Annotated in this window: 45 protein-coding genes, 1 tRNA gene and 1 riboswitch (2 of these 47 cut by a window edge); of the genes, 25 read left to right on the top strand and 21 right to left on the bottom strand. The window is 72.4% G+C overall.

Annotated elements, in window-relative coordinates:
• Positions 1 to 1343: the 3' portion of an SUKH-4 family immunity protein gene (locus tag ACIP5M_RS32845; protein ID WP_401203748.1), read on the top strand. The gene continues 1267 nt to the left of window position 1, outside the view; only the last 1343 of its 2610 coding nucleotides appear in the window; its start codon lies off the left edge, out of view; it ends in the stop codon at positions 1341 to 1343.
• A gap of 158 nt (positions 1344 to 1501) precedes the next feature.
• Here ACIP5M_RS32845 and ACIP5M_RS32840 read toward each other — a convergent pair whose 3' ends face one another.
• Positions 1502 to 3229 (bottom strand): hypothetical protein, encoded by a 1728-nt coding sequence (locus ACIP5M_RS32840; protein WP_401203745.1) that lies wholly within the window; start codon positions 3227 to 3229, stop codon positions 1502 to 1504.
• Between the two features lie 99 nt (positions 3230 to 3328).
• Positions 3329 to 4786: an MFS transporter gene (locus ACIP5M_RS32835; protein ID WP_401203844.1), complete on the bottom strand. Its 1458-nt coding sequence runs from the start codon at positions 4784 to 4786 to the stop codon at positions 3329 to 3331.
• 567 nt (positions 4787 to 5353) lie between these two features.
• Here ACIP5M_RS32835 and ACIP5M_RS32830 point away from each other — a divergent pair.
• Both ACIP5M_RS32830 and ACIP5M_RS32825 read left to right on the top strand, forming a co-directional pair.
• Positions 5354 to 6130, top strand: coding sequence for an ABC transporter ATP-binding protein (locus tag ACIP5M_RS32830; protein WP_401203842.1), 777 nt, complete (start codon positions 5354 to 5356; stop codon positions 6128 to 6130).
• On the top strand, positions 6127 to 8718 hold the full coding sequence (locus tag ACIP5M_RS32825) for an ABC transporter permease (RefSeq protein ID WP_401203742.1): 2592 nt from the start codon (positions 6127 to 6129) through the stop codon (positions 8716 to 8718). Before ACIP5M_RS32830 ends, ACIP5M_RS32825 begins: the two co-directional genes overlap by 4 nt.
• 90 nt (positions 8719 to 8808) lie before the next feature.
• Here ACIP5M_RS32825 and ACIP5M_RS32820 read toward each other — a convergent pair whose 3' ends face one another.
• Together ACIP5M_RS32820 and ACIP5M_RS32815 are read right to left on the bottom strand one after the other, a co-directional pair.
• On the bottom strand, positions 8809 to 10074 hold the full coding sequence (locus ACIP5M_RS32820) for a DUF2079 domain-containing protein (protein WP_401203839.1): 1266 nt from the start codon (positions 10072 to 10074) through the stop codon (positions 8809 to 8811).
• Positions 10075 to 10370: 296 nt separating this feature from the next.
• Complete coding sequence (locus tag ACIP5M_RS32815) at positions 10371 to 10535, bottom strand: type II toxin-antitoxin system Phd/YefM family antitoxin (RefSeq protein ID WP_401203739.1); 165 nt, start codon at positions 10533 to 10535, stop codon at positions 10371 to 10373.
• A gap of 216 nt (positions 10536 to 10751) precedes the next feature.
• Here ACIP5M_RS32815 and mfd point away from each other — a divergent pair, with 216 nt between their 5' ends.
• Complete coding sequence (mfd, locus tag ACIP5M_RS32810) at positions 10752 to 14285, top strand: transcription-repair coupling factor (protein ID WP_401203737.1); 3534 nt, start codon at positions 10752 to 10754, stop codon at positions 14283 to 14285.
• A gap of 80 nt (positions 14286 to 14365) precedes the next feature.
• On the opposite strand, the gene ACIP5M_RS32805 is transcribed toward mfd, so the two are convergent.
• Both ACIP5M_RS32805 and ACIP5M_RS32800 read right to left on the bottom strand, forming a co-directional pair.
• A complete protein-coding gene (locus ACIP5M_RS32805; RefSeq protein ID WP_401203734.1) occupies positions 14366 to 15079 on the bottom strand; it encodes a hypothetical protein in 714 nt (237 codons plus the stop codon).
• 209 nt (positions 15080 to 15288) lie between these two features.
• Entirely contained in the window at positions 15289 to 15990 is a 702-nt protein-coding gene (locus ACIP5M_RS32800) for a hypothetical protein (RefSeq protein ID WP_401203731.1), read from the bottom strand.
• Between the two features lie 154 nt (positions 15991 to 16144).
• Between ACIP5M_RS32800 and ACIP5M_RS32795 the strand changes: the two genes are divergently transcribed.
• From ACIP5M_RS32795 to ACIP5M_RS32785, 3 genes are all read left to right on the top strand, one after another.
• Positions 16145 to 18247: an N-6 DNA methylase gene (locus ACIP5M_RS32795; RefSeq protein ID WP_401203728.1), complete on the top strand. Its 2103-nt coding sequence runs from the start codon at positions 16145 to 16147 to the stop codon at positions 18245 to 18247.
• 112 nt (positions 18248 to 18359) lie between these two features.
• The gene (locus ACIP5M_RS32790) at positions 18360 to 19004 is read left to right on the top strand and encodes a hypothetical protein (protein WP_401203726.1); all 645 of its coding nucleotides are present in this window, start codon (positions 18360 to 18362) and stop codon (positions 19002 to 19004) included.
• Positions 19001 to 20521 (top strand): protein kinase, encoded by a 1521-nt coding sequence (locus ACIP5M_RS32785; RefSeq protein ID WP_401203723.1) that lies wholly within the window; start codon positions 19001 to 19003, stop codon positions 20519 to 20521. Before ACIP5M_RS32790 ends, ACIP5M_RS32785 begins: the two co-directional genes overlap by 4 nt.
• An 11-nt stretch (positions 20522 to 20532) precedes the next feature.
• Here ACIP5M_RS32785 and ACIP5M_RS32780 read toward each other — a convergent pair whose 3' ends face one another.
• Genes ACIP5M_RS32780 through ACIP5M_RS32770 form a run of 3 tightly spaced genes read right to left on the bottom strand, consistent with a single transcriptional unit; the run spans position 20533 to position 23246 of the window.
• Positions 20533 to 20940 carry a type II toxin-antitoxin system VapC family toxin gene (locus ACIP5M_RS32780; protein ID WP_401203720.1) on the bottom strand — a complete coding sequence of 136 codons (408 nt, stop codon included), beginning with the start codon at positions 20938 to 20940 and terminating at the stop codon, positions 20533 to 20535.
• Positions 20937 to 21215 (bottom strand): type II toxin-antitoxin system Phd/YefM family antitoxin, encoded by a 279-nt coding sequence (locus ACIP5M_RS32775; protein WP_401203718.1) that lies wholly within the window; start codon positions 21213 to 21215, stop codon positions 20937 to 20939. Before ACIP5M_RS32775 ends, ACIP5M_RS32780 begins: the two co-directional genes overlap by 4 nt.
• A 24-nt stretch (positions 21216 to 21239) precedes the next feature.
• A complete protein-coding gene (locus ACIP5M_RS32770) occupies positions 21240 to 23246 on the bottom strand; it encodes a YfhO family protein (protein ID WP_401203715.1) in 2007 nt (668 codons plus the stop codon).
• Positions 23247 to 23572: 326 nt separating this feature from the next.
• Here ACIP5M_RS32770 and ACIP5M_RS32765 point away from each other — a divergent pair, with 326 nt between their 5' ends.
• Complete coding sequence (locus ACIP5M_RS32765) at positions 23573 to 24196, top strand: SurA N-terminal domain-containing protein (RefSeq protein WP_401203713.1); 624 nt, start codon at positions 23573 to 23575, stop codon at positions 24194 to 24196.
• Between the two features lie 124 nt (positions 24197 to 24320).
• Positions 24321 to 25289 carry a nucleoside triphosphate pyrophosphohydrolase gene (locus ACIP5M_RS32760; RefSeq protein ID WP_401203836.1) on the top strand — a complete coding sequence of 323 codons (969 nt, stop codon included), beginning with the start codon at positions 24321 to 24323 and terminating at the stop codon, positions 25287 to 25289.
• Here the strand turns inward: ACIP5M_RS32760 and ACIP5M_RS32755 are convergent.
• A complete protein-coding gene (locus ACIP5M_RS32755) occupies positions 25286 to 26470 on the bottom strand; it encodes a globin domain-containing protein (RefSeq protein WP_401203710.1) in 1185 nt (394 codons plus the stop codon). The genes ACIP5M_RS32760 and ACIP5M_RS32755 overlap by 4 nt on opposite strands.
• A 148-nt stretch (positions 26471 to 26618) precedes the next feature.
• On the opposite strand from ACIP5M_RS32755, the gene ACIP5M_RS32750 reads away from it, so the two are divergent.
• From ACIP5M_RS32750 to ACIP5M_RS32720, 7 genes are all read left to right on the top strand, one after another.
• Positions 26619 to 27893, top strand: coding sequence for a cytochrome P450 (locus ACIP5M_RS32750; protein WP_401203707.1), 1275 nt, complete (start codon positions 26619 to 26621; stop codon positions 27891 to 27893).
• 103 nt (positions 27894 to 27996) lie between these two features.
• Positions 27997 to 29073, top strand: coding sequence for a transglycosylase family protein (locus ACIP5M_RS32745; RefSeq protein ID WP_401203705.1), 1077 nt, complete (start codon positions 27997 to 27999; stop codon positions 29071 to 29073).
• 279 nt (positions 29074 to 29352) lie between these two features.
• Positions 29353 to 29525, top strand: a riboswitch (cyclic di-AMP (ydaO/yuaA leader).
• A 3-nt stretch (positions 29526 to 29528) separates the two neighbouring features.
• The gene (locus ACIP5M_RS32740; protein WP_401203702.1) at positions 29529 to 30233 is read left to right on the top strand and encodes a transglycosylase family protein; all 705 of its coding nucleotides are present in this window, start codon (positions 29529 to 29531) and stop codon (positions 30231 to 30233) included.
• A 272-nt stretch (positions 30234 to 30505) separates the two neighbouring features.
• Positions 30506 to 31798 (top strand): phosphopyruvate hydratase, encoded by a 1293-nt coding sequence (gene eno, locus ACIP5M_RS32735; RefSeq protein WP_401203700.1) that lies wholly within the window; start codon positions 30506 to 30508, stop codon positions 31796 to 31798.
• A 110-nt stretch (positions 31799 to 31908) separates the two neighbouring features.
• A complete protein-coding gene (locus ACIP5M_RS32730; RefSeq protein WP_401203697.1) occupies positions 31909 to 32397 on the top strand; it encodes a septum formation initiator family protein in 489 nt (162 codons plus the stop codon).
• A 49-nt stretch (positions 32398 to 32446) separates the two neighbouring features.
• On the top strand, positions 32447 to 32986 hold the full coding sequence (locus tag ACIP5M_RS32725; RefSeq protein WP_401203694.1) for a DUF501 domain-containing protein: 540 nt from the start codon (positions 32447 to 32449) through the stop codon (positions 32984 to 32986).
• On the top strand, positions 32983 to 33954 hold the full coding sequence (locus ACIP5M_RS32720; RefSeq protein ID WP_401203691.1) for an exopolyphosphatase: 972 nt from the start codon (positions 32983 to 32985) through the stop codon (positions 33952 to 33954). The genes ACIP5M_RS32725 and ACIP5M_RS32720 overlap by 4 nt, the downstream gene beginning before the upstream one ends.
• 66 nt (positions 33955 to 34020) lie before the next feature.
• On the opposite strand, the gene ACIP5M_RS32715 is transcribed toward ACIP5M_RS32720, so the two are convergent.
• Positions 34021 to 34290, bottom strand: a complete 270-nt coding sequence (locus tag ACIP5M_RS32715; protein ID WP_401203689.1) for a type II toxin-antitoxin system RelE/ParE family toxin — start codon at positions 34288 to 34290, stop codon at positions 34021 to 34023.
• Positions 34287 to 34559 carry a type II toxin-antitoxin system Phd/YefM family antitoxin gene (locus ACIP5M_RS32710; protein ID WP_401203687.1) on the bottom strand — a complete coding sequence of 91 codons (273 nt, stop codon included), beginning with the start codon at positions 34557 to 34559 and terminating at the stop codon, positions 34287 to 34289. Before ACIP5M_RS32710 ends, ACIP5M_RS32715 begins: the two co-directional genes overlap by 4 nt.
• A gap of 527 nt (positions 34560 to 35086) precedes the next feature.
• On the opposite strand from ACIP5M_RS32710, the gene ACIP5M_RS32705 reads away from it, so the two are divergent.
• Complete coding sequence (locus ACIP5M_RS32705) at positions 35087 to 36472, top strand: NAD(P)/FAD-dependent oxidoreductase (RefSeq protein ID WP_401203684.1); 1386 nt, start codon at positions 35087 to 35089, stop codon at positions 36470 to 36472.
• Positions 36473 to 36636: 164 nt separating this feature from the next.
• A complete protein-coding gene (locus ACIP5M_RS32700; RefSeq protein ID WP_401203681.1) occupies positions 36637 to 38013 on the top strand; it encodes a class I SAM-dependent methyltransferase in 1377 nt (458 codons plus the stop codon).
• A gap of 67 nt (positions 38014 to 38080) precedes the next feature.
• Here ACIP5M_RS32700 and ACIP5M_RS32695 read toward each other — a convergent pair whose 3' ends face one another.
• Both ACIP5M_RS32695 and ACIP5M_RS32690 read right to left on the bottom strand, forming a co-directional pair.
• Positions 38081 to 40630, bottom strand: coding sequence for an ABC transporter permease (locus ACIP5M_RS32695; protein WP_401203679.1), 2550 nt, complete (start codon positions 40628 to 40630; stop codon positions 38081 to 38083).
• Positions 40631 to 40690: 60 nt separating this feature from the next.
• On the bottom strand, positions 40691 to 41455 hold the full coding sequence (locus ACIP5M_RS32690) for an ABC transporter ATP-binding protein (RefSeq protein ID WP_401203833.1): 765 nt from the start codon (positions 41453 to 41455) through the stop codon (positions 40691 to 40693).
• Between the two features lie 462 nt (positions 41456 to 41917).
• Here ACIP5M_RS32690 and ACIP5M_RS32685 point away from each other — a divergent pair.
• A tRNA-Leu gene (locus ACIP5M_RS32685) sits at positions 41918 to 41999 on the top strand.
• A gap of 148 nt (positions 42000 to 42147) precedes the next feature.
• Positions 42148 to 43002, top strand: a complete 855-nt coding sequence (locus ACIP5M_RS32680) for a Bax inhibitor-1/YccA family protein (RefSeq protein WP_401203676.1) — start codon at positions 42148 to 42150, stop codon at positions 43000 to 43002.
• Between the two features lie 139 nt (positions 43003 to 43141).
• On the opposite strand, the gene ACIP5M_RS32675 is transcribed toward ACIP5M_RS32680, so the two are convergent.
• The gene (locus ACIP5M_RS32675; RefSeq protein ID WP_401203673.1) at positions 43142 to 43372 is read right to left on the bottom strand and encodes a DUF4287 domain-containing protein; all 231 of its coding nucleotides are present in this window, start codon (positions 43370 to 43372) and stop codon (positions 43142 to 43144) included.
• Between the two features lie 101 nt (positions 43373 to 43473).
• Between ACIP5M_RS32675 and ACIP5M_RS32670 the strand changes: the two genes are divergently transcribed.
• A complete protein-coding gene (locus tag ACIP5M_RS32670; RefSeq protein ID WP_401203671.1) occupies positions 43474 to 43809 on the top strand; it encodes a hypothetical protein in 336 nt (111 codons plus the stop codon).
• On the opposite strand, the gene ACIP5M_RS32665 is transcribed toward ACIP5M_RS32670, so the two are convergent.
• From ACIP5M_RS32665 to ACIP5M_RS32655, 3 genes are all read right to left on the bottom strand, one after another.
• Positions 43793 to 44599 (bottom strand): hypothetical protein, encoded by an 807-nt coding sequence (locus ACIP5M_RS32665; protein ID WP_401203830.1) that lies wholly within the window; start codon positions 44597 to 44599, stop codon positions 43793 to 43795. The two genes, ACIP5M_RS32670 and ACIP5M_RS32665, sit on opposite strands and share 17 nt — an antisense overlap.
• A gap of 424 nt (positions 44600 to 45023) precedes the next feature.
• Positions 45024 to 46244 (bottom strand): acetyl-CoA C-acetyltransferase, encoded by a 1221-nt coding sequence (locus ACIP5M_RS32660; RefSeq protein ID WP_401203669.1) that lies wholly within the window; start codon positions 46242 to 46244, stop codon positions 45024 to 45026.
• Positions 46245 to 46700: 456 nt separating this feature from the next.
• The gene (locus tag ACIP5M_RS32655; RefSeq protein ID WP_401203667.1) at positions 46701 to 47735 is read right to left on the bottom strand and encodes an SGNH/GDSL hydrolase family protein; all 1035 of its coding nucleotides are present in this window, start codon (positions 47733 to 47735) and stop codon (positions 46701 to 46703) included.
• A gap of 140 nt (positions 47736 to 47875) precedes the next feature.
• Here ACIP5M_RS32655 and ACIP5M_RS32650 point away from each other — a divergent pair, with 140 nt between their 5' ends.
• Both ACIP5M_RS32650 and ACIP5M_RS32645 read left to right on the top strand, forming a co-directional pair.
• Entirely contained in the window at positions 47876 to 49258 is a 1383-nt protein-coding gene (locus tag ACIP5M_RS32650; RefSeq protein WP_401203827.1) for a cystathionine beta-synthase, read from the top strand.
• A gap of 473 nt (positions 49259 to 49731) precedes the next feature.
• The gene (locus tag ACIP5M_RS32645; protein WP_401203664.1) at positions 49732 to 50538 is read left to right on the top strand and encodes a DUF4328 domain-containing protein; all 807 of its coding nucleotides are present in this window, start codon (positions 49732 to 49734) and stop codon (positions 50536 to 50538) included.
• Positions 50539 to 50628: 90 nt separating this feature from the next.
• On the opposite strand, the gene ACIP5M_RS32640 is transcribed toward ACIP5M_RS32645, so the two are convergent.
• Positions 50629 to 51000: a hypothetical protein gene (locus ACIP5M_RS32640; RefSeq protein ID WP_401203661.1), complete on the bottom strand. Its 372-nt coding sequence runs from the start codon at positions 50998 to 51000 to the stop codon at positions 50629 to 50631.
• 140 nt (positions 51001 to 51140) lie between these two features.
• Here ACIP5M_RS32640 and ACIP5M_RS32635 point away from each other — a divergent pair, with 140 nt between their 5' ends.
• A complete protein-coding gene (locus tag ACIP5M_RS32635; RefSeq protein WP_401203658.1) occupies positions 51141 to 51983 on the top strand; it encodes a MurR/RpiR family transcriptional regulator in 843 nt (280 codons plus the stop codon).
• A 3-nt stretch (positions 51984 to 51986) separates the two neighbouring features.
• Here the strand turns inward: ACIP5M_RS32635 and ACIP5M_RS32630 are convergent, their stop codons facing one another.
• Positions 51987 to 53132: an FAD-dependent oxidoreductase gene (locus tag ACIP5M_RS32630; protein ID WP_401203655.1), complete on the bottom strand. Its 1146-nt coding sequence runs from the start codon at positions 53130 to 53132 to the stop codon at positions 51987 to 51989.
• A 120-nt stretch (positions 53133 to 53252) separates the two neighbouring features.
• Here ACIP5M_RS32630 and ACIP5M_RS32625 point away from each other — a divergent pair, with 120 nt between their 5' ends.
• The gene (locus tag ACIP5M_RS32625) at positions 53253 to 53822 is read left to right on the top strand and encodes a TetR family transcriptional regulator (protein WP_401203653.1); all 570 of its coding nucleotides are present in this window, start codon (positions 53253 to 53255) and stop codon (positions 53820 to 53822) included.
• Positions 53823 to 56015: 2193 nt separating this feature from the next.
• Here the strand turns inward: ACIP5M_RS32625 and ACIP5M_RS32620 are convergent.
• Positions 56016 to 57245: the 3' portion of a diaminopimelate decarboxylase gene (locus ACIP5M_RS32620; RefSeq protein ID WP_401203651.1), read on the bottom strand. The gene runs 192 nt beyond the window's last position; only the last 1230 of its 1422 coding nucleotides appear in the window; its start codon lies beyond the right edge, outside the window; it ends in the stop codon at positions 56016 to 56018.

Raw genomic sequence — 57245 nt, 5'->3', positions numbered from 1 at the left:
CGGGTGGCGGGCTGGCCCATGCCGCCACGATGCTGGCCGGTCCGGCGGTCACCGGCGGCGCGCCCACGCCTCCCGGGCCGCCCGGCCCGCCCGTTGCTCCGGGTGCGGGGCAGCCGCCGGCGCCTCCCGGTCCGCCTGGGGCTCCCGGTGGCGGGGCGCACCACGCCGCCACGATGCTCGCGGGTCCCGGTGTGCCGCAGCCGCCCGGTCCGCCGGGTGCGCCCGGCGCTCCCGGCGCCCCCGGTGCGGGGCTCGACCACGCCGCGACCATGCTGGCCGGTCCGGCCGTCGTCGGCGGGCCGCCCGCCCCGCCCGGCCCGCCGCCGGGTGGACCGGTCGTGCAGCAGCCGCCGGCGCCCACCGGCGTGCCCACCGTCGGCCCCGGCTACCAGGCAGTGCTGCGCTACCGCGCGCCCGACGGTTCCGAGCAGCAGCTGATCCGCCGCTCGGCGCCGGGTACCCCGCACCCCGAGTGGCAGATCCTGCACGAGCTGCGCGCCATGAACGTGCCGCCGCAGCAGGTGCTGGAGCTGCACACCGAGCTGGAGTCCTGTGAGCTGCCCGGCGGTTACTGCGCCCGGATGATCCGGGAGACCTGGCCGCAGGTGCGGATCACGAGCGTGGCCCCGTACGGCAAGGACCACGCCGGCCGTCAGCAGGGCATGCGTCACCTGCTCACCCATCAGGGCGAGTTGCACCAGGTGGCGGACGGCCCGGCGCGCCCGGCGCCGGTACGGGCGCCGCTGCCGCAGGTGCCGTTGCAGCCCGCGATCCCGCTGGACGCGATCGCGTCGGAGCTGGCGGGGGCCTTCGGCCCGCAGGGCGTGTTCCGCTACGACCAGCGGGCCGTGTCCCGCCAGGGTGTGCCGGAGATCGTGGCGCAGACGCTGGTGTGGTCGGGGCTGCCGGTCGATTTCGGGCCGTTCTTCTGGGCGCAGGCGGTGCCGGGCCAGCCGGTGCCGACCCTGGCCGAGCTGGCCGCGCAGCGGCAGGTGCAGCCGGCGTCGGACGCGGGTTCGTACCTGGTGGTGGGCAGCGACTTCGGCAAGGCGCTCTGCGTGCAGTACGGCACCGCGCACATCGTGGCGGTGCCGGTCGAGGGCGGTCCGGGCGGCGCTCCGGTGCCGCCGCAGTTCGTGAACTCGAGCCTGCCGCAGTTCGTACGGTCCCTCGCGATGCTGGGTCACATGTGGCGGCTGCGCCAGCATCTGACGCCGGAGCAGGCGGGCCGCTGGACCGTCGATTTCCAGGCGAATCTGGCGGGGCTCGACAGTGCGGCGCTGGCTTCGCCGGAGAGCTGGTGGTCGGTGCTGCTGGAGCAGATGTGGGACGGACTGCTCTGATCGGATGATCGGTCGGATGGCCGGGCCCGGACCCCCGAACGGGGTCTCGGCCCGGCCATTCCGGCTTCTGGGAGCAAATGACGCATCCTTGACAGGAATCCCCGCGAGAGAGGCGCTTCCAGGATGAGTGCACCCATTGCGACTGTGCGCGGTCGTGGCTACCGCATCGAAGAGGTCGACCGGTATCTCGCCCGGCTCTCCGGCAGTCGTGACGAGGCCTGGGAGCGAGTGGCACGGCTGACCGTCCTGGCCCGGCGGATGGAGGAGGACGCGGTCCGGTTGCGCGAGGCGGTGGCGGCGCTGGCCCCGCAGACGTACGAGGACCTGAGCGAGCGCGCCCGCCGGATCCTGCTGCTGGCGCAGGAGGAGGCGCAGTGCGTACGGGAGGACGCGCGGGCGGACGCGTCGGCGACGCTGGGCGCGGCGGAGGCGCACGCGGACCGGGTGGCGGAGCTGGCGCGGCAGGACGCGGAGGCGGTGCGCGAGCAGACGGAGGTCCGGGCCCGGCAGGGGCTGCTGCGGGCGCAGCGGGAGGCGGACGACGTGCGGGCGCAGGCGCGGGAGGACGCGCAGGCCTGGCGGGCGGAGGGCGCGGCCGCGTTGGCGGAGATGCGGCGGCGGTCGGAGGCGCTGCTGGCGGAGCGCGAGCAGGAGCGGGCGGAGCGGTGGGAGGCGTCGGAACGGGAGCTGGCGGGGCGGGAGTCGGAGCTGGAGGCGCGGCACGCGGAGCTGGAGCGGGACGCGGAGTCCCGGCTGGCGGAGGCGCGGCGGGCGTTCGCGGAGGCGGAGGAGTCGGCGCGGCACGGCCAGGAGGACGCCGACGCGGCGGCCGCGGAGCTGCTGGCGGAGGCGCGGGTGCGGGAGGAGCGGGTGGGGCGGGAGACGGAGCGTCTCCTGCGGGAGCACGCGGAGGCGCAGGAGGAGATGCGGGCCCACATGAACCACATCCGCTCCAGCCTGGCCGCCTTGACGGGGCGCACCCCGGCCTGACCGTTCCCTGGCCGGGGCCCGCGTCCGGGCGGCGGCCCTAACCGACCGGGCGCTGCCGCTCGCTGGGGTACGGCCGGTGCCGGGGCCGGGGGCTCGTAGCGGAACGGGTCGCTGCGCAGGCCGCGGGAGGTGACCACCACCGTGAACGGGGGGCGGACGGTCTCCGGGAGGGGGGCCGTCAGGGTGTCGGCAGCCGGGTCCGGGGTGGTGGGCAGGGGGGTACCGTCGACGCTCACGCGGGGCTCGGTGAAGCCGCCGCCCTCGACCGTGAGGTGTCCCTCGGACAGGCTGACCCGGGTGATCACCGGGTTCGCCCGGGTGGCGAGCTTGTTCAGGAGGTAGGCGCCTGCCGGAGCCCCCGTCAGGGCCCAGATCTCGGACGGGAGCCGGGGGAGCCCCTCGCCCACGTCCGAGAGGAAGAACAGCGCCACGTACAGCATCGTGACCGCGTTCAGGGTGACGTACTGGAGGTCGACCAGGTCGGTGCGCCCGCCGTCGTTCGCGATCAGCTCCCGCAGCGGCCGCCGCCCCGAGGCCGTCGGCTGCGGGGCCGGCTTGGCCAGGGTGCCGTGCTCGAGCCGCGTGCCGACGACCGTCTTCGCCCCGATGAGGGCCGCGTACGGGCCTCCGAGCAGCGGCAGGTACACCGTCGTCAGCGGGGACAGCGGACCGTCGGAGCCGGCGAACCAGGTGACGCCGCCGCCCGCGGTGAGCCCGTAGACGAGGATCGTGAGCAGCAGCCAGACCAGCATCACGGTCCAGGCCAGGGCCAGCGCCGTCGAGGTGGACAGCCGGCCGTCACGTCCGGTGACGAACGCAGGGTTGCGGCGCAGCCGCAGCCCGAGCGGCACGGCCAGGGCCGCCAGTAACGCCAGTGCGAAGAGTGCGGAAGCCATGTCGTGCCGTCCCCCCGGAAATGGTCCTGGCCAGACACTTACCCATGGGCGCTGGGCATGACAAGTCCGGACGGGGTGCAGGCCGTTGCTTCCGGCCGCCTACTGCTCGCGCTGCTCCGGCAGGACCGGGAACTTCCGCGGCGCCACCAGCAGCAGCACCAGCAGCGAGGCCACGGCCGCGCCCGTCGCGCCGAGGAAGATGTGGTCCACGGCGGCGGCCACGGCCTCGCGCAGGTAGTCGGCGGCGGCCTGGGGGAGGAGCCCGGGCTGGTCGAGGGCCTTCGATACGTCGTCCAGGTTGTCCGGGAGTCCCGGCATGGGGGCGTCCACCAGGCGGGCGGCGATGGTGGCGTTGGCGACGGCCCCGAGCAGCGCCGCGCCCACGCTCTGGCCGACCTGGCGGGAGAACAGCACCGAGGCCGTCGCCGTTCCGCGTTCGGCCCAGCCCACGGTGGACTGGACCCCGACCACGAGCGGGAGCTGGAAGAGGCCGAGGGCTCCGCCCAGCAGCAGCATGATCAGCGCGGGCTGCCAGGGCCGGGCGGGGTGGGGGAGCAGGGTGAAGGAGTAGAGGATCACCGCGGCGAGGGCGATCCCGACGGCCGCGGTGTTGCGGAAGCCGATGCGCCGGTAGACGTGCTGGCTGAAGGCGGCGGTGATGGGCCAGCTCAGGGTCATCACGGACATGACCAGCCCGGCGCTGATCGGCCCGAGGCGCAGCACGGACTGGGCGTACGTGGGCATGAACACCATCGGGGCGACCATCAGCAGGCCGAGCGCGCCCATGGCGAGGTTGACGGCGGCGATGGTGCGCCGGCGCCAGACCCAGCCGGGCAGGATCGGTTCTTCGGCGCGCCGCTCGATCCGGACCACCACCGCGGCCAGGACCGCGCTCGCGCCCAGCAGCCCCAGCGAGGGCGCGGACAGCCAGGGCCAGGCGACCCCACCCTGCACGAGCGCGAAGAGCAGCAGTCCGCCGCAGGTGAAGACGCCCAGGGCCCCCGCCCAGTCGACCGGGCCCCGGCGCCCGGGGGACCGTACGGGCTCGGTCAGGTGACGGGTGATCATCCACAGGGCGAGGGCGGCCAGGGGAAGGTTGATCAGGAAGATCCAGCGCCAGTGCGCGTACGAGGCGAGCAGCCCGCCGAGGGCCGGGCCGGCCACGGCGGAGGTGGCCCAGACGGTGGACATCCGGGCCTGGATCCTGGGCCGGTCCTTGAGCGGGTAGAGGTCGCCGGCGAGGGTCTGGACCGTGCCCTGGAGGGCGCCGCCGCCCAGGCCCTGGACGATCCGGAAGGCGATGAGGGCGGCCATGTTCCAGGCGAGGGCGCAGAGCAGCGAGCCGACGAGGAAGAGGCCGATGCCGAAGAGCAGGACGGGCTTGCGGCCGAAGGTGTCGGACAGCTTGCCGTAGACGGGGAGGGTGACGGTGACGGCGAGGAGGTAGCCGGAGAAGAGCCAGGAGAAGACGGAGAAGCCGCCGAGGTCGCCGACGATCTGGGGGACGGCGGTGGAGACGATGGTGCTGTCGAGGGCGACGAGCCCCATGCCGAGCATCAGCGAGGCGACGACGGGCGCGGACGGCCGCCCGCGCCCGGCCCCCGCGGCGCCCTGCGCGTCCGGTGCCGTGCCGTCCGCTTCCCCCGGCGCGGTGCGTTTGGCCGAAACAGGTCCCTGCGGCGGGCCTTGTGGGCGCCGCGCCGGTATGTGGTCCGGGCTTCCGGCCGTGCTCTCCCCTGAGCCCACGAAGATTCCTTCCCCCTGCACGCACTTGCGGGGAACACCTTCTCACCACGCCTGTGTCCCGCGGTATCCCCCAGGACGCCTCCACCTGAGGGCGGAGAACCCCTAGGGGTTGCTCCGCACAACGGGCCAGGGCCCGTTCGTCCCGGCGGATGAGGCCGGGGGGCCGGCCGCGTCCTTAACTGGTTCACAGGGGCCGGGGGGACGGGGCGGCCCACGGAGGTGGGGTTAACCCCCGGACGGATACGGCCACGGGCACCAGCGCGCCGGGCCCCGTCCGGCAACAGACTTCCTGACGACGACAGCCACGACAGCCACGACGGCGACACACGCCACCGCAGCAGTGACAGCAGGAGAAGGAGAAAGACCGTGACAACGGCTATGACCGAAACCAGGCACGGGGGGACTGGAGGGCATGGAGCCGTCGCGGCCCGGGCGCGCGAGGTCGTCAAGGCCTACGGCTCCGGGGAGACGCGTGTCGTCGCCCTCGACCGGGTGGACGTGGACATCATGCGCGGCCAGTTCACCGCGATCATGGGCCCCTCCGGCTCCGGCAAGTCCACGCTGATGCACTGCCTCGCCGGTCTCGACACGGTGACCAGCGGGCAGATCCACCTGGACGACACCGAGATCACCGGGCTGAAGGACAAGAAGCTCACGCAGCTGCGCCGCGACCGCATCGGCTTCATCTTCCAGGCCTTCAACCTGCTGCCCACGCTGAACGCCCTGGAGAACATCACGCTCCCCATGGACATCGCGGGCCGCAAGCCCGATGCCGAGTGGCTGAACCGGGTCGTGGAGACCGTCGGCCTCGCCGGCCGCCTCAAGCACCGTCCGACCGAGCTCTCCGGCGGCCAGCAGCAGCGCGTGGCGGTGGCCCGCGCCCTCGCCGCCCGCCCGCAGATCATCTTCGGCGACGAGCCGACCGGAAACCTGGATTCCCGGGCCGGCGCCGAGGTGCTCGGCTTCCTGCGCCGCTCGGTGGACGAGCTCGGCCAGACGATTGTCATGGTCACGCACGATCCGGTGGCCGCCTCCTACGCGGACCGCGTCATCTTCCTCGCCGACGGCGCGATCGTCGACGAGATGTACGGGCCCACCGCGGACCAGGTCCTCGACCGCATGAAGGACTTCGACGCGCGCGGGCGGACCTCATGAGCAGCACCCTGAAGACCTCGCGGCGCAACTTCGTCGCGCACAAGGGACGGATGGCGCTCTCCGCCATCGCCGTCCTGCTCTCGGTGGCCTTCGTCTGCGGGACCCTGGTCTTCACGGACACCATGAACGCCACCTTCGAGAAGCTCTTCGCCACCACCGGCGCCGACGTCACGGTCTCGGCCAAGCCGGCCGGATCCGCGGACGACGACGTGGAGAACCCGCGCAACGCCCGGCCCGCGACCCTCCCCGCCGACGCCGTGCAGAAGGTCTCCGCGGTGCCGGGCGTGCAGTCGGCGCAGGGCAGCGTCATCTCGCTGTCCATCACGGTCGTCAACGCCGAGAACAAGAACGTCGGCCCCACCTCCGGCGCCCCGACGATCGCCGCCAGCTGGAACGACAACGAGCTCAAGTCGATGGCCGTCACCTCCGGCCACGAGCCGCGGGGCCCCACCGACGTGCTGGTCGACGCCGACACGGCGAAGAAGCACAAGCTGAAGATCGGCGACGAGCTGCGCACCATCGCCGTCACCGGCGACTTCCGCGCCAGGATCTCCGGCATCGCCACCTTCAAGGTGACCAACCCGGGCGCCACCGTCGTCTACTTCGACACGGCCACCGCCCAGCGCGAACTGCTCGGCGCTCCCGGCACGTTCACGAACATCAACGTCATCGCCGCGGACGGCGTCAGCGACGAGCAGCTCAAGGGCAACATCGCCGCCGCCGTCGGCGCCGACACCTACAAGCTCCAGACCGCCAAGGAATCCGCGGACCAGGGCCGCAAGGAGGTCGGTTCCTTCCTCGACGTCATGAAGTACGCGATGCTCGGCTTCGCCCTCATCGCCTTCCTCGTCGGCATCTTCCTGATCTTCAACACCTTCGCCATGCTGGTCACCCAGCGCACCCGCGAGATCGGCCTGATGCGGGCCATCGGCTCCGACAGCGGCCAGGTCCTTCGCTCCGTCGTCCTGGAGGCCTTCCTCCTCGGCCTGGTCGGCTCGGTCCTCGGCGTCGGCGTGGGCGTGGGTCTGGCCGTCGGGCTGATGAAGCTCATGGGCCAGATGGGGATGAACCTGTCCACCGACGACCTCACCGTCGCCTGGACCACCCCGGTCGTGGGCATCCTCCTCGGCGTCGTGGTCACCGTCGTCGCCGCCTTCGTCCCGGCCCGCCGGGCCGGCAAGGTCTCCCCGATGGCCGCCCTGCGCGAGTCGGGCACGCCCGGCGACAGGAAGGCGGGCGCCGTCCGCGCCGGCCTCGGCCTCACCCTCACCGCCATCGGCGGCGCGGGCCTCTACCTCGCCGCGGCCGCCGACCAGGCCGGCCCGGGATCGGCCTGGCTGGGCCTGGGCGTCGTCTTCACCCTCATCGGCTTCATCGTGATCGGCCCGCTGCTCGCCGCGGGAGTGGTGCGGGTGCTGTCCGGGATCGTCCTGCGGCCCTTCGGGTCCGTCGGCCGGCTCGCCGAGCGCAACGCCCTGCGCAACCCTCGCCGCACCGGCGCCACCGCCGCCGCCCTGATGATCGGCCTCGCGCTGGTGGCCTGCCTGTCGGTGGTCGGCTCCTCGATGGTGGCCTCCGCGACCGACGAGCTCGACAAGTCGGTCGGCGCGGACTTCATCGTCAGCTCCCAGACCGGGCAGCCGGTCCTGCCGCAGGCCGAGCAGGCCATGCGCGCCGTGAAGGACCTCGACCACGTCACGGCCTACCGGGAGGTCGACGCCAAGATCACCGCACCCGACGGCACCACCGAGGACGACGGGCTCGGCGCGACCGACCCGACGTACGCGAAGGACATCCGCCGCAAGATGGTCGCCGGCGAGCACGCGGCGGCGTACGGGGCGAACGCGATGTCGGTCGGCTCCGAGTACGCCACGAAGCACGGGATCAAGCTCGGCGACGAGCTGACGGTCGCCTTCACTGGCGGCAGCACCGTCAAACTGAAGGTCGCCGCGATCACCAGCGACGAGGGCAACCTCGACAAGGGCATGAAGTACATCGGCACGGCGGTCGCCGAGGCGAACGTCCCGGCCGACCGGCTGCCGCGCCCCTTCATGCTGCTGGCCGGCGCGAAGGACGGGCAGGACGAGGCCGCCGCCTACGCGGCGGTCAAGACGGGGCTGGCGCAGTACCCGCAGTACGTCGTCCGCAACCAGACCGACTACAAGCAGTCCCTGAAGGACCAGGTCGGCCAGCTCCTGAACATCGTCTACGGGCTCCTCGCCCTCGCCATCATCGTCGCCGTCCTGGGCGTCGTGAACACGCTGGCCCTGTCGGTGGTGGAACGGACCCGCGAGATCGGCCTGATGCGCGCCATCGGGCTCTCCCGCCGCCAGCTGCGCCGCATGATCCGCCTGGAGTCGGTGGTCATCGCCCTCTTCGGCGCCCTGCTCGGCCTCGGGCTGGGCATGGGCTGGGGGGCCACCGCGCAGCAGCTGCTCGCGCTCCAGGGCCTGAAGGTGCTGGAGATCCCGTGGCCGACGATCCTCGGGGTGTTCGCCGGCTCGGCCCTGGTGGGCCTGTTCGCCGCCCTGGTCCCGGCCTTCCGGGCGGGCCGGATGAACGTCCTGAACGCGATCGCGAGCGACTAGGGGGTGTCTTACGGGCGGGCGCCGGTCCGGGACCTTCGGGGGAGGTTCCGGGCCGGCGCCTTTGCGGCCCCGCGGCGGCGGGGCGCCGTCTCAGCTGCGCCGCAGCAGGACGACGCCCTCGGCGTCGCCCACCAGCGTGTACCGCTCGCCGGGGTGCAGCTGGCCCGCGTAGACGGTCGGGTCCTCGCCCGCCCACTTGGAGCTGTTGTCGAGGGCGATCCATTCGGGGACCACGCCCTTGCTGCCGCCGATCCACAGCACGCGGCAGCGGGAGGTCAGCCGGGTCAGCGCGGTGGTGTCGGCCTCCACGGTCGCCCCGTCGGGGATCCGGTCGAGGAGCCCCTCGATGGCGGTGACACGGGCCGGCTTCTCGTACGTACGCGCTTCCACGAGCTTGGCGGTCGGCATGGCCGTCGCACTCAGGGCGAGGGCGGCGGCGAGGACGGCGGTGGGCATCTGGAGGGCGTACGCGCGCAGCCGCGGCCGGCGGCTGCGCCGGGCGGTGTCGATGGCGTCGACCAGGGCGAGGGCGACCACGGGCATGAGTACGGCGCTGTAGTGCCAGTCGGTGGACCAGTAGTGGTCGTCGCCGGACAGGAACCGCCAGCCGAGCGTCGGGACGGCGACCAGCAGCAGCGGCGAGCGCAGCGCGAGCAGCCCGGAGGTGGGCAGGAGCACCCAGGTCAGGGTGGTGAGCTTGGTGCCGGTGCCGGCGAGGGGGCTGCCCGAGCCGTCGAGCTTGTCCCAGTAGCCGTAGCCCGCGGTGGCGAAGGCGGGGATGAACACGGTGAAGACGAGGACGGCGAAGACGACGGCCCCGACGGCGACGCCGAGGGCGGTCCAGGCGGCCCGCCGGTCGGCGCTCCTGGCCCGCCAGGCGATCACCACGGCCAGCGCGGCGAGGGTGAAACCGAGGTCCTCCTTCACGAGGACCAGCGGCAGCCCCCACAGCAGGGCGGCCCGCCAGCGGCGGGCGAGCAGCGCCTCCAGGGCGAAGGCGATCAGGGGCACGGCGAAGGCGATCTCGTGGAAGTCGAACTCCACGGCCCGCTGTATGCCCCAGGACAGCCCGTAGGCGACGCCGACGGCGACCCCGCGGGCATGGCCGAGGATCCGTACGGCCGCCCGGGTGACGGGGACGGCGGCGAGCGCGAACAGGGCGGCCTGGACGACCAGCAGGGTGACGGGACCGGGGAAGATCCGGTAGACGGGCGCGATGAGCGCGATGATCGGGCTGAAGTGGTCCCCGAGGATGTTCGCCCCGGGCCCCTTCAGATCGGCGACGGGCGCATTCAGGTGCGCGTACGCGCGGATGGCCTGCTCGAAGATCCCCAGGTCCCAGGAGGCCCACTCCATCCGCCGGAACCGTCCGACGGACAGGATCAGGTAGACGGCGAACAGCCCGCCGGCCACCGACCAGGGCCCGGCCCACCGGCCCCTGCCCGCCTTCGCGGCGGCGGTGCCCGCGGGGGCGGGGCGGGCTATGGCATCGCTCGTCACGGACTCGTGCTCCCTGGGCCAGTGGCGTCTCTCCGGCGGGCGACGCGGCGAGCTCAGACGGTCAGTACGCCGATATCTTGACATCCTTCCGTTCCCTCGGCCGGGGGAGGCCCGCCCAGGGGGTGGGGCCGACCGTTCCGCGGCGGACCGTCTCAACCGCGCTCGGCGCCCTGGGCCTCCCCCGAGAACGGGACCACCTCTGCCACCGGTTCCCCGGACTCGGTGATGATCACCTCGTGGCCCGCGGCGACCAGCTCCAGAATCTCGGAGAGCTTCGGGCCCGCCTCGTCCACGTCATGACGTCGGGTCGCTTCCAAGCGCACACTCCGGGAACAGGAGACCAACGACACCGCCCCATCATCCCCGGCGGGGACCGGTCGGCGCCGGTTTCGTCACCCGTGCAGGGGTCACCCCCACGGGTGACCCGAATCCCCCGCGCGTGGCGGCGGGGCGCGTCGTAGGGTGGGAACCCCCGGCCCGTACGACGTGTCGGGTCCTTCGCGTTGCCCCTTCACCGGACGGAAAGCCTCCACATGAGCCTGCACGGACTGCTCGACGCCGTCACCCGGGATCCCGCCCTCGCCGAGGCGGTCACCGCGGCCGGGGACGGCAACCGCATGCATGTGGACCTCGTCGGCCCGCCCGCCGCGCGGCCCTTCGCGATCGCCGCGCTGGCCCGGCAGACCGAGCGGACCATCCTCGCGGTGACCGCCACCGGGCGCGAGGCCGAGGACCTGGCCGCGGCGCTGCGCTCGCTGCTGCCCTCGCCCGACCAGGTCGTGGACTACCCGTCCTGGGAGACGCTCCCGCACGAACGGCTGAGCCCGCGCAGCGACACCGTCGGACGCCGCATCGCCGTACTGCGCCGCCTCGCCCACCCGAGCAAGGACGACCCCGCCGCCGGGCCCGTCTCCGTGGTCGTCGCCCCGATCCGCTCCGTGCTCCAGCCGCAGGTCAAGGGGCTGGGGGACCTGGTGCCCGTAGGCCTGCGGCAGGGACAGAGCGCCGACCTCGGCGAGGTGACCCAGGCGCTGGCCGCCGCCGCGTACGCACGCGTCGAGCTCGTCGAGAAGCGCGGCGAGTTCGCCGTGCGCGGCGGCATCCTCGACGTGTTCCCGCCCACCGAGGAACACCCGCTGCGCATCGAGTTCTGGGGCGACGAGGTCGAGGAGATCCGTTACTTCAAGGTGGCCGACCAGCGGTCGCTGGAGATCGCCGAGCACGGCCTGTGGGCGCCGCCCTGCCGCGAGCTGCTGCTGACCGACGAGGTGCGCGAGCGGGCCGCGGCCCTCGCCGAGGCGCACCCCGAGCTCGGGGAGCTGCTGAACAAGATCGCCGAGGGGATCGCCGTCGAGGGCATGGAGTCCCTCGCCCCGGTCCTGGTCGACGACATGGAGCTGCTCATCGACGTGCTCCCCGCCGGGGCGATGGCCGTCGTGTGCGACCCCGAGCGCGTACGGACCCGGGCCGCCGACCTGGTGGCCACCTCCCAGGAGTTCCTCATGGCCTCCTGGGCGGCCACCGCGGGAGGCGGTGAGGCCCCCATCGACGTCGGCGCGGCCTCGCTCCGCGGTATCGCGGACGTCCGCGAGCACGCCCGCGAGCTCGGCATGATGTGGTGGTCGGTCTCCCCCTTCGCCGCGGACGAGACCGCCGGCGGCGACACCTTGAAGCTCGGCATGCACGCCCCCGAGGCCTACCGCGGCGACACCGCCCGGGCGCTCGCCGACACCAAGGGCTGGATCGCCGACGGCTGGCACACCGTCTACCTCACCGAGGGACACGGCCCGGCCGCCCGCACCGTCGAGGTCCTCTCCGGCGAGGGCATCGCCGCCCGCCTGGAGCCGGACCTGCGCGCCCTGGAGCCCGGCCTGGTGCACGTGGCCTGCGGCTCGATCGACAACGGCTTCGTCGACCCGGCGCTGAGACTGGCCGTCCTCACCGAGACCGACCTCACCGGCCAGCGCACCGCCACCAAGGACCTCGGCCGGATGCCGACGCGCCGGCGCAAGACGATCGACCCGCTGACCCTGGAGGCCGGCGACTACATCGTCCACGAACAGCACGGCGTGGGCCGCTACATCGAGATGGTGCAGCGCACCGTCCAGGGCGCGACCCGCGAGTACCTGCTCGTCGAGTACGCCGCCGCCAAGCGCGGCCAGCCCGGTGACCGCCTCTACATCCCCACCGACCAGCTGGAGCAGGTCACCAAGTACGTCGGCGGCGAGGCACCGACCCTGCACCGGCTCGGCGGCGCCGACTGGACCAAGACCAAGGCGCGCGCGAAGAAGGCGGTCAAGGAGATCGCCGCCGACCTCATCAAGCTCTACAGCGCGCGCATGGCGGCCCCCGGTCACGTCTTCGGCCCGGACACCCCCTGGCAGCGCGAGCTGGAGGACGCCTTCCCGTACGCGGAGACCCCCGACCAGCTCACCACCATCGCCGAGGTCAAGGAGGACATGGAGAAGTCCGTTCCCATGGATCGCCTGATCTGCGGCGACGTCGGCTACGGAAAGACCGAGATCGCCGTGCGGGCCGCCTTCAAGGCGGTCCAGGACGGCAAGCAGGTCGCCGTCCTCGTCCCCACCACGCTGCTCGTGCAGCAGCACTTCGGCACCTTCTCCGAGCGCTACAGCCAGTTCCCGGTCAACGTGAAGGCGCTCTCCCGCTTCCAGTCCGACAGCGAGTCCAAGGCCACCCTGGAGGGGCTGCGCGAGGGCTCGGTGGACGTGGTCATCGGCACGCACCGGCTGTTCTCGCAGGAGACGAAGTTCAAGGACCTGGGCCTGGTCATCGTCGACGAGGAGCAGCGGTTCGGCGTCGAGCACAAGGAGCAGCTGAAGAAGCTGCGCGCCAACGTGGACGTGCTGACGATGTCGGCGACCCCGATCCCGCGCACCCTGGAGATGGCGGTCACCGGCATCCGGGAGATGTCGACGATCACCACCCCGCCGGAGGAGCGCCACCCGGTCCTCACCTTCGTCGGCCCGTACGAGGAGAAGCAGATCGGCGCGGCCATCCGGCGCGAACTGCTGCGCGAGGGCCAGTGCTTCTACATCCACAACCGGGTCGAGTCCATCGACCGGGCCGCCGCCAAGCTGCGCGAGATCGTGCCCGAGGCCCGGATCGCGACGGCGCACGGGCAGATGTCCGAACAGGCTCTGGAACAGGTCGTCGTGGACTTCTGGGAGAAGAAGTTCGACGTCCTCGTCTCGACGACGATCGTCGAGTCCGGCATCGACATCTCCAACGCCAACACGCTCATCGTCGAGCGCGGCGACAACTTCGGCCTCTCGCAGCTGCACCAGCTGCGCGGCCGCGTGGGCCGCGGCCGCGAGCGCGGGTACGCGTACTTCCTCTACCCGCCGGAGAAGCCGCTGACCGAGACCGCGCACGAGCGGCTCGCGACGATCGCCCAGCACACCGAGATGGGCGCCGGCATGTACGTGGCGATGAAGGACCTGGAGATCCGCGGCGCGGGCAACCTGCTCGGCGGCGAGCAGTCCGGGCACATCGCGGGCGTCGGCTTCGACCTGTACATCCGCATGGTCGGCGAGGCGGTGGCCGACTACCGGGCCGCCGTCGAAGGCGGGGTGGAGGAGGAGCCGCCGCTGGAGGTCAAGATCGAGCTGCCGGTCGACGCGCACGTCCCGCACGACTACGCGCCCGGCGAGCGGCTGCGCCTCCAGGCCTACCGGGCCATCGCCTCCGCCAACTCCGAGGCGGACGTGAAGGCCGTACGGGAGGAGCTCACCGACCGCTACGGCAAGCTGCCCGAGCCGGTGGAGAACCTGCTGCTGGTGGCCGGGCTGCGGATGCTGGCCCGCGCGTGCGGGGTCGCCGACATCACCCTCCAGGGCCCCAACATCCGCTTCGGGCCGGTGGAGTTGCGCGAATCGCAGGAGCTGCGCCTGAAGCGGCTCTACCCGGGGGCGGTGCTCAAGCCCGCCACCTCGCAGGTGCTGATCCCCCGCCCGAAGACGGCGAAGGTCGGCGGGAAGCCGCTGCTCGGGCGGGAACTGCTGGCCTGGACCGGGGAGTTCCTCACCACGATCCTCGGGTCCTGACGCGCGGAGAGGCCGGGCCCGCGGGGGCCCGGCCTCCGCCGGCGGCTGTGTGTCGGGGACTTCGCGGGACCCGGGCCGGGTCAGCCCATCGCGTCCGCGTCGATGACGTCCTTGCCGGCCGGGGCGTCGGCCTGGACCGGCTTGTTGATGCCGCTGAAGGTGACGTCCGCCGGCTCCTTGCCGTCGATGGACGCCTTGAGCAGGTAGGGCTCGCCCTTGGTGGCGACCAGGAGGGTCTCGGTGCCCTCGGTGGTCTTCGTGGTCAGGGTGAGCGCCTCCTGGCCGTCGACGGTGGCGGTCTTGCCCTTCTGCGCGCCCTTGCTGTCGTCGAACTCCTTGAGCAGCTGGTTCAGGTCGCAGAGCTCGGCCAGGTCCTTCATGTCCGGGTCCGAGGCCTTCGTCTTCAGCCAGTGGCCGGCCAGCTGCTTGACCGCCGCGTCCGCCTGGTCCTTGGGCAGGTCGGTCATCTGGGCGCGGTAGAAGGGCTCGTCGGCCTTTATGTAGACGGCCTCCGAGTTGCGGATCAGCTCGAAGGAGCCTTCCTTGCTGGAGATCGTGCCCTTGCAGTCGCCGCTCTTGCTGACCGCCATGTTCAGCTGGAGCGGCTTGCCCTCGTCCCAGACGTTGCCGCTGACGGTGAGGGAGGAGGCGCCGCGCAGGGCGTCGACGGACTTGTCGGCGACCTGGGAGCCGGTCAGGTCCGGGAACGGGCCGGACTGGAAGCAGCCGGTGAGCCCCAGGCCGGCGGCGCAGACGAGGGCGGCGGTGGCGGTGAGGCGGTGAGCGGTACGCATGGCAGGACTCTCTGGGCGGGGGACGCGGAACGGTGGTGAGGGTATCCGGAGCAAGCCATTCCGGATAGGTGTGGTGGGGTGGACCGGTGGGGGAGCCGGGCCGGGTGGGGAGCCGGGCCGGTGGGGGAGCCGGACCGGGCGGGGGAGCCGGGCCGGTGGGGAAGCCGGACCGGTGGGCCGCGGACCGGTGGGCCGGCGGACCGGGAGCGTCAGCCGGACTTCTTCCAGTCCCCGCAGTCGTTGGTCTTGAAGTAGCCGTCCTCGGCGCCGATCGTCACGACCGCCGGGCCGGTGGGGTTCTCGTTCGCGATGATCGCGTCGATGCCGTGGGTCGCGTCCTTGGCGCGCTCCCAGTAGCAGCCGCCGCCCTCCTCGGCGGGGCCCGCCGACTTGTAGGTGCCGGGCGCGATGTCGGTGCCGACCTTGAGCATCCCCGCCTTGCCGGAGAACTCGGTCTTCGGGGATCCGCCGGCGGCCTTGGGGTCGACGGCCTCCCAGTCCTTGCAGTCGGTGGACTTGAAGACCTTGTCGCCGGCCTCGATGGTCACGTAGCTCGCGCCGACGACGTTGTCGTTGGCGATGATCGAGTCCGTCTCGCCCGAGGAGTCCTTGGCCCGCTCCCAGTAGCAGCCGGCGCCGCCGTTGCCGGTGGTGCGGTAGGTGCCCGGCTGGACGTCCTTGCCCACTTCGACGGTGCCGTTGCCGCGGATCGCGGCCTTCTTCTTCTCCTCGGCCGGCTTCGAGGCCGGGTCGCCGCCCTTCGAGGCCGTGGCCGCCGCCTTCGGCGCGGCGCCGTCCTTGGCGTCGTCGGGGCCGGTGCAGGCGCCGACCGCCACGAGTGCGAGGACCGCACCGCAGCCCGTGAGGACCTTGTGACGGGCGATCCAGCTCTTGCGCGGGGTGTGGGACATGGAAGTTCCTGCCTCTCCGGTGGCTGTGCGACGTTCGCCGTTCGACGCGATCAATAGACCAGATGTCTGTGAACCGAGTCAACACGATTCACAGCTTTTCTTGAGTTCACGCTGTGAAGGGGTCCCTGTCGTGTGTACGGGTAAGCTCCCCGGCATGTCAGAGCAGAGCGCCGCAGGCGCAGAGGTCACCGCGGCCGAGGTCGCCCGCCTGGCAGGCGTCGGCCGCGCCGCCGTGAGCAACTGGAGGCGCCGGCACGCCGACTTCCCCAAGCCCGTCGGCGGCACCGAGACCAGCCCCTCCTTCGCCCTGGCCGAGGTCGAGCGGTGGCTGCGCGCCCAGGGCAAGCTCGCCGAAGTGCCGCTGCGCGAGCGGGTCTGGCAGCAGGTCGCGGCCCACCCCGGCGGCCCCGTCACCGCGCTCGTCAAGGCGGGCTGCGCGCTGCTCGTCGTACGGGACCGGCCCGCCGACTGGCTGGAGCTGACCGCCGTCTCCGACGAGCGGATGGCCGTACTGCTGCGCCCCGTCCTCGACCAGGTGCTCGGCGCCCGCCTCGGGCCGGGGCACCCCCTGGAGTCCGTGCGGCCCGGCCGCACCGCGATGCCGCTGCTGCGGGCCGCCGCCGAACTCGCCGCCGAGGTCGGCGCCCGCAAGGCCTTCGAGTTCCTGCTGGGCCGCCACCTCGACGCCAACCCCCGTCAGTACACGCTCACCCCGGACGGCCTCGCCCGGCTCATGGCCGCCCTCGCCGGCCCCGGTGTGCGCACCGCGCTCGACCCCGCCTGCGGCACCGGCACACTGCTGCGCGTCCTGCCCGGCGCCACCGTCCTGCACGCCCAGGACTCCTCGCCCGAACTCGCCGCCCTCACCGCGCTGCGCCTGGCCCTGAACGGCTCCGGGCAGGTCCGCGCGGCTGCCGCCGACAGCCTGCGCGCCGACGCCTTCGCGGAGGACGCCGTAGACGCCGTGCTCTGCCACCCGCCGTTCAACGAACGCAACTGGGGCCATGAGGAGCTGGCCTACGACCCGCGCTGGGAGTACGGCTTCCCGGCCCGCACCGAGTCCGAACTCGCCTGGGTCCAGCACGCCCTGGCCCGTCTGCGCGAGGGCGGCACCGCCGTCCTGCTGATGCCGCCGGCCGTCGCCGCCCGCCGCTCCGGCCGCCGCATCCGTGCCGACCTGCTGCGCCGCGGCGCCCTGCGGGCCGTCATCGCGCTCCCGGCCGGCAGCGCCCCGCCGTACGGGATCCCCCTGCACCTGTGGGTGCTGCGCAGGCCCGCCCCGCAGGCGGTGCCGCCGCAGGCGGTGCTGCTCGTCAACAGTGCTGCCAGTGCTGCCGGTGCTGCCGGTGCTGCCGGTTCCGGCGGTTCTGCCAGTGCGGCGGCCGGTACCCACGGTGCGCCCGCCTCTGCCGGCGGGACCGGCCAGTTCGCCGCCGTGGCCGGTGAGGTGGAGGCCGCCTGGGCGGCGTACGACCGCACCGGCTCGGTGGAGGAGGTCGAGGGCGTCAGCCGCGTCGTGCCCGTCATCGAACTGCTCGACGACGACGTGGACCTCACCCCCGCGCGCCATCTCCCGCCGCCGGCCGCCGGCGGCGGGCCGGCCGCCCTGGGAGCCGTACGGGAACGGCTCGACGAGACCCTCTCCCGGGTCGCCCGCCTGACCCCGCCGGCCGCCGTCCCGGCCCCCGGGGCCGCGGCGCTGCTGTCGCTGACCACCATCGGCGAACTCGCCCGCGCCGGAGCCCTGGTGCTGCACACCGGCACCGGCAGCGGCGCCGGCACCGCCCCCGTCCTCACCGAACAGGACGTCTACGCCGGAACCGGCCCCTCCGGCACCCTGGCCGCCACCGCCGACGCACCCGTGCTCACCGCCCCCGGCGACGTCCTCGTCCCGGTCGTCGGCGGCGCCACCGTCGCCCGCGTCATCGACGAGGCCACCGCCGGCGCGGTCCCGGGCCGCGGGCTCCAACTGCTGCGCCCCGACCCGGCCGCCCTCGACCCCTGGTTCCTGGCCGGATTCCTGCGGGGCACCGCCAACAACCGCCGCGCCAGCAGCCACGCCTCCACCGCCACCCGGCTCGACGTGCGCCGCCTCCAGCTGCCCCGGCTGCCGCCGGCCGAACAGCAGCGCTACGGGGCCCGCTTCCGCGCGCTCGCCGAGTTCGAGGACGCGCTGCGGCTGGCGGGCCGGCTCGGCGAGCAGCTCGTACAGGGCCTGTACGACGGCCTGTCGGACGGCACGGTCACCCCGGACTGAGCGGGCGGGCCGCGACCGTACAACGGTTGGGCACATCCCCTCACCAGCGGCCGGAAAGGCTTATACGCTCTGACCCGCAACTTCCTTTCCGCACGGCCCGTCAGGAGCAGCGATGCACGGCCCCGGCCTCCCGCCGCAGCACGGTCACCAGCCCAGTTCCGGGGGCGTGACGGCACTGCGCGTGCTGTTCGCGCTGCTGCCCATCCTGAGCTGTGGCTTCCTGGCCTGGGCCACGATGCTGCGGCTCGCGCTGGTGACCCGCAAGACGGTCGACTGGGTGCTGCTCGTGGTCAGCGGTGTGCTCTGCGTGGGCTGGCTCGTACTGATCGGGCTCGACCCGACCGAGGACACCAGCGGCTGGCAGGGCAACACCGGCGCCGGAGGCTCCCTCCTCACCGCCGTCCTGACCTGCACGTACTTCCTCGTGGCCGATATCCGCCACTACGAGCGCCGGGCGGTCGGCGGCCCGGCCGCGCCGCCCTGGTACCCGGCGCAGCCCGCCCCGTACGCCCACCCGCAGCAGACGGCGCCCGCCTACGGCTACCCGCCCGCGGCAACGCCCGCGCAGACGCCCGTCCCGCCGCAGGTTCCGCCGCAGCCGACGCCGCCCCCGCGCCTCGGGCAGGTCCGCGCCGAACTCGACGAGCTCAGCGAGCTCCTGCGCAAGCAGCCCGGCCGGCCGCAACAGCCCCCACAGCCCGGCGCAGGCCCGTACCACGACCCCAACGACACCCCGTTCCAGGACCGTAATCCGTGACCGACCGGCTCATCGGCGACCGCTACCAGCTCGCCACCATCCTCGGCCAGGGCGGCATGGGCCAGGTCTGGACCGCCTACGACCGGCGGCTGGACCGGCGGGTCGCCGTCAAACTGCTGCGCCCCGACAAGGTCGCCGGCCCCGGAACCGTCGCCGAAGAGCTGCGCCGCCGCTTCGTGCGCGAGTGCCGGGTCACCGCACAGGTCGACCACCCCGGGCTGGTCACCGTGCACGACGCGGGCAGCGACGGCGACGAGCTCTTCCTTGTCATGGGCTACGTCGAGGGCTCCGACCTCGCCGACCACCTCGCCGAGCACGACCCCTACCCGTGGCCGTGGGCGGTCGCGGTGGTCGCGCAGCTGTGCGCCGTGCTCTCGGCTGTGCACGCGGTGCCGATCGTGCACCGCGACCTCAAGCCGCGCAACGTGATGATCCGCCCCGACGGCACCGTCCTGGTCCTCGACCTCGGCGTCGCCTCGGTGATGGACACCGACACCACCCGTCTCACCAGCACCGGCTCGCCCATCGGCAGCCCCGCGTACATGGCGCCCGAGCAGGCCATGGGCGGTGCCGTCGGCCCCTACACCGACCTCTACGCGCTCGGCGTGCTGCTGTACGAACTCCTCAGCGGAAACGTCCCCTTCGCCGGGTCCACCGCTCTCGGCGTCCTGCACCGCCACCTGTACGAGCCCCCGCTGCCGGTGCGCCAACTGCGCCCGGAGGTGCCGCCCGAGCTGGAGGCCGTACTGCTGCGCCTGCTCGCCAAGGACCCGCAGGACCGGCCCGCCTCCGCGCAGGAGGTGTACGAGGCCCTCACCCCGCTGCTGCCGGCGCGCGGCAGCGCGGCTCCGGCCGGCCCGCTCGACCCCACCCGCCCCTTCCTGCGCCCCCACGCCCCCTGGCCCGACCGGGCCACGGTCATCCCTCCACGGCCGAGCACCCCGCCGCCGATGACGCCCGCGCCGCCGAAGCCGGACATCCCGGGCGCGGTGGACGAGGCCCGCAAGCTCCTGGACCAGGGGCAGCTCACCCAGGCCGTGGACATCCTGGGAGGCATCCTCCCGGCCGCGGCCGCCGAGCACGGGGAGCACTCCCCGGTGGTCCGCTCCCTGCGCAAGCAGTACGCGGCCACGCTGATGGACGACGGCCAGTACCGCCGCGCCCTGCCGGAACTGCGCCGCCTCGCCGACGAGTTCCCGGCCGGCGACCCGCAGGCCCTGCGCTTCCGCTACGACTCGGCGCAGTGCCTGGAGCAGCTCGGTGAACCGGCCGCGGCCCTGGCGGAGTACCGCTCACTGCTCCCGCTCTTCGAGAACCACTACGCCAACCCGGACCCGGGCCTCCCCCTGGAGGTGCGCCGCCGGATAGCCCACCTGCTGCTCTCCCTCGGCGACCGCCCCGCGGCCCACGACACCCTGGCCCGCCTGCTGTTCGACGCGGAACGCGTCCACGGCCCGGCCCACCCCTTCCCGGCGGAGATCCGCCGCACCCTCCACTGGCTGGGCCAGGTCCGGTGACGGACTTCCCGTCACACGCCGGGCGAGGCGATGGCCAGTCCCAGCGACTCCGCCGCCTTGAGGAGGCGCTGGTCGTAGGTGACGAAGGTGAGCTGCTCGGCGCCGGGCTGGCCGGCCAGGAGCTGGGCCGTAGCCAGGTGGATGGAGTCCAACGACCGCAGTAGCGGGTCCGTGTAGGCGGCGGCGGTCGCCCGCACGGCGTGGTCGATCTCCAGCCGGTACAGGCGTGTCAGCGCCCCCGGTACGCCGGCCAGCGCCTGCGGGGCGGATCGGCGAAGGGCTCTTGGGACCTCGACCTCGACCAAGGAAGACGAGACCAGTGGTGTCTCCGGCCGTTCGGCCAGCCAGGCAACCAGCTCGGCGCTGCCGTGCTCCCGACGTACCAGCTTCACGACGGCGGCGGAGTCGAGGTAGATCACCAGCGCTCCTCGTCGCGCGCGGCGGTGAGTTCCGAGGCGGCATCCACCTCAGGGTCGCCGAGAACCGGGGGAAGCGGGAAGGGTCCCTCTGAGAGGGGGGCGGTGGCGCGCCCCTCCGTGACCAGGCGATCGAGCAGGGACTGCGTCGTGGTGACGGGTACGAGCCGGGCGACGGCTGTTCCGCTCACGGTGACCTCCAGGGACTCGCCGCGCTGCACTCGCGCGAGCACGGCACTGGTGTGCTGGTTGAGTTCACGTACAGGGATGCGGTCCATGCTGCCAGCGTAGAACGTTGCGTTCTACGCTGGAAGGGCGCTTTCGTCCGAACGAGTGATCAGGGCTTCCCCGCGGCTGCGGGCGGAGAGACGGATGGCCACCAGCACGAGGAGGGCGGCTCCCGCCACGGCCGTGCCCGGGAGGAGGCCCGGGGGGCGGAAGGTGCAGGTGATGCGGGTCGTGCCCGGGGTCAGGGGGACCGCGACCAGGCCCAGGTGGGTGGCGGCTGGGCGGTCGTTGCAGGTCCAGCCCGCGATCGCGGGGACCGAGAGGACGGCCGTGCCCGTGGCCCCCGGGGGCAGGTCGGCGCGGATGCCCGAGGGGCCGACCCGCAGCGAGGTGGCGGCCGTTGCGCGCAGGGCGGACACCGCGGTGCCGAGGCGGGTGCGGTCCAGGCAGGAAAGGAGCCAACGGGCGGGCGGGGCCGCGTCGAAGACCAGCGCCGAGGAGACGCCCCGGGAGACGCCCAGCGGCTGGAGGGCCGCCCGGTTGCGCGGGGCGTTGCCGTGCAGCCGGAAGGCCGGGCCGTCGGCGAGGCGGGCCGTCGCGTCGTACTGCGGCGCCCACAGGTAGGCCTCGGTGCCCGCGCGGCAGACCCCGGGCGCGAGCGGGTCCTCGTAGACCCTCGCGCCCAGCAGCAGCTCCTGGTTGGCGAAAGGGGAGTCGCCGTACGCACCGGGGGCGCCGGGCGGGCGGGTGGTGACCAGCGGCGGGACCTCGGCGCGGCGGACCGTGCCGTCGGGCCGCAGGCGGGCGCCGACCGCGAACAGCGCGTCCACCACCGGGTTGTCGATGCTCTGCACGTTGCGCCCGCGCGAGGTCCAGCCGGCCCCGAGCGCGACCATCGTCCGCGTGAACACGGCCGAGGTGTGACTGCTGTAGTACAAGCCGCCCTCCCCGCCCAGCAGCAGCGGATCGTTGCCGGTCAGCGCCGGCCGGCCCGGGTCGGTGCGGTACGCCGGCCAGCCCTCGGCGCCCGCCAGGGCCGCGGCGCGCGCGGAGTGCGCCGGGCCCCAGGACGGGTAGTCGTCGAGGCCGCCCAGCTTGCCCTTGTGCCCGTACGCAGACGTCGCGGCCGCCTGCCCGGCCAGTACGGCCGCCAGCAGCGCGGCCGCGCCCGGCACCAGCCGCCGGTGGAGCAGCGCCCACCAGGCCCCGCCCGCCACCGCCAGCCCGCCCCCGAACAGCCCGTACCCCCAGGTCGTCGCGAGCGGGCTCGCCCCCGCCACCAGGGCCGCCGCGGTCAGCAGGACCGCCCCCGCGGCCAGCGCCCGCGGGCCGGGCAGGCCCGCCGTCAGCCCGGTCCAGGCCGCGATCACCACGATCCCGGCGAGGACGAAGGTCTGCCGGTACGGGCTTCCGTTCGGGGTCGCGAAGAGGTGCCAGGCCAGATGCGCCGGCGCCCACTGGAAGGAGAGCGCCACCGCCACGGTGAGCCCCGCCCACGCCAGCCGGGTGCGCCCCGGCACCGCCCGGTGGAAGGGCAGAGCGGCCGCGAGCAGCAGCGTCCCGGTCCCCACGAAGACGGCGGGCGAGGAGAAGGAGTACGTCGCCGGCAGCAGGCGCGCGAAGAAGTCCGCGGCGCTCACCGGCCGGAACTCCTTGACCCACCCCGGATGCGCCTGGCCGGAACTGGGGAAGAGGGGGGCCGGCACTGGCGCCGCCAGCGCGATCCCCAGCACGGTCGTCCCGGCCGCCCGGCCGACGACCCCGAGCCGGGCCCGCGCCCCCTCCCGGGTCGGCATCACCCGTACCAGCAGCACCAGCGCGGCGCCCAGCGTCGCCATGTAGGCGGTGTAGAAGTTCGCCGTCCAGCAGACGGCCACGACCAGCGGCGCGAGCAGCGGCCGCCGCCCGCGCAGGGCCCACTCGCCCGTCAGGCACAGCAGCGGGAAGGCGATCAACCCGTCCAGCCACATCGGGTTGCAGGAGGCCTTGATCACCGACCAGCCGCACAGCGCGTACGAGGCCCCCAGCAGCCCCGCCGCCCACCAGGCCCCGCGGCGCTGCGTGCGCAGCAGCCACGCCATGGCCGCCGCGGGAAGACGCGGGCGACGGCGTCTCCGGCGCACACGGCCACCGCCGTGAGCAGGGCGGCGAGCCCCGAGCCGAGCAGGCTCGGACGGCGCGGTGCGCTGCGCGCAGAGCGGTGCGGTGTCGACATGGTGCGCCGACCCTGGCAGCGCCGGAGGACGCGGGGGTGGCCGCCGGGTGGCTGCGACACGAACAGGCAGGTACCCCGACACCCCGGGAATCGTTGGTCGAACCGGTGGCCCGGACCACCCCGACTGCATACCATCGATCATCGCACGGCCCTTGTGCACCGACGCACAATCTCCCGGCCCTGGAGGCTCCTTTGCACCGTCGCACAGCGCTCTCCGTCTCCACCGCCCTGCTCCTGGCGGCCCCCCTGCTGTCCGCCTGCTCGGGCGAGGCCCGGCCCGGCACCGCCGCGGTCGTCGGGGGTGAACGGATCACCACCGCCGCGCTCCAGGCCCAGGTGAACGACGTCCGCGCCGCGCAGAACCGTTCCGGGCAGTCCGCGGCCGAGCTCATCGCGAGCACCCCGAACCTCGAGCGGCAGAAGCTCGACTCGATGCTCCAGAGCCGGGTCATCGACAAGATGGCCGCGACGGCCGGGATCACGGTCTCCGAGAAGGAGATCCAGGACGAGCACAAGGCGTACGTCGACGACAACAAGGGCGCCGAGCAGTTCGAGGCGCTGCTCCTGCAGAAGGGCGCCATGGCCCCCGGCCAGGTCGACCGCTTCCTGCGGGACCGGGTCCTGCTCACCAAGCTGACCGCCAAGTACGGCAACGGGAAGCTGGAGGAGCCCGCCCGGGCGGCCGCGAAGGCGCTGCACATCGAGGTGAACCCGCGCTACGGCGCCTGGGACGTCCAGCAGATCAAGCTCGGCGCCGGGGAGACCCCCTGGATCACCCAGCGGACCCGGCCCGAGCAGGCACCCGCCGGAGCCTGACCCGGCCGCGCGGAGGTAGGTTCGGAGGGTGACCGACCACGACCCCTCCCACCTCACGCGTGCCGAGCCCGTATCCGCCACGCCCGGGTCCGCCGAGCCCGCACCCGCCGAGCCCACCGGCCGCATCGTCCTGCTGACCACCAGCCACCGGGTCGCCCCCGGGGTGCTGTCCTGGCCGGCGTGGCAGATCCTGCACGCCGCGGACCGGGTGCTGTGCGCCGACCCCGGCCACCCGCAGCTCCCGTACCTGCGGGAGGCGGGCGTCGAGGTCGTCCACGAGAACCCGGACGCCCACGAGCTGGTCGCGGCCTGCGCCGGCGGCCGGACGGTCGTGGTGCTCCCGACGGGCGAGGGGGACCGGGCTCTGACCGACGGTCTGGCGCGCCTCGCGGGCTCGGGCCGGGTCTCGATGCCCGACCTGGAGCTGCTGCCCGGCTCCTACGACCTGCCGGGCGCCCGCCTGCTCGACCTCGTCCAGGTGATGGACCGGATCCGCCGCGAGTGCCCGTGGGCCTCCCGGCAGACCCACGAAGGCCTGGTCAAGTACGGGGTCGAGGAGGCGTACGAGCTGGTCGAGGCCATCGAGGACGGGGACCGGGAGGCGCTGCGCGAGGAGCTCGGCGACGTCCTGCTCCAGGTGGTGTTCCACGCACGGATCGCCGAGGAGGCCGATGAGCCCGACGAGGCCTTCTCCATCGACGACGTGGCCGGGACTCTCGTGGAGAAGCTGATCCACCGCCACCCGCACGTCTTCGGCGACGCGAAGGCCGAGACCGCGGACGACGTCCGCGCGCACTGGCAGCGCACCAAGGCGGTCGAGAAGCAGCGGGAGTCGCTGACCGACGGGATTCCGCTGGGCCAGCCCGGCCTGGCGCTCGCGGCGAAGCTCGCGGGCCGGGTCCGTACGGGTGGGGTGGCCGTGGAGCTGCCCCGCGGCGAGGGCATCGGGTACGAGCTGCTGGCGCTCGCGGCGCGCGCCGAGGCGTCGGGGACCGACCCGGAAACGGCGCTGCGCGCGGCGGCCCGCGTCTACCGTGACGCGATCCGGGCCGCCGAGGGAGTCGGCGAGCAGCCCTCGGCAGACACCTACTAGTACGGGCGGGGCGCGCGGCCCGAGGGGTTGTGCCAGTGCGGCGACGGGCGGCTGAGGAACCATTCGCCGAAGCCGAGCGGGCGGCCGTTCGGCCCGTGGCCCTGGCCGGCGGCGGGGACCGGGTCGTAGAAGATCCGGCCGGGGTGGGCGCCGAGCTCCTCCACGATGTGGGCCGTCTCCTCGACGAACAGCGGCGGCCCGCTGAGGTAGACGTCCTGGTCGGGCCACAGGCCCCGGGTGCCGAGCGCGGTGGCGAGCCGGTCGGTGGCCTGGTTGCGGTGCTGCCCGGGCGCGGGCGTGATGTAGGTGACGGTGAGCCGGCCACAGGCGGCGGCGTACTCGTCGATGAGCGGGCGGTCGTAGAGATGGGCGGCGTCCCGCGCGACCACGAAGAGCCGTAGGTCCTGATCAGGGGGATGGCGGGCCAGGTCCTCCAGCATGGCCCGGATCGGCGCCCAGCCGGTGCCCGCGGCGACGAAGCTGGCCGGCCGGTCCGCGCGGCGGAAGGTCAGCTGCCCGCCGGCGGCGCCGAGCCGCAGCATGTCGCCGGGCCGGGTCCCGTGGACCAGGGCGGTGCTGAGCCGCCCCCCTTCGATCCGGCTGACGTGCAGGTCGAGGGTGCCGTCGGGGCGGGGGGCGTTGCCGATCGAGTACGTGCGCCAGGTCGTCGGCACCCGCGGGCTGCTCACGCTCGTGTACTGGCCGGGGAGGTAGGGGAAGGGGGCGTGCGGCCTGAGGGTCAGCACGCCGATGTCCTCCCCGTACTGGAGGTGGCGGACGACCTCCGCGTCCCACCACGGCGGGTCCTCGCCGCCGGCGGCGCCGGCCGTCATCGCGTCGGCGATCATCTGGTACGCCTCGGTCCAGGCCTTTTCCACCCGGGGGTTCCAGGCCTGGCCGGAGGTCTCGGCGAGGGCCGCGATCAGGCTGGCGCCCACGGCGGCGTAGTGCGCGGGGCCCACCAGGTACTTGCGGTGGTCGCGCCCGAGGTCGCGCAGATAGGGGAGGAGGGTCTCGTCCTCCAGGTGGGCGATCACGTGGGTGAGCGCGGCGAAGAGCCGGTCCCGCTGGCGCTCCATGTCCTCGAAGGAGGCCGGGAACAGTTCACGGACTTCGGGGTTGTGCCAGAAGAGGTGGGAGTAGAAGTACTTGACCGCGTGCTCGGCCCGTCTCTCCACCACCGCGAAGCTGCTTTTCAAGATCCTCACATCCACAAAACCGAAAGTAGGAATGTCGGACAAGGTGAGGTCAAGTGACGGCGGATCTACGGACAGCCGCGACGAAGCGGGCAAATGGGATGGGGGTCGTATGCCGGGATACGGTCATCAGGTGCACGAGCAGACCCCCGAAGCCCCCGCCGACTCCCCTTCCCCCCAGGGCCCGACCCTGTTCGACTGGGAGTTCGCGACCGACCCCTACCCGGCGTACGCATGGCTGCGCGAGCACTCCCCGGTGCACCGCACCAAGCTCCCGAGCGGGGTCGAGGCCTGGCTGGTGACCCGGTACGCCGATGCCCGCCAGGCCCTCGCCGACCAGCGGCTCAGCAAGAATCCGGCGCACCACGCCGAGCCCGCCCACGCCAAGGGCAAGACGGGGATCCCGGGGGAGCGCAAGGCCGAGCTGATGACGCACCTGCTCAACATCGACCCGCCGGACCACACCCGGCTGCGGCGGCTGGTGTCGAAGGCGTTCACCCCGCGCCGGGTCGCCGAGTTCACCCCCAGGGTGCAGGCGCTGACCGACCACCTCATCGCGCAGTTCGAGCAGGAGGGGGAGGCCGACCTCATCCACGAGTTCGCCTTCCCGCTCCCCATCTACGCCATCTGCGAGATGCTCGGCGTACCGCGCGAGGACCAGGACGACTTCCGCGACTGGGCCGGGATGATGATCCGGCACGGCGGAGGTCCGCGCGGCGGGGTCGCCCGCTCGGTCAAGCAGATGCGTACGTACCTCGGCGAGCTCATCCACCGCAAAAGGGATGATCTGGGCGATGACCTGATCTCGGACCTGATCCGCGCGAGCGACCACGGCGACCACCTGACGGAGGGTGAGGCCACCGCGATGGCCTTCATCCTGCTCTTCGCCGGCTTCGAAACCACGGTCAATCTGATCGGAAACGGGCTGCATGCCCTTTTCATGAACCCGGATCAGCGCGAGCGCCTCCAGCTCTCGCTCGCCGCCGGCGAGAGCGGCCTGCTGGAGACCGGGATCGAGGAGCTGCTGCGCTACGACGGCCCCGTGGAGCTGGCCACCTGGCGGTTCGCCACCGAGCCGCTGACCCTCGGCGGGCAGTCGATCGCCGTCGGAGACCCCGTCCTGGTCGTCCTCGCGGCCGCCGACCGGGACCCGGCCCGCTTCGCCGAACCGGACACCCTCGACCTCGGGCGCACGGACAACCAGCACCTCGGGTACGGGCACGGCATCCACTACTGCCTGGGCGCTCCGCTCGCGCGGCTCGAAGGACAGACGGCGCTTGCGACTTTGCTCACGCGTCTGCCGGATCTGGAACTCGCCGTTCCGTCGGAAGACCTGCGCTGGCGCGGCGGACTGATCATGCGTGGCCTGCGCACTCTTCCCGTGCGCTTCACACCCCGAAACATCTGAGGGCTGCCTGACCGGGAGTCAGTTTCCGGTCGAACTTGTGACATGCGTTCGAAGGCCGCTAGGTTCTGCCGTTACCCCGCCGTTATGCGAAAGGTGCAGCCTCATGCTTCCCGGGAACGGCCGCCACAGACGCCCCCGCCAGATCCCCGCGATCGTCGTCACCGCCGGAGTCACCGGCTCCGCGCTGGCCCTGCCGCTGCTCGCCGCCACAAGCGCGAGCGCGGCGGACACGTCCACGTGGGACAAGGTCGCCGAATGCGAGAGCGGCGGCACGTGGAGCGCCAACTTCGGCAGCGGATCGTACGGCGGACTCCAGTTCACGCAGGAGGAGTGGCAGAACGCCGGCGGGCTCGACTTCGCCGAGCGGGCCGACCTCGCGAGCCGCTCGCAGCAGATAGCCGTGGCCGAGCGGGTGCTGGCCTCGAAGGGCCCGCAGGCATGGCCGCTGTGCGCGGCGTCGGCCGGACTGGACGCCCAGGGCCCCGCCGCGCAGGTGGACCCCGGACTGCCCGGCGGCTCCCACTCCGTCAGCCCCTCGCCGTCCCGCCCCGACGACTCCGTGCCCGTCACCGGACACGACAGGCCCACCGACTTCGGAGCCCCGAGCCGGCCGGCCCCGAGCCCGTCCGAGAGCCCGTCGTTCACGCTCCCCGACGGCCCCCTCGGCCCCTCCCTCGGCCTGCCCGTCATGCCGTCGCCGGACGACCCCACCCCCGCCCCGACGCTTCCCGTGGTCCCCGCCGACCCGACCGCCCCTCCGGCCACCCCCGCCGACCCGACGGCCCCGGTGCTCCCCGGCGGCCCGACCACGGACCCGGTGGACCCCACCGCCCCTCCGGCGACCCCGGCCGACCCGACGGCGCCCGCGACCCCCGGTCTCACCCCCGGCCCGACGGCCCCCGGCGCCCCGGCCGAACCCACCGCCCCCGCCGACCCGTCCGCCGCCCCGGCCGAGGGCAGCGGCAAGCACCGCGGCGCGCCCGCCGCCGAGACTCCCGCCGCGTCTGACACCGCGTCGACACCCACCTACACGGTGCAGGCGGGCGACAGCCTGGTCACCATCGCGGATGCCAAGGGGGTCAAGGGCGGCTGGAACGCCCTCTACCAGGCCAACGAGCAGGTCATCGGCCAGGACGCCGATCTGATCAAGCCCGGCCAGAATCTGGATCTAACCCTGTAATAGGGGCACTTCGGGCACCCGGAAAGGCGCGATTGTCGGTTTTCTGTAAGTGAGACATGTGTCTCTTCCGGTCAACTGGCGTGTCTCGCCCCGGAGCTGGCGCAAACCCCGTCCTCACCTGCGCAAACGTGTGCACGAGGGACGCAAGTAGGGGCGGTTTCCCCCCGATGTCGCTTGTTGAACATCGGGGGGAGGCCTGTCTACCTTCTGAATCGCCCGCCACCGCGGGCTCCTTCGACCGCATCGCCGAATCCTGCCGGCGGACGGGGGGAACAGTCGTCGCGTCAAGCGCCGAAGGCAGGAGCGGGGGAACCAAGGTAGGCGCCGGGAGCGGCCGTTGAAAGACGGTCACGCCACCGGCTAGGGGTTAAGCCGTGCGCAAGGTCGCACGACCGGGCAACTCACTCGCCCGAACCCGACAGCTCACCTCGTAGGCGTCGGTGAGGAGAAACCTCATGCTGCTTTCCGGCAAGGGCAAGCACCGTCGCGGCTCCAAGGCCGTCCGCATCGTCACGCTCGCCGGTGTCGCCGGTGTCGCCGTCGCCGCCCCGCTGATGGCCGCCGGCTCCGCCAGCGCCGCGACCGCCTCCGAGTGGGACCGCGTCGCGCAGTGCGAGTCCGGTGGCAACTGGGCCATCAACACGGGCAACGGCTACTACGGCGGCCTGCAGTTCTCGTCCTCCACGTGGGCCGCGTACGGCGGCAAGGCCTACGCCCCGCAGGCCAACCAGGCCTCGAAGTCGCAGCAGATAGCCATCGCCGAGAAGGTCCTCAAGGGCCAGGGCAAGGGCGCCTGGCCGTCCTGCGGCGTCGGCCTGTCCAACTCCTCGTACAACGGCGGCGCGGCCGAGACCCCCGCCAAGCCGAAGACCGAGACGAAGAAGACCGAGCAGAAGGCCGCTCCGAAGAAGACGGAGCAGAAGGCCGCGCCCAAGCGGGAGACCCCGCGCACCGAGGCCCCGGCCACCACCCGCTCCGAGCGCGCCGAGGCCCCCAAGACCGGCAACGGCTCCTACGAGGTCAAGGCCGGCGACACCCTGGGCGCCATCGCCGACGCCAACGGCGTCAAGGGCGGCTGGGAGAAGCTCTTCGAGCTGAACAAGGACATCGTCTCCGACGCCGACCTGATCTTCCCGGGTCAGAAGCTGAACCTCAGCTGAACCCTGCGGCATCAGCCGCACTCCCCACCGCCCGGCGCGTCTCCCCCCACGCGCCGGGCGGCGGCGTTCTCCCCCGGGGCGACCGGCAGATGACCGGCGGGCGACGGATGATCAAGAGCCCTATGTCAGGGAACAGGGGTATTCGGACCCTTTTTCGTCCCAGGACCCGGGCGGTCGGCGGGCCGAGTGCCCGGATCCGGTTAGGCTCTAGGCGGCGGGGCCATCCCACGGCCTGACGCCACCGCACACCCAGCGTCACATCCCAGAAGGAGATGCTCGTGCCGTCCATCGACGTCGTCGTAGCCCGGGAAATCCTGGACTCCCGAGGCAACCCCACGGTCGAGGTCGAGGTGGGCCTCGACGATGGCAGCACCGGCCGTGCTGCAGTTCCGTCCGGCGCCTCCACCGGTGCATTCGAGGCCATCGAGCTCCGTGACGGTGACCCCAACCGTTACATGGGCAAGGGTGTCGAGAAGGCCGTCCTCGCCGTCATCGAGCAGATCGGGCCGGAGCTCGTCGGCTACGACGCCACCGAGCAGCGCCTGATCGACCAGGCCATGTTCGACCTGGACGCCACGGACAACAAGGGCTCGCTCGGCGCGAACGCCATCCTCGGCGTCTCCCTCGCCGTCGCGCACGCCGCGTCCGAGGCCTCCGACCTCCCCCTGTTCCGCTACCTCGGCGGTCCGAACGCGCACCTGCTGCCCGTTCCGATGATGAACATCCTCAACGGTGGGTCGCACGCCGACTCCAACGTCGACATCCAGGAGTTCATGATCGCCCCGATCGGCGCGGAGTCCTTCTCCGAGGCGCTGCGCTGGGGTGCCGAGGTCTACCACACCCTCAAGAAGGTCCTGCACACCAAGGGCCTGTCCACCGGTCTCGGTGACGAGGGCGGCTTCGCCCCGAACCTGGAGTCCAACCGCGCCGCGCTCGACCTCATCGTCGAGGCCATCAAGCAGGCCGGCTACACCCCGGGCAAGGACATCGCGCTCGCGCTCGACGTCGCCGCGTCCGAGTTCTACAAGGACGGCAAGTACGAGTTCGAGGGCCAGTCCCGCTCGGCCTCCGAGATGACCGACTACTACGCCGAACTCGTCGAGGCGTACCCGCTGGTCTCCATCGAGGACCCGCTGTTCGAGGACGACTGGGCCGGCTGGAAGACCGTCACCGAGCGCCTGGGCTCCAAGGTCCAGATCGTCGGCGACGACCTCTTCGTCACCAACCCGGAGCGCCTGGCCCGCGGCATCGAGGAGGGCTCCGCGAACGCCCTGCTCGTGAAGGTGAACCAGATCGGTTCGCTGACCGAGACCCTCGACGCCGTCGAGATGGCCCAGCGCAACGGCTTCAAGTGCATGATGTCGCACCGCTCCGGCGAGACCGAGGACGTCACCATCGCCGACCTCGCCGTCGCCGTGAACTGCGGCCAGATCAAGACCGGCGCCCCGGCCCGCTCGGACCGCGTCGCCAAGTACAACCAGCTGCTGCGCATCGAGGAGATCCTCGACGACGCCGCGGTGTACGCCGGCCGCAGCGCGTTCCCGCGCTTTCGGCCCGCGAACTGATCGAGCACAGTAAGGGCTAATCAGGTCTTGCTTCCGTACGTCCCCGCACTCGGTCCCGTACCGTGTGCGGGGACGTAGTGCGTAGTGCGGACACAGGGGAGGCGGGACCAATGGCCGGGAACCGGGATCGGTTCTCCACCTTCTCCACGGCGACCAGGCTCAAGCAGCTCGGCGAGCGGACCGCCGCCCATGTCTACCGCTCGCAGTCGCGCCGCCAGGTCCGCCGCAGCCGGCTCACCGGCCGCGCCGCGCTCCTGGTGCTCGTGCTCTGTACGCTGGTCGTCGCCCTCGCGTATCCGATGCGCCAGTACGTGTCCCAGCGCTCGGAGATCGCGGAGCAGCAGCGGGCCGCCGCCACCGCGCGGGACCGCCTGGAGCGGCTCCGCGACGAGAAGGCCCGCTGGCAGGACGACGCCTACGCGGAACAGCAGGCGCGCAAGCACCTGCACTTCCTGCGTCCGGGGGAGACCGGCTACATCATGACCGACCCCGGGGCACAGGGTCCCGAGCGCCACCGGACCGGCCGGGCCGGCTCCGACCGCCCGTGGTACTCCAACGTCTGGGACGGCGTCGACAAGGCCGACCGCCCCGGCGACTGAACCAGTTCCACCCGTCATAGAACCGCGAACGAAGAGACTCCCTCCAGGCATGCAGACGCCCCCGCCCCAGACCGACCGGACCGAGCCGACCGACGCGGACATCGAGGCGTTCGAGCAGCAGCTCGGCCGCCCGCCGCGCGGGCTGCGCGCCATCGCCCACCGCTGCCCCTGCGGTCAGCCGGACGTGGTGGAGACCGCCCCGCGGCTCCCCGACGGCACCCCCTTCCCGACGCTGTACTACCTCACCTGCCCGCGCGCGGCCTCCGCGATCGGCACGCTGGAGGCCAACGGCGTGATGAAGGAGATGCAGGCCCGCCTCGCCGAGGACCCGGAACTCGCCGCCGCCTACCGGGCCGCGCACGAGGACTACATCCGGCGCCGCGACGCGATCGAGGTGCTCCAGGGTTTCCCGAGCGCCGGCGGCATGCCGGACCGGGTGAAGTGCCTGCACGTGCTGGTCGGGCACTCCCTGGCCGCGGGCCCGGGCGTGAACCCGTTCGGCGACGAGGCCCTGGCGATGCTGCCGGAGTGGTGGGCCAAGGGCGCCTGCGTCACCCCGTGCGCGGAGAAGAAGGAGTCCGGGGCGTGATCCGGGTCGCCGGCATCGACTGCGGTACGAACTCCATCCGGCTGCTCGTCGCCGACTACGACCCGGCCACGGGCGAACTGGTCGAGCTGGACCGCCGGATGATCATCGTCCGGCTCGGGCAGGGCGTGGACAAGACCGGCCGCCTCGCCCCCGAGGCCCTGGAGCGCACCTTCGCCGCCTGCCGCGAGTACGCGCAGGTCATCAAGGAACTCGGCGCCGAGCGGGTCCGTTTCGTGGCCACCTCCGCCTCCCGCGACGCCGAGAACCGGGACGAGTTCGTCCAGGGCGTACTCGACATCCTGGGCGTCGAGCCCGAGGTGATCTCCGGCGACCAGGAGGCCGAGTTCTCCTTCACCGGCGCCACCAAGGAACTCACCGCGCACGAGCACCTGGAGCGCCCGTTCCTGGTGGTGGACATCGGCGGCGGTTCCACGGAGTTCGTGGTCGGGGACGACCACGTGCGCGCCGCCCGGTCCGTGGACGTGGGCTGCGTCCGCATGACCGAGCGTCACCTGGTCGTCGACGGGGTCGTCACCGATCCGCCGACCGAGGCGCAGGTCGCCGCCGTACGGGCCGACATCGAGGCGGCCCTGGACTTGGCCGCCGAGACCGTCCCGCTGACCGAGGCCCGCACGCTCGTGGGCCTGGCCGGGTCGGTGACCACGGTCGCCGCCATCGCGCTCGGGCTGCCGGAGTACGACTGGTCGGTGATCCACCACTCCCGGATCTCCTACGACCAGGTCCGCGAGATCAGCGAGCGGATGCTCACGGCCACGCACGCCGAGCGCGCGGCGATCCCCGTCATGCACCCGGGCCGGGTGGACGTGATCGGCGCCGGCGCGCTGGTCCTGCTGGCGATCATGGAGCGCATCGGCGCCTCGGAGGTCGTCGTCTCCGAGCACGACATCCTGGACGGCATCGCGATCAAGACCGCGGAAGAGGTCGAGGCCGGCAAGCGGCGGTCCTGACCTGCCGGACCGCTGAACGACACGGCGCTCGGGTCGGCTGACCCGAGCGCCGTTGTCGTGCCGGACTCAGAGCGTGCGGTGGATGTCGCGCCGGTCGCCGACCTTGACGACGAGGATGACAAGCTCGCCGTCCAGGACCTGATAGGCGATCCGGTAACTGCCCACCCGGAGCCGGTAGAGGCCGGAGGTCCCGGTGAGCTTCTTGATGTCGGCGTCCTCGCGGTACGGATCGTCTCCCAGCGCGGTCAGTGCGGCGAGAATGCGCATCGCGGCCGGCTTGTCGATGGCCCGGAGCTGCCGTTGTGCTGCGGTGGTGAACCGGAACGCGTACTTCACGCCGCGCCGTCACCGCGTTCGCTGAACAGGTCGGCCAGGAGCTCGGCCATGGTCACAGTCGGCCCGCCTTCGGCGAGCACGGCCTGCGCCTCGCGTGCGAGCAGTTCGTCGGCTGCCTCTTCGAGCGCGTTGAAGTCCGCGATGGGAACCAGGGCGGCCACCGGGGCGCCGTTACGGGTGATTATGGTCGGAGCGCCCTGCTCCGCCCGATTGATGTGGTCCGCAAGATGGGCACGGGCTTCGCGCACGGTCACAGCGTTCTCACTCATGACGCCAGTGTACGCCTCAATGTGTACACGCCTGGTGTCGCCTCGAGCCGCTCGGTGAACCCACCGGAGCGCCGCTGTCGTTCCAGGGGCCCGGAAGGGCGCAGCGACCGCGCTCCGCGGGGGTTCCAGGTGCCGCGCAGGCGGCTCGAAGGGATCTTCCGGGGCCTTTGGTCGCGTGATCCAAAAGAACTTCGTGAAGTTCTTCACAAGGGAAATGTGCCCGTGAGGGCTCCTGGAGGGCCGTTTGGGGGTCTCCCGGGGCTCCCAGACCCCTTTTCGAAGGCGTTCGTACGAATAGCGGACGCAACCGGTTCCGCATCAGAGGTATGGACGAAACCCGGTGGTCCAGTCCGGTTGAGGGCCTACGGGCCAGTTCAGGACGGGTGCACAACGACTCCCGTTACCCCGTGGTTCCCGTTGCCCGCCATGACCTCCGTCACGTGGGCCGCGCAGTGTAGCAGAGGGTCTCCGACTGCTTGTGAAGGGGCTCACGAGCGGCACCCCTTTGGGTGCTGGATACTCGTTCCATGAGCACCACGGAGCGTCCCAGGATCCTCGTTGTAGGAGGTGGGTACGTAGGCCTGTACGCAGCCAAGCGCATCATGAAGAAGATGCGTTACGGCGAGGCGACCGTCACGGTCGTCGACCCGCGCTCGTACATGACCTACCAGCCCTTCCTCCCTGAAGTGGCCGCAGGCAGCATCTCGCCTCGGCACGTCGTCGTCCCGCTGCGACGCGTGCTGCCCAAGGCTGAGGTTCTCACCGGCCGGGTCACCAGCATCGACCAGGACCGCAAGGTCGCCGTCGTCACGCCGCTCGTCGGCGAGGCGTACGAGCTGCCCTTCGACTACCTGGTGATCGCGCTCGGCGCCGTCTCCCGCACCTTCCCGATCCCCGGCCTCGCCGAACAGGGCATCGGCATGAAGGGCGTCGAAGAGGGCATCGGCCTGCGCAACCACGTCCTCGAGCAGCTCGACAAGGCCGAGTCCACGACGGACGAGGACGTCCGCCGCAAGGCCCTCACCTTCGTCTTCGTCGGCGGTGGCTTCGCCGGCGCCGAGACGATCGGTGAGGTCGAGGACATGGCCCGCGACGCCGCGAAGTACTACGCCACGATCAAGCGCGAGGACATGCGCTTCATCCTGGTCGACGCGGCCGACAAGATCCTTCCCGAGGTCGGGCCCAAGCTCGGCACCTGGGGCAAGGAGCACCTCGAGTCGCGCGGCATCGAGATCTACCTCAACACCTCGATGGACTCCTGCGTCGAGGGCCACGTGGTGCTGAAGAACGGCCTCGAGGTCGACTCCAACACCATCGTCTGGACCGCCGGCGTCAAGCCGAACCCGGTGCTGGCCCGCTACGGCCTGCCGCTGGGCCCGCGCGGTCACGTCGACGCCGAGCCCACCCTCCAGGTCAAGGGCACGGACTACATCTGGACCGCCGGCGACAACGCCCAGGTGCCGGACATCGCCGCCCGCAAGGCCGGCGTGGAGAACGCCTGGTGCCCGCCGAACGCCCAGCACGCGCTGCGCCAGGCCAAGGTCCTCGGCGACAACGTGATCTCCGGCATGCGGGGCTTCCCGCAGAAGGAGTACGCCCACTCCAACAAGGGTGCGGTGGCGGGCCTCGGCCTCCACAAGGGCGTCGCGATGATCGTCATGGGCAAGATGAAGATCAAGCTCAAGGGCCGGCTCGCCTGGTACATGCACCGTGGCTACCACGGCATGGCCATGCCGACCTGGAACCGCAAGATCCGCGTTTTCGCCGACTGGACCCTCGGCATGTTCCTCAAGCGCGAGGTCGTCTCCCTGGGTGCTCTCGAGACCCCGCGCGAGGAGTTCTACGAGGCCGCCAAGCCGGCCCCGGCTCCGGCCGCCGCCGCGGCACCGGCCCAGAAGGCCAAGGCCTCCTGACCCGGCGCGAGCCGGCAGGAACCTGAGCAGGACCAGCAGGACCAGCAGGGCCAGCACGTCCCCGAAGGGGCCGCCCGCCATCCGTGGTGCGGGCGGCCCCTTCGGCATGCCGCGCGCCGGGATTGGGTAGGCCGTTCCGTCGGAACGTATCGGAGGTGCCTACGATGACCGACGCCGCGCCGCGGCTGGCCGCACTCGCCGAGACCCTGCTGGGCGCCCCGCTGCCCGTCCGCATACGGGCCTGGGACGGCAGCGAGGCCGGCCCGCCCACCGGCCCCACCCTGGTGCTGAACCACCGGCGCGCCCTGCGCCGCATGCTGTGGAAGCCGGGAGAACTGGGGCTGGCGCGGGCCTGGGTCGCGGGCGATCTGACCGTGGAGGGCGACCTCTTCGACCTGCTGGACCGGGTGGCGGGCCTCTTCTGGGAGCGGCCCGCCCCGGCCGCCGCACCGCCCCCGCCCGTCAAGGCCCGGAGGGCGGGCCTGGCCCGGCTGCGCCCGCGCCTGCCCGACCGGTCCGCCGGCGACACCGGCACCGCCGCCCTGCTGCGCGATCCGCAGACACGTGCCGCCGTACGCGAACTGGTCGCGCTGGCCAGGCCGTGGCCCGCGCCCGCCCCGCCGCCCGAGGAGGCCGCCCGCCGCGGCGGACCCCAGCACAGCAAGAGCCGCGACCGGCAGGCCATCAGCCACCACTACGACGTCGGCAACGCCTTCTACGAGCACGTGCTCGGCCCGTCCATGGTGTACTCGTGCGCCTACTGGAGCCCCGGCTCCACCCTGGAGCGGGCCCAGCGCGACAAACTCGACCTGGTCTGCCGCAAACTCGCCCTCGAACCGGGCGTCCGGCTCCTCGACGTCGGCTGCGGCTGGGGCTCCATGGCCCTGCACGCGGCCCGGGAATACGGGGTCCAGGTCACCGGCATCACCCTCTCGCGCGAGCAGGCGACCTACGCCCGCAAGCGGGTCGCCGAGGAGGGCCTGGCCGACCGGGTCGAGATCCGCGTCCAGGACTACCGGGACGTCAAGGACGGGCCGTACGGGGCGATTTCCTCCATCGGCATGGCCGAACACGTCGGCGCCGAACGCTACCGCGAGTACGCCCGCACCCTGTACGCCCTGCTGGGCCCCGGCGGGCGGCTGCTGAACCACCAGATCGCACGTCCCCCGGAGCCCGACGAAGAGGCCTACCGGATCGACGAGTTCATCGACGCCTACGTCTTCCCCGACGGGGAGCTGTCCCCGCTCGGCACCACCGTCGGCGAGCTGGAGCGGGCCGGCTTCGAGGTCCGCGACGTGGAGGCGCTGCGCGAGCACTACGCGCTGACCCTGCGGGCCTGGGTGGCGCGCCTGGAGACCCACTGGGAGGAGGCCGTACGCCTCACCTCGCCCGGCCGGGCGCGCGTCTGGCTGCTGTACATGGCGGCCTCGGCGCTCGGCTTCGAGCACGGCCGGCTCGGCGTCAACCAGGTCCTGGCGGTCCGGCCGGGTGAAGGCGGGGCCTCCGGACTGCCGCTGCGGACGCGCACCTGGGGCGCGTGATCCCGTACGGGAGCGGGAAGGGCCCCGGGGCGGGTGCCCCGGGGCCCTTCCGTGTCTCCGGCCGGATTTATTCGGTCTTGATCGCGGTCAGCATGTTCAGGCGGGCGGCGCTGCGGGCCGGCCACATGGCGGCCAGGACGCCGACCACCGCGGCCAGCAGCAGGAAGATGCCGATCCGGTCCCACGGCAGGACCAGCGCGTAGTTCGGTACCGCCTTGGCGAGGGTGGTGCCGACGGCCCAGGCGAGGAAGATGCCGATGACCACACCGAGGACCGCGCCGAAGAGCGAGATGACCACGGCCTCCAGGCGGATCATGTTCTTGACCCGGCGGCGGTCGAGGCCGATCGCCCGCAGCATGCCGATCTCCTGGGTCCGCTCGAAGACGGACATCGCGAGGGTGTTGACGACGCCGAGCACCGAGATGATCAGGGCCATGCCGAGCAGGCCGTACATGATGTTCAGCATCATGTTGATGATGCCGCCCATCTCGTTGCGCATGTCCTGCTGGGTGGCGACCTTCATGGCCGGGTTCTTGCCGAGGGCGTCGACGACGGCCTGCTGGTTCGCCTTGGATGCGCCGCCCGCGGTGTTGACGTAGACCTCGCGGATGTACTGGTCGTCGCTGTGGGCCGCCAGGATCTTGTTGTCGAGCACGTACGGGGACAGCAGGCCTTCGAGGTCCTTGAAGACGCCGCCGACCTTGAGCGTGGCCTTCTGGCCGTCGTCGTACTGGACCGGGAGCGCGGAGCCGACGGTGAGGTTCTTCTCCTTGGCGGTCTTCTCGGCGACGAGGACCTCGCCCTTGCCCAGGGAGTCCACCGAGCCGCTGACGGTCTCGATGTTCAGCAGCTTGCCGATGCCGGCCGGGTTGACGCCGGAGGCGGAGCGGAAGCCGTCGCCGATCTTCAGGAAGCCGGCGGCCTGTTCGGAGACCGCCTTGACGGCGGGGTCCTTGGCGAGGGTTTCGGCCACCGACTTGTCCAGCGGCATGCCCTCGGCGGCCATGGAGACCTTGTAGTCGGCCTTGAGCTTGTCGGTGCTCATCCGGTCGACGGCCTTGCCCATGGTGATGCCGAGCACCGACAGGGTGGTGACCAGGGTCAGGCCGATCGCCAGGGAGGCGGCGGTGACGGCGGTGCGGCGCGGGTTGCGCACGGCGTTCTGGGCGGCCAGCTTGCCGGGGACGCCGAACACTTTCTGCAGGGCGGGGCGGATCGCGGCGATGACCGGCTTGGACAGCAGCGGCAGGATCACGATCAGGCCGATGAGCATGAAGAACGCACCGGCGCCGATGACCATGCGGCCGTCGCCGCCCATGGAGACGCCGAGCATGACCACGCCGATGCCGGCGAGGCTGATGACCGAGCCGAGGATGTTGCGCACGACCAGGGACTTGGCGGTGGCCGGCAGGTGAGCACTGCCCATGGCGGCGACGGGGGCGATCCGGCCGGTGCGCCAGGCCGGCAGCAGCGCGGCGAGGGTGGTCACGAGGACGCCGATGACCAGGGCCGCGACGACGGTGGCCGGGGCGATCACCAGGTCGCCGGCCGGGAGCTTGGCGCCGAAGGACTCGATCGCGGAGCGCATGCCGACCGCGAGGCCCACGCCGCTGACCAGGCCGATGACAGCCGAGACGACACCGACGACCAGGGCCTCGGCGAGTACCGAGCGCATGACCTGGCCGCGGTTGGCGCCGACGGCGCGCAGCAGGGCCAGCTCCTTGGTGCGCTGGGTGACCAGCATGGTGAAGGTGTTGTAGATCAGGAAGATGCCGACGAAGAGCGCGATGCCCGCGAAGGCGAGGAGCATCTGGTTCATGCTGCTCATCCCCTTCTCCACGTCCTTGGCCTGCTCCCGGGCGAGCTCGGCGCCGGTCTGGGCCTTGGTGTTCTCCGGGTCCAGCAGCGGCTTGATCTCGGCGAGCAGCCGGTCGGCGGAGGTGCCGGCCTTGGCGGCGACGGAGAGCTCCTCGTAGAAGCCGGGCTTGAGGTAGAGGTCCTGGGCGACGGCGGTGTCGAAGAGGACCAGGCTGCCGCCCGCGCTGACGGCTCCGTCCTCGGTGGTGAAGACGCCGGAGAGGGTGTACTCCTTCACCGGGCCGTTGGTGGCGACGCGGACCTTGTCGCCGACCTTGTACTTCCCGGTGTCGGCGGTTGCCTTGTCGAGGGCGACCTGGTCGGCCCTGGCCGGGCCGGCGCCCGCGGTGAAGGTGTAGCGCGGGTCCTTGCCGTCCTTGCCGGGGGCGTAGTTGGAGCCCTTGTTGGACCAGCCGGAGCCGATCAGCTTGCCGCTCTCGTCACCGACGCCGGCGAAGCCGGAGACCCGGCCGGAGACGGAGGCGACGCCGCCCAGTGCCCGGACCTTGTCGAGGGTCTGCTGGCTGAGGCCGACCTCGCCCTCCTTCTGGCCGTCCTCGTTGCGTGTCTGGCCGTACGAGGTCACGGAGACGGCGACGCCGTCGTAGCTCTTGGCGGACTGGCTGGAGAGGGCCTTGCTGAGGGTGTCGGTGAAGACGAGGGTGCCGGAGACGAAAGCGACGCCGAGGACCACGGCGAGCACCGTCATCAGCAGCCTTGCCTTGTGCGCGAGGACGTTGCGCAGGGCGGTACGGAGCATGGGGGTATCTGTCCTGAGGCTGGCTGGAAGTCTGGAGGAGGGTGCGGGGCGGGCCCCGGATCAGCTGGTACGGCCCTTGGCGTCGAACGCCTTCATCCGGTCCAGCACGCCGTCGGCGGTGGGGCTGAGCATCTCGTCGACGATCGAGCCGTCGGCGAGGAAGATGACGCGGTCCGCGTAGGAGGCGGCGACCGGGTCGTGGGTGACCATCACGACGGTCTGGCCCAGCTCGCGCACCGAGTTGCGCAGGAAGCCGAGGACCTCGGCGCCGGAGCGGGAGTCCAGGTTTCCGGTCGGCTCGTCACCGAAGATGATCTCGGGGCGGGAGGCCAGGGCGCGGGCCACGGCCACACGCTGCTGCTGACCGCCGGAGAGCTGGGTGGGGCGGTGGGAGAGGCGGTCGGAGAGACCGACCATGCTGATCACCGCGTCCAGCCACTGCTTGTCGGGCTTGCGGCCCGCGATGTCCATGGGGAGCGTGATGTTCTCCAGGGCCGTCAGGGTCGGCAGCAGGTTGAAGGCCTGGAAGATGAAGCCGATCTTGTCCCGGCGCAGCTGGGTGAGCTGCTTGTCCTTGAGGGAGCCCAGCTCCGTCTCGCCGATCCGGACCGAGCCGGCGCTGAAGGTGTCCAGACCGGCGACGCAGTGCATCAGGGTGGACTTGCCGGAACCGGAGGGGCCCATGATCGCGGTGAACTGGCCCTGGGCGAAGTCGACGGAGACCTGGTTCAGGGCGACCACCTGGGTCTCGCCCTGGCCGTACACCTTGGAGAGGCCGGTGGCGCGGGCGGCCACGGCCTGGGTGGTGTGCGGGGCGTAGTTCATGGTGGTCACGGGAGCGACTCCTGTCACGGCGGGGGACTGCGGTGTGATGAACGGCAAGACCTGTCCATCGTCGCGGCGCCGACCCCCGCTCCGAATCAGCCGACGTGCCCGTTCTCCGGCCCTCTGGAGGCTGACCACGGGCACACGCATGTCCTCCTCTGGTATGACGGCGCCCCTGACCGGGGACGGCGGAGCGGCACCGGAAACCGGGCGCGGGGGAGGGGAGGCGCGGGGTGGTGGAGGGTGGCGGAGGGGGTGGCGCGAGCCATCGAAATCCCGTCATTCCCGGGACGTACGCGGCCGTCGCCAAGATCGGGCCCACCGGGCGTTCTGTTGCCTGACGCCCCCTCAAGCGCCAATAAAATAAGACAACATCGGAAAGACGGCCCGGTTGGCGCGGGGGTGTTGCGGATAGGCTCGGCTGGCGTTCACGGCTTTTTTTCACGGGGGCCGCCACGCCCTGCCCGGATGGTGGAATGCAGACACGGCGAGCTTAAACCTCGCTGGCCTTCGGGCCGTGCCGGTTCAAGTCCGGCTCCGGGCACTCCGCAGGTCCCGCGAGGTGCCCGCCGTTATCCCCCCTGCGCTTTGCCATGCCTTCTTCTAAGATCCTCCTCCAGCAGTAGGGTGCTTTCTTTGCTAGCGCATTACTCTTGATGCAAGGCCGCGCTCGGTGGCCACGGAGGAGTGAGATGAGGAGCAGTAACCCGGTCTTCTCGCGACGGGGGTTCAGCCGCGACACCGGTGGCTACGCGGGTTTTGACGCGCAGTACCAGCAGGCCGGGACCGCGACCAACCCGTACGCGACGAACCCGTACGCGACCGACCCGGCCACGGGCATGCCGCAGGCGCCCGCGCGCACCAACGCGATGACCATGGACGACGTCGTGAGCCGTACGGCCATGACGCTCGGCACGCTCATCGTCACGGCGACCTTGTCCTGGGTCCTGCTGCCGGTGGACCCGGCCAACCTGGGCAAGTCGTACGGCATCGGCATCGGCGCGGCCCTCGTCGCGTTCGTCCTGGCGATGGTCCAGTCCTTCAAGCGCAAGCCGGTCCCGGCCCTGATCCTGGGCTACGCGGCCCTCGAGGGTGTCTTCCTCGGCGTCATCAGCGCCGCGACCAGCACCTACCTGGGCCCCGGCGTGGTCATCCAGGCCGTGATGGGCACGATGTGCGTCTTCGCCGCCGTGCTCTTCGCCTACCGGATGCGCTGGATCCGCGTGAACCGGCGCTTCACCGGCTTCGTCATGGCAGCCGCCATGGGCTTCATCCTGCTGATGCTGGCGAACTCGCTGTTCGCCCTCTTCGGCGGCGGTGACGGCCTCGGCTTCCGCAGCGGCGGCCTCGGCCTGCTGTTCGGCGCCATCGGCGTCATCCTCGGTGCCTGCTTCCTCGCCATGGACTTCAAGCAGGTCGAGGACGGCATCGCCTACGGCGCGCCCCGCGAGGAGTCCTGGCTGGCGGCCTTCGGCCTCACCCTGACCCTGGTGTGGATCTACCTGGAGATGCTGCGCATCTTCCAGATCCTCTCGGGCGACGACTAGCAGGACCGGCAGCCGCCCCGCGGCTGTCCACAGCATGGGGAAGGCCCCGCGAGCACCCGCTCGCGGGGCCTTCCCACGTTCGTGGAGCGTCCGAGCGGAGCGTCCAGAGATGGGGTCGGGGGAGGGAAGGGGGAAGGGCTCAGCCGAACCGGCGGGCGGCTCTGCGCAGGTCGTACTCGTGGATGATCGCCTTGGCCTGGCCGTACGACAGCTCGTGCGCGCCGCGCAGCCAGCTGACCTTCTCCTCGAACCGGACGAGGGAGGGGCCGTCGTCGACGGCGCGCAGCCAGTCGGAGAGCTCACGACCGGTGGTTTCGGGGATTCTGTCGATCATGTTGCGGTGCGTCTGCTCGGAGAACTCTACGGACATGGGCGCCTCCGGAGGTATCGCCGTGCTGTTCTCTTCACGTGAGCGTGCCGGAGAGTTCGCCCGTTGGCAATGGTGCCCGGGCGGCGCGTAGGGTCGGCCGGGTGCTGGATACTTCGCCCCTGACCGCCGTTGTGGAACGTTTCGCCGACCGGCTGCGGGCCGCGCCGCAGAGCCGCCTCCAGCAGGGGGCCGCCGCAGCGGCACTGGAGCTCGCCCGGGAGCTCTCCGCCCGGGCCCAGGCCCTGGAGGGCGGCCCCGTCCGGGAGATGCCGGACGCGGGGATCTTCGTGGTGGGGGACCAGGTGGCGGTGGCCGGCCTGGACCTCGCCGAGGCGCTGCGCGGCGTACGGCCCGGGGAAACGGCGACGGCCCCGTCCGATGTGCTGGACGAGGCCGTGCGGCTGGTGGAGCAGGCGGAGATCAGAGCGATGCGATGACGCGGTCCGCGAGGATGTAGACGTTGCTGTCGGGGTCCTCGGCGTCGCCGCAGGAGAAGGTCAGCGCGTAGGCGCCCGAGATGCCCGAGCCGCCCAGCAGGACCGGCGCGGTGCCCGAGCGCAGGGCCTGCGCGAGGCGCTCCGCCGTCTCCCGGTGGCCGGGGGTCATGCACAGCGTGGTGCCGTCCGTGAACACGTACACGTCGAGCGTGCCCAGCGGGCCCGGGCGGACGTCCGCGAGGGCCGTACGGGCCTCCGCGAGCTCCTCCAGGCGGCTGACGGTGCGCTCGTGGTCCGCGCCGGGGGCCGAGGCCTGGACCGGCACGAAGTCGGGGTGTGAGGGGTGGCGCCGGCGGGCGGCGGCCAGCTCGGCCGAATCCTCCGGGTACTCGTCGACCGTGTCGTCGCCGAGGACCGGGTCCAGACCCACCAGGTCCGCCTGCCGGGGCAGGAAGACGGGGCTGTCCTCGCCGAAGCCGGGCAGGCCGCCCAGCAGCGAGGGGGCGTCGGCGGCGTCGCGGGCCTCCTGCGCGGCCCAGAAGGCGCGCGCCTCGGCCAGCTCGCGCTCGCGCTCCTCGGCGAGGGCTTCGGCCACCGCGGCTCGTATCTCGGCGGCGGGCGACTCCACGGCGCTGCGGGCGTGCGGCACGGCCGCACCGCGCGACTGGACCGGCACCGCCAGCTCGGCGCGCAGGGCCGTGACCTGCTTGCGCAGGCCGTGGACGGCGTGCAGCGCAGCAGCGCCCACGGCCGTGGCAGCGGCTGTGGTCAGCAGCAGGGCAAGAGACATGGCGCTCACTGACTAACTCCTGAGGTGATTCGATCCCCCGACTTCCTACATCAGAGTGTCCCGACCTGGGAATGGCGTGCAGTGCATTACGTCACGAAATGGACAGGGCTTTCGTCACAGCGGCGGTAGCCGTATGACATCTGACCTGCATATATGCGGGTCCCCCAGGAGATAGGTCACATCCTGGGGGAGATTCGGTCACAGGTCGGCCGCGAAGGGGTTGGATCCGCTGTCTCGGTACGCCGTACGGAGTGGGCGGTGGCGCCTCCGCTGCGGGCAGGTGCCGCCCTCCTTCGTCGGGCGACCCCTACCCTCCGCTGCGGCTCAGCTCAGCCGCTCGCTCTCTTGGTCGCGCTGGGCTTCGCCTCCGCTGCGGGCAGGTGCCGCCCTCCTTCGTCGGGCAACCCCTACCCTCCGCTGCGGCTCAGCTCAGCCGCTCGATGACCATGGCCATGCCCTGGCCGCCGCCCACGCACATGGTCTCCAGACCGAACTGCTTGTCGTGGAACTGCAGGCTGTTGATCAGGGTGCCGGTGATGCGCGCACCGGTCATCCCGAAGGGGTGACCGACGGCGATGGCCCCGCCGTTGACGTTCAGCTTGTCGAGGGGGATCTCCAGGTCCCGGTACGACGGGATGACCTGGGCCGCGAAGGCCTCGTTGATCTCGAAGAGGTCGATGTCGCCGACGGTCAGACCCGCCCGCTTCAGCGCCTGCTTCGACGCCTCGACCGGGCCCAGGCCCATGATCTCGGGGGACAGGCCGGTGACGCCGGTGGAGACGATCCGGGCCAGCGGGGTCAGCCCCAGCTCCCGCGCCTTGGTGTCGCTCATGATGACCAGCGCGGCGGCGCCGTCGTTGAGCGGGCAGCAGTTGGCGGCCGTGACCATGCCGTCGGGGCGGAAGACGGGCTTGAGGCCCTGGACGCCCTCGAGCGTGACACCGGCGCGCGGCCCGTCGTCGGTGGAAACCACCGTGCCGTCGGGGGTGGTGACCGGGGTGATCTCCCGCTCCCAGAAGCCGTTCTTGATCGCGGCCTCGGCGAGGTTCTGCGAGCGGACTCCGAACTCGTCCATGTCCTGACGGGTCACGCCCTTGAGGCGGGCCAGGTTCTCGGCGGTCTGGCCCATCGCGATGTACGCGTCCGGGATCAGGCCGTCCTCGCGGGGGTCGTGCCAGTCGCTGCCCTCGCTCTCGGCGACGGCGGCCGTGCGGGCCTCCGCGTCGGCGAACAGCGGGTTGTGGGTGTCGGGCCACGAGTCCGAGTTGCCCTTCGCGAACCGCGACACCGTCTCGACACCCGCCGAGATGAAGACGTCGCCCTCGCCCGCCTTGATGGCGTGCAGCGCCATGCGGGAGGTCTGCAGCGACGAGGAGCAGTAGCGGGTCAGCGTGGTGCCCGGCAGGAAGTCCATGCCCATCTGCACGGCGACGATGCGGGCGAGGTTGTTGCCCTGCTCACCGCCGGGGAGGCCACAGCCGAGCATCAGGTCGTCGATGTCGCGCGGGTCCAGCTCGGGGACCTTGGCGAGGGCGGCCTGGATGATGGTGGCGGTCAGGTCGTCGGGGCGGACGTCCTTGAGGGACCCCTTGAAGGCGCGCCCGATGGGCGAGCGGGCGGTGGAAACGATGACGGCTTCGGGCATCGGGACTCCAAGGGGGTGCGTGCGTCGTTGCGGGACCGCATGCGAAGTTACCGCCCCGTACGGTCGGGGTCACCGCCCCGGGGGTGTGACGAGCACCGCACCGGTGCGCAGGGCCGGAGCGGCCGGGTCACGCAACGCCGCTGCTGGGTGCCCTGCCCCGCGCCCCGCGCCTCAAACGCCGGCGGGGCTGGAGTTGCCCCCGCTCCCGGGCGTGCGCCTCAGTGCAGCGGCCTGGCGGCCGCCCCGGGGCTCCGCCCCGGACCCCGCGCCTCAAGCGCCGGCGGGGCTGGGTGTGCCTCCGGCCCCGGGCGTGCGGCTCAGTGCAGCGGCCTGGCGGCCGCCCCGGGGCTCCGCCCCGGACCCGGCGCCTCAAACGCCGGCGGGGCTGGCCGTGCCTCCGGCTCACGGGCCCTCAAGCGCCGGTCAGGCTGGGTGTGCCTGCGGCCCCGGGCGGGGTCAGGCCGGGCCTGAGACGCCCGCGGCGGGGGCGCCCGTGCCCGGGTCGGTCGCAGTCGGCTCCTCGGCCTGCACGCGCCGCCGCCGCCGGTGCTTCAGCAGCACCCACGGCCCCCGAACCGCCGTGACCTCCGTACCCGCCTCCCCGGCGGCAGCCGACGCGGCCTTCGCCACCGGCAGCATGTCCTCGTCCCGGGACAGGTCCAGGCGGTCCGACTCCGGCCACAGCGCCAGCGCCGCGCACAGCGTCGGGAGGACGGCCATCGCGGCGGTCGCGTACCCCTCCGCCGAGGGGTGGTAGGAGTCCGGCCCGAACATCTCGCGCGGGTTCGCGGCGAACTCCGGACCCAGCAGGTCGCCCATCGACACCGTACGGGCGCCCAGCGCGACCACCCCTATGGTCTGTGCGGCGGCCAGCTGCCGCGACACCCGCCGTGCCAGCCACCGCAGCGGCTGGTACACCGGCTCGATCGTGCCCAGGTCCGGGCAGGTGCCCACGACGACCTCCGAGCCGGCCAGCCGCAGCCGCCGCACCGCCCCGGTGAGGCACCGCACCGACTGCGTCGGCGGCATCCGCCGGGTCACGTCGTTCGCACCGATCATGATCACGCACACGTCCGGCGCCGGCCGGTCTCCGTCCAGCAGCAGCCCCACCTGCCGGTCCAGGTCGTCCGACATCGCCCCCGACAGCGCCACGTTCCGCAGCTCCACCGGCCGCTCGGCCACCGCCGCCAGCCCCGAGGCCAGCAGGGCCGCCGGAGTCTGCCGGGCCCGCCGTACGCCGAGTCCCGCGGCCGTGGAGTCGCCCAGCATCCCCAGCCGCAGCGGCCCGGGGTTCAGCTCGGGCCCGCCGAACTCGCTCCCGTACAGCCCGTCCGCCCGCGGCGGATCCGGCAGCCCGCTCCCGACGGTCCGCTTGGCGAACTGCAGCTCCGCCAGCACCACACCCACCGCGGCGGCCCCGACCAGCCCGAGTCCGCCTCCGCCATACGCTGCCCCCGCCGCGATCCGGCGGGCCGTTCTCGCCCTGGACACCCTGCAGGCCACCTCCTCGGTCCCTCGTCCTCGGTCCTTGTTGACCTACCTGCCCCGTACGGCCGGTCGGCCAATCCCTTTCCGCATACCCTGGCCGTGCCTCCCGGAGAACCCGTGGAGTCCCCTCCTTGGAGAACATGGTGCAATTCCACGACTCGATGATCAGCCTCATCGGCAACACCCCGCTGGTGAAGCTCAACCGTGTGACCGAAGGCCTGCAGGCCACCGTCCTTGCGAAGGTCGAATACTTCAATCCCGGTGGATCCGTGAAGGACCGGATCGCCGTACGGATGATCGAGGCCGCCGAGCAGAGCGGAGCCCTCAAGCCCGGTGGCACCATCGTGGAGCCGACCAGCGGCAACACGGGTGTAGGACTCGCCATCGTGGCCCAGCAGAAGGGCTACAAGTGCATCTTCGTCTGCCCTGACAAGGTGTCGATGGACAAGATCAACGTCATGCGCGCGTACGGCGCCGAGGTCGTGGTCTGCCCGACCGCCGTCGACCCCGAGCACCCGGACTCGTACTACAACGTGTCCGACCGCCTCGCGCGTGAGCCCGGCGCCTGGAAGCCGGACCAGTACAGCAACCCGAACAACCCCCGTTCGCACTACGAGACCACCGGCCCCGAGCTCTGGGAGCAGACCGACGGGAAGATCACCCACTTCGTCGCCGGCGTCGGCACGGGCGGCACGATCTCCGGCACCGGCAACTACCTCAAGGAGGTCAGCGGCGGGAAGGTCAAGGTCATCGGCGCCGACCCCGAGGGCTCGGTCTACTCCGGCGGTTCCGGCCGCCCGTACCTCGTCGAGGGCGTCGGCGAGGACTTCTGGCCGACCGCCTACGACCCGAACGTGACCGACGAGATCATCGCGGTGTCCGACAAGGACTCCTTCCAGATGACCCGCCGCCTCGCCAAGGAAGAGGGCCTCCTCGTCGGCGGCTCCTGCGGCATGGCCGTCGTCGCCGCGCTGAAGGCCGCCGAGGGCCTCGGCCCCGACGACGTGGTCGTCGTCCTCCTCCCGGACAGCGGCCGCGGCTACCTCAGCAAGATCTTCAGCGACGAGTGGATGGCCGGACACGGCTTCCTCGAGGAGGCCGGCCCCTCCGCGCGCATCGGTGACGTGATGAACGACAAGGACGGCGGCATGCCCTCCCTCGTCCACATGCACCCCGAGGAGACGGTGGGCGAGGCCATCGAGGTCCTGCGCGAGTACGGCGTCTCGCAGATGCCGATCGTCAAGCCGGGCGCCGGCCACCCGGACGTGATGGCCGCCGAGGTCATCGGCTCCGTGGTGGAGAAGGAGCTGCTGGCGGCGCTGTTCGCGAAGCAGGCCTCGCTGAGCGACCCGCTGGAGAAGCACATGAGCGCCCCGCTCCCGCAGGTCGGCTCCGGCGAGCCGGTGTCCGAGCTGATGGCGGTCCTCGGCGAGGCGGACGCGGCGATCGTCCTGGTCGAGGGCAAGCCGACGGGCGTGGTGAGCCGTCAGGACCTGCTGGCGTTCCTGGCGAAGTCCCCCAAGTAGCCGTTACGGCAAAAGGTACGGGCCCGACACGTCACGGCAGCACCGGCTTAACACTGCTCCGGCACAGTGGTGGTCGTCGGCGGGGAAGCCCGGGAAACCGGGGTCCGGCCGGCACCACCGAACGACGCCCACGCACCTCCGGAGCGGCTCCCGGACCGCGTGGGCGCCACGGACGCGGACGGCCCTGACCCGGCCCGTGTCCTCCGCGGGGACCGCCGTCGTCCCGCCCCCGGGCAACCGGGGTGCGGCGGTCCCCGCGCATCTCGCCCCCCACCGGCGCCGGACCCGCCTCGTCCGAGGCCCGCGGCCGCCCCGGCCGGGCAGGGCGCCCGGCCGTATCGCCGGTTCTCACCTGCTCTGACCAGCAGAAACCGTGTGGACTCAGGGCGCGCGGCCGACATATCTTCACCGGGCCCCCGCCCGCCGGGCGGGGGCGTCCGCATGTCATTCGTTCCCGTGGGGGGTCCACCGTCATGTCCTTCAGCGCGCCCGGCTCACCGCCGCCTTCGCAGCCTCACCAGCAGCCGTTCCCGCAGCCCGGCTCGGCCCCGTACCCGGTCCCCCAGCAGGGCCACTTCCACCCCGGCGGGCCCGTTCACCTGGCTCCTCCGGTGCCCCAGGACGTGCTGCGCTCCCCGCAGGGCCTCGCGACGGCCCTGACCTGGCTGCTCGGCGCCGCGGCCGCGGCGCACCTCTTCTCCGCCGGCGCCGGCGCGTACGAGCAGTCGTGGTTGCAGGGCTTCGCGGGGGACACGCACTTCGACGACCTCGAACTCGGCCTGTCGCCCGCGCTCACCGTCATGGCCGGACTGCTCCAGTTGCTCACGGTGCTGCCGACGGTCGTCGTGTTCATCGTCTGGTTCCACCGCGTGCGGAGCAACGGCGGCATCTTCCGCCCCGATGCCTTCACCCTGAGCCGCGGCTGGGCCATCGGCGCCTGGTTCGTCCCCGTGGCGAACCTGTTCCTGCCCTGCCGGATCGCCCTGCAGACCTGGCGCGCCAGCACCCAGCGCGGCCCCGACGGCTCCGAGCGCACGGCGCCCGCCGTGCTGCTGACGTCCTGGTGGGTGGTCTGGGTCCTCGCGGCGGTCCTGGGCCGCGTCTTCAGCCGGATCTACATGGAGGCGGACACCGTCGACGAGCTGCTCCCGGCGGGACTGCTCGGGATCGCCGCGGACCTGGTCACCGTGGTCGCCGGCGTGCTCGCCGTCCTTTTCGTCCGCAGGCTGACCGCGATGCAGAACACGATGGCGACCCAGGGCCCGTACGCGCAGGCCTAGGGCCTGTCGTCACACTCCCGTCTGCCCCGCGACCGGGCGACGACGGGAGTTGACGACAGGCCCCAGGGGTGTCCTGCGGATCCGGCGGGATCAGGCGCGGGTGTCCCCGCCCCGGCGGCGCAGCCCCCCGGCGTGGATGAAGTTCACGCCGACGATCCCGGCCCAGGCGACGAGCAATCCGCTCAGATGCGCCTGCGCGGCAGCGATCGCCGACAGCGGAACCGCCAGCACCAGCGTGATGATGGCGAAGCCGAAGCGTTCGCCGAAGTTCCCCTCCACCGGGTCGGGCCGGCCCCCGCGGGCGTGGAGGAGCCGTTCCTCCGCCAGCCGGCGCCGGACCTGCGTGTCGACCTTCTCGACGAACGAGTCCACCAGCGCGGCCTCGTACTCCGGACCCAGCTCCCGCCGGGCGTCCAGCGTGGCGTCGAGTTCCTTCTTCAGCTCTCGGGCGTGGGCGTCCATCCCCCCACCGTAGGAACCGCCGCGGGCACCGGCACTGGGGCTAGCCCCCGTATCCGCATCGCGGGCGCGGCTTGCCCCGCTGCATAACCGCATGCAGAGTGCTCCGTGACTGAATATCTCACCGGGACGGAGGGGACGGCATGAGTGACAGCCCGGCCGCACGGCTGCAGAAGCTGTTCGAGGGGCACCGGCTGACGCCCACCCAGCGGCGGATCGCGCACTGCATGGTCCGCGGAGCGGCGGACGTGCCGTTCCTGTCGAGCGTGGAGCTCGCCGAACTGGCGGGGGTGAGCCAGCCGTCGGTGACCCGGTTCGCGGTGGCGCTCGGATTCGACGGGTATCCCGCACTGCGCCGGCACCTGCGCGAAGTGGCTCCCGCCGAGCGGGCCGAGGCCGCGCTCGAGGACTCGTACAACGAATACCAGCAGGCCGTCCAGGGCGAGATCGAGAACCTGCGACAGCTCGCCGCCATGCTCGCCGACCCCGCACCGGTCCAGGAGGCGGGCCGACTGCTCGCCGCCTCGACCCCGCTGCCCGTGCTGGGGCTGCGGGCGGCGTCCTCACAGGCGCGCGGTTTCGCGTACTTCGCCGCCAAGGTGCACCCGGACGTACGGCTCCTCGACGAGGGCGGCTCGATGATGGAGGACCGGATCGACGCGGCCCTCTACGAAGGGGCCACGGCGCTGCTCTGCTTCGCCCTGCCCCGCCATCCGAGGGAGGTCGTGGACACCCTCGAGCGCGCCCGGCGGGCCGGCCTGACCGTGGTGACGGTCGCCGACTCGGCCTTCGCGCCGGTGGCCCGCCATTCGGACCTGCTGATCCCGGCACCCGTCGGGACCGGGCTGGCCTTCGACACGGCGTGCGCGCCCATGCTCCTGGGCCGGGTGCTGCTGGAGGCGATGGCGGACGCCCTGCCCGACGCGCAGGCCCGGCTGGAGGCCTTCGACGCGCGGGCGGCGGCCCGCGGACTGTTCGTCGAGTAGGTCTCAGCGGTAGTCGAGCTCCGCCAGTTCCCGGGCGAGGCGGTCGCGCAGGGCCGGGACCCGGGCGAGGAGGGGGAGCAGGGCGTTGCGTACGGTGCGCAGCGCCCGGTTCCGTGTGGTCGCGACCCGGGTCATCCGGTCGGTGAGGGCGACCACGCGCAGGGCGACCGGGCGGCGGCGGGCCTCGTAGGCGTCGAGGGCGGCGGGGTCGCCGGTGGCCAGGGCGCGCCCGAGGGCGTAGCCGTCCTGGATGCCGGTGTTCATGCCCTGGCCGCCGGCCGGGCTGTGCACGTGCGCGGCGTCCCCGGCGAGCAGCAGCCGCCCGTTGCGGTAGCGGTCGGCGACGCGGTGGTGGATCCGGAAGCGGGAGGACCAGGCGAGCGAGGCGACGGCGGTCTGGCCGGGCAGCCGCTCGTCCAACAGCCGCTGCACGAAGCCGAGGTCCGGTTCGGCGGGGGCCTCGGCGACGGTCGCCACGATCCGGTGGCGCCCGCCCGGCAGCGGGGCGATCACGGTGAGACCGGCGGCGGCGAAGGTGAGCGAGACCTCGGTGGCCCCCGGGGCCCAGTCCATGACGACGTCGGCCAGGACGAAGGACTCCTCGTACGAGCTGCCCGAGAAGGGGATCCGGGCGGCCTCCCGGACGATGCTGTGCATCCCGTCGGCCCCGACGGCGTAGCCGGCCCGCAGGGTCTCGCCGGTGGTCGTGGTGAGGGTGACCCCGTCGCCGTCCTGGTCGGCCGAGGCGACCTCGTACGGCCGGTGCACCTCGCCGCCGAGCGCGCGCAGCCGCCGCAGGAGCGCGGCCTCGGTCTCGTACTGGGGGACCATCAGCGCGTACGGGTGCGCGGTACGCAGGCCGGAGAAGGGGATCATGGCCAGCGGCCGGGCGCCGTCACGGATCTGGAAGCGGTCGACCGGGATGCCCCGGCCGATGAGGTCGTCGGTGACGCCGCCGCCGAGCTCGTCGAGGACCTCCAGGGTGCGGGCGTGAACGACGGCCGCGCGGGAGGTGTTGGCGCCCTCGGCCTGCCGGTCGAGGAGGACGAAGTCGATGCCGGCCTGTGCCAGCGTGACGGCGAGGGCGAGCCCGGTGGGGCCGGCGCCGACGATGGCGACATCCGTACGGGTGGGGAGTGCGGCGGTCATGTGGGGCCTCCTCCATGGGGCCAACGGTTGTTGGCCAACGTCTGTTGACTTAACGGTGCCTCGACGGCCCGCCCCTGTCAACGGTTGTGGGCCAACGCACGTTGGCCTAGATTCGCGGGCATGACGACGCGACGCTCCTCCGACCAGACAAAAGCGACGATCCTGCGGGTGGCGCGGGAACACTTTGCCGCGCACGGGTATGAACGCACGACCATCCGCGCCGTCGCGTCGCAGGCGCAGATCGACCCGTCGATGGTCATGCGGTACTTCGGCAGCAAGGAGCGGCTCTTCGACGCGGCCCTGACGGTCGACCTCCGGCTGCCGGACCTGAGCGCGGTCCCGGCCCCGGACCTGCCGGCGGCCCTCGTACGCCACTTCGTGGAGCGCTGGGAGGGCGACCCGGCGGATGATGCCCTGCTGGTGCTGCTCCGCTCGGCGGTGACGAACGAACGCGCGGCGCAGCGCATGCGGGAGACCTTCGCGACCCAGGTGGCCCCCGCCCTGACCGCGGCCCTGGGCCCCACCCGAGCCCCCCGCACGGCAGCCCTGATCGCCACCCAACTCCTGGGCCTGGCCCTGACCCGCTACCTGCTCCGCCTCCCCGAGGTGGCCGCCATGCCCCCGGAGGCGCTGATCCAAGCCCTGGCGCCGGGGGTGGGGGCGGTGCTGGGTGGGGGTTCCACCCCCTGAGCCCCCCTCCCGGGGCCGGGGGTTGCCCACCCGCCGCGGGCGGGGGGTGTGGCGGGGGCGGGTTGACTGCGGGGCGGGGGCGGGGCGGGCGGTGGCCTGCGGGGGCGAGCTGATGTGCGGGCGGGGCGTGGGGGCGGAAGCGTGCCGGTCGGGACGGGGATGTGAAGCGGCATACGAGGGCCGGAAACCTGCCAGGCGGGACGGGGATGTGAAGCGGGACGCGAGGGCCGGAAACCTGCCAGGCGGGACGGGGATGTGGAGCGGCACGCGAGGGCCGGAAACCTGCCGGGCGGGGACGGGGATGTGAAGCGGCACGCGGTTGGCGGCAGCCGACTTACTCGGAATCAGTGAGGGTTTGGGGGTTTCCCGTCAGTCCCATCGTCTCTCCGGTTCGGGCCGGTCCCTCAAGGGCGCTCCCTGCGGTCGCGTCGCTTCGCGATGGCCTGCGGCCACCCTTGACCGACCGACCCGAACCGGAAAGCCGAAAGACTGCCGGGAAGCCCCCAAAAGAACGATCACCGGTTCAGTGACATGACCAAGGGCCCGCCAGGGAGGTGCGAGCCCGCTCCCCCAATCCGGCCAAGGCCACATCGAGGGCTGGGCGGCGCCGATCCCCGGGCCAAGAGCCTCCGCCCGGGCCGGCAAGCAGGCACGTTCCGGGCCGGTGGCAGCCGAAGCGTCACCAGACAGCGGCCAGAGGGGCATCGGGGCAGGTCAGACGGGCGGTGCGCGTCAGATCGCTACGCGCTCCTCGCGGCTTGGCGTCCGGCGCCCGTCTGGGGCTGGACATAAGCCGCCCAAGATCGCTACAAGCGTCTCCGAGACCGCGACAGCGGGTAGTTTGTCCCTATTTGGCGGCTGGTTGGGGGCTGTGAAGAGTCTTGGCGGAGTGAGAGGTTGAGAAATCCGCTCTCACGCTCCGTCTGGCCCTTTTTCCCCGATGAAATGACCCTCAGACAGCCGACATGGGGCCCATGTGTGTCGTTGGCGGCTTTCGACCGGCCGCAGACGCCGGGCGTGGGCACTTCTGGCCGCTGCCAATGGCCGCAGACGCCGCCCATGGGCATTTCTGGCACCGTTGGGCGCGCCGCCTACTGCCTGCTGACGCTCCAAAGGGGTCCGACTTCTGTCGTAGGCGTTGTTGTCGGCTGCCAACCGGCCGCAGACACCGGCCACGAGCGTGGGTGATGTCGTGGGCGCCGCCCAGTTTCCGAGACGCCCCAGGGAGCCCATTCGTGTCGCTGCGTGTTGCTCACTTCCCGCAGGCGCCCGCCGGCCGGACTTCTTCTCCAGGTGGGCGCGCCCGTTGGCCCGCAGGCGCCCGTCCACCGTGCGTCTACTCGCCGTGGGCGGCTTATGAGCAGCCCACGGCGGGCTGATCGCCGCCGGATCACCTCAGCCGTGTAGCGATTCGTGGCGGCTTATGAGCAACCCAAGACGGCATGATCGCCGCCAGATCACCTCAGCTGTATAGCGATTTGTGGCGGCTTATTCCCAGCCCCAGACGGCCGCAGGACGCCGATAAATGGGGAGCGCGTAGCGATTTGATGCGCTCGCGGGTGCGGAGGGGCTTCTCGCCGCCGTTTCGTGCAGGTAGAGCCGCCCCCGGCCCGGAATGTGAGGCATGCGGGCCCGGGCGGAGGCTCTCTGCCCGGGGCTCGGCGCCGTCCAGCCCTTCCTGGTGCGCTTGGCCGGATTGGGGGAGCGCGGTCGTCGGCTCCCTGGCGGGCCCGCATATGTGTATGGACCCGGTGATCGTTCTTTTGGGGGCTTCCCGGCAGTCTTTCGGCTTTCCGGTTCGGGTCGGTCGGTCAAGGGTGGCCGTAGGCCATCGCGAAGCGACGCGACCGCAGGGAGCGCCCTTGAGGGACCGGCCCGAACCGGAGAGACGATGGGACTGACGGGAAACCCCCAAACCCTCACCGCTCCCGGGTAAGTCGGCTTCCGCCCATCGTGTGCCGCTTCACTTCCCTGTCCCGCCTGGCAGGTTTCCGGTCCTCGCGTGCCGCTTCGCATCCCCGTCCCGCCCGGCACGCGCTTCCGCCCCCCGTCCCGCCCGCATTTCGGCTCGCCCCCGCAGGACACCGCCCGCCCCGCCCCCGCCCGGCAGGCAACCCCGTTCGGCTCGGCCCCCGCCCGCGGCGGGTGGGCAACCCCCGGCTGGGAGGGGGGTGAGATGAGGGCGGAAGCCCCTCACAACAGCGCCTCCCCCCTCCCCCCGCCCCCCTCCGCCACGATCTCTCGCAGGGTTTGGGCCGGGCGGGCCTCCGTGAAGCGGATCTTGGCTGCCGGGGAGAGGGTGAAGCCGTGGATGGCCGGGCGGGGGAGGCTGTTGTAGCCGTAGTGGGCGGTGAAGAAGTAGGCGCCCGTGTCCGGGACGGCGATCACGTCGCCGGGGGCCAATAGGGGCAGTTCCCGTCCCGTGGCCAGGAGGTCGCCCGCGAAGCAGGCCGGGCCCGCGATGTCCTGGGCGACCGGCGGGCCGGTGCGGGGGGTCCCCTCGGCGTCGTACGGGAGGATGCGCACCGGCCAGGCCGCCGGGGCGTAGACCGTGCGCGTGGCCAGCTGGACCCCCGCGTGGGTGACGGCGATCGGGCGGCCCCCGGCGGACTTGGTGTACTCGACCCGGGCCAGGACCAGCCCGTGCTTGGCCAGCAGGGACCGCCCGAATTCGGTGACGAGGCCGTACGAGCCGTCGAAGAGGGCGGGTACCGCCTCGCGCAGGGCCGCGACGTAGTCCGCGTACGTCGGGGTCTGCTCGTCCGAGGTGAAGTTCACGGGCAGGCCGCCGCCGATGTCGAGGGTGTCGACCTGGCGGCGCCCGGCCGCCGCGTTGATCTCCTCGGCCAACGCGTGCAGTTCCCGTACGCCCTCCGCGATCAGCGCCAGCGGAACCCCCTGTGAGCCCGAGTGGGTGTGCAGCCGGGTCAGCCACGGCCGTTCCGCGTAGGCCCGTACGAGCCATGCGCGCGCGTCCGGGTCGCGCAGCGGCACCCCGAACTTCGACGTGGCCGTGGCGGTGGACAGCGCGCCGATGGTGCCGGCGCCGGTCTGCGGGTTGATCCGCATCCCGAGCGGCGAGCTGGTGGGGGCGGACGCGACGAGGGTGTCCAGGCGCTCCAGCTCCTGCCGGTTGTCGGCGTTGACGGCGATGCCCAGGGCCAGCGCCTCCCGCAGTTCGGCCACCGTCTTGGCGGGGGAGTCCAGGACGGTCCGCCCGGCGGGCAGCCTCGCCGCCCGGGCCAGCGCCAGCTCGCCCGGGCTGGCCACCTCGCAGCCGAGCCCGGCGTCGGCGAGCAGCCGCAGGACCGGGACGAGCGGGGCGGCCTTGACGGCGAAGGCGTGCAGGACGGGGGTGCCGGCCGGCAGAGCGGCGGCGAACGCGCCGGTCAGGGCGGCGGCGGAAGCCCGGATGCCGGCCAC

It is taken from the genome of Streptomyces sp. NPDC088762 (assembly GCF_044750905.1).
Lineage (GTDB): Bacteria > Actinomycetota > Actinomycetes > Streptomycetales > Streptomycetaceae > Streptomyces.
Note: the sequence above shows the minus strand (reverse complement) of the source record. Positions and strands in the feature narration are given on the sequence as shown.

Coding starts and splice junctions, on each gene's coding strand:
- ACIP5M_RS32840 (WP_401203745.1), bottom strand. CDS start 3,229: ATGGCTTCCGCACTCTTCGCACTGGCGTTACTGGCGGCCCTGGCCGTG.
- ACIP5M_RS32835 (WP_401203844.1), bottom strand. CDS start 4,786: ATGCTCGGCATGGGGCTCGTCGCCCTCGACAGCACCATCGTCTCCACC.
- ACIP5M_RS32830 (WP_401203842.1), top strand. CDS start 5,354: ATGACCGAAACCAGGCACGGGGGGACTGGAGGGCATGGAGCCGTCGCG.
- ACIP5M_RS32825 (WP_401203742.1), top strand. CDS start 6,127: ATGAGCAGCACCCTGAAGACCTCGCGGCGCAACTTCGTCGCGCACAAG.
- ACIP5M_RS32820 (WP_401203839.1), bottom strand. CDS start 10,074: ATGGAGTGGGCCTCCTGGGACCTGGGGATCTTCGAGCAGGCCATCCGC.
- mfd (WP_401203737.1), top strand. CDS start 10,752: ATGAGCCTGCACGGACTGCTCGACGCCGTCACCCGGGATCCCGCCCTC.
- ACIP5M_RS32805 (WP_401203734.1), bottom strand. CDS start 15,079: ATGCGTACCGCTCACCGCCTCACCGCCACCGCCGCCCTCGTCTGCGCC.
- ACIP5M_RS32800 (WP_401203731.1), bottom strand. CDS start 15,990: ATGTCCCACACCCCGCGCAAGAGCTGGATCGCCCGTCACAAGGTCCTC.
- ACIP5M_RS32795 (WP_401203728.1), top strand. CDS start 16,145: ATGTCAGAGCAGAGCGCCGCAGGCGCAGAGGTCACCGCGGCCGAGGTC.
- ACIP5M_RS32790 (WP_401203726.1), top strand. CDS start 18,360: ATGCACGGCCCCGGCCTCCCGCCGCAGCACGGTCACCAGCCCAGTTCC.
- ACIP5M_RS32775 (WP_401203718.1), bottom strand. CDS start 21,215: ATGGACCGCATCCCTGTACGTGAACTCAACCAGCACACCAGTGCCGTG.
- ACIP5M_RS32770 (WP_401203715.1), bottom strand. CDS start 23,246: ATGGCGTGGCTGCTGCGCACGCAGCGCCGCGGGGCCTGGTGGGCGGCG.
- ACIP5M_RS32745 (WP_401203705.1), top strand. CDS start 27,997: ATGCTTCCCGGGAACGGCCGCCACAGACGCCCCCGCCAGATCCCCGCG.
- ACIP5M_RS32740 (WP_401203702.1), top strand. CDS start 29,529: ATGCTGCTTTCCGGCAAGGGCAAGCACCGTCGCGGCTCCAAGGCCGTC.
- eno (WP_401203700.1), top strand. CDS start 30,506: ATGCTCGTGCCGTCCATCGACGTCGTCGTAGCCCGGGAAATCCTGGAC.
- ACIP5M_RS32730 (WP_401203697.1), top strand. CDS start 31,909: ATGGCCGGGAACCGGGATCGGTTCTCCACCTTCTCCACGGCGACCAGG.
- ACIP5M_RS32725 (WP_401203694.1), top strand. CDS start 32,447: ATGCAGACGCCCCCGCCCCAGACCGACCGGACCGAGCCGACCGACGCG.
- ACIP5M_RS32710 (WP_401203687.1), bottom strand. CDS start 34,559: ATGAGTGAGAACGCTGTGACCGTGCGCGAAGCCCGTGCCCATCTTGCG.
- ACIP5M_RS32705 (WP_401203684.1), top strand. CDS start 35,087: ATGAGCACCACGGAGCGTCCCAGGATCCTCGTTGTAGGAGGTGGGTAC.
- ACIP5M_RS32700 (WP_401203681.1), top strand. CDS start 36,637: ATGACCGACGCCGCGCCGCGGCTGGCCGCACTCGCCGAGACCCTGCTG.
- ACIP5M_RS32695 (WP_401203679.1), bottom strand. CDS start 40,630: ATGCTCCGTACCGCCCTGCGCAACGTCCTCGCGCACAAGGCAAGGCTG.
- ACIP5M_RS32690 (WP_401203833.1), bottom strand. CDS start 41,455: ATGAACTACGCCCCGCACACCACCCAGGCCGTGGCCGCCCGCGCCACC.
- ACIP5M_RS32680 (WP_401203676.1), top strand. CDS start 42,148: ATGAGGAGCAGTAACCCGGTCTTCTCGCGACGGGGGTTCAGCCGCGAC.
- ACIP5M_RS32675 (WP_401203673.1), bottom strand. CDS start 43,372: ATGTCCGTAGAGTTCTCCGAGCAGACGCACCGCAACATGATCGACAGA.
- ACIP5M_RS32665 (WP_401203830.1), bottom strand. CDS start 44,599: ATGTCTCTTGCCCTGCTGCTGACCACAGCCGCTGCCACGGCCGTGGGC.
- ACIP5M_RS32660 (WP_401203669.1), bottom strand. CDS start 46,244: ATGCCCGAAGCCGTCATCGTTTCCACCGCCCGCTCGCCCATCGGGCGC.
- ACIP5M_RS32645 (WP_401203664.1), top strand. CDS start 49,732: ATGTCCTTCAGCGCGCCCGGCTCACCGCCGCCTTCGCAGCCTCACCAG.
- ACIP5M_RS32640 (WP_401203661.1), bottom strand. CDS start 51,000: ATGGACGCCCACGCCCGAGAGCTGAAGAAGGAACTCGACGCCACGCTG.
- ACIP5M_RS32635 (WP_401203658.1), top strand. CDS start 51,141: ATGAGTGACAGCCCGGCCGCACGGCTGCAGAAGCTGTTCGAGGGGCAC.
- ACIP5M_RS32630 (WP_401203655.1), bottom strand. CDS start 53,132: ATGACCGCCGCACTCCCCACCCGTACGGATGTCGCCATCGTCGGCGCC.
- ACIP5M_RS32625 (WP_401203653.1), top strand. CDS start 53,253: ATGACGACGCGACGCTCCTCCGACCAGACAAAAGCGACGATCCTGCGG.